The following is a 42,497-nucleotide window of genomic DNA, read 5'->3' as shown; positions in this document are numbered from 1 at the left end:
TGTCTCTTGTGGTTTTTTACGTTGTCTAGTTAACAAGTATTTTACCACAATGAGGCATCAACTTCTTTTAAATCATTAGGTTATTGTTATTTCCTCGTCTATTTTGAACCCCGAAACTTGAGTTATAGGTTGGAGCTAATTGTGCTTAAGCCAAATATAAATGTATTAATTAGCAAAAAACGCAACTCACCCGATACTACTTAGGTGACTTTAAGCTAGTTGCTCAGCCAAGTAATCAACGAGTAGTCGTATTCTAGGAGAAAGGTGACGATTTTGTGGGTAAACTGCCCATATCCCTTCATCAGGAGCACGATAATTATCTAACAATGAAATGAGATCACCATTTTTAAGGTGTTGCTCAACATAATAATCAGGTAACTGAACTATACCTAAACCTTTCAATGCCGCGTCAGTCAAGCAATGACCATTGTTATAACGTAATCGACCTTTTAAACGCATACTTTTTTCTTTACCTAGCTCACTGAAATGCCAATAATCTGACGAGCCCAATAAACAACTATGCTGACTTAACTCTGCTATTGAGTGCGGAATACCATGATTGTCTAGGTAACTCGGTGAAGCACAAACATAATTGGCACGCTTGCCCAACTTTTTAGCCATCATTGACGAGTCACTTAACTTTCCTAAACGAATAGCTAAATCATAACCGTCTTCTGATAAGTCAATTTGTCGGTTGCTTAAATAAGCTGAAACTTCAACGTCGCTATGTTGCTTCACAAAATTATTTACCAGTGGCAATATTTGCTTTTCACCATAGGTTACAGGCGCTGTGAGCTTTATTTTTCCTTGAGGCTTAGATTGCAAATTGGTTATTGCGCGCTCTGCAGCGTCTAAACCGTCGAGTACACTGCGACAGTGCTGATAAAAAACTCGGCCTTCCTCGGTTAAAGAAACTTTGCGCGTTGTACGGTAAAATAATTTTATATTCAGGCGCTTTTCTAATGCACTTATTTGACGACTGACTTGCGCGGTCGATATTTCCATTTTCTTAGAAGCGAGTGTAAAACTCTCATTTTCAGCGACAAAAACAAACTCGCTAATACCTTCCCATTGCATGATTATTACCTATATGTACAAATGAATTGTAAATTAGCATATTACTATCCTCTTAGAAATAGATAGTATAAACCCAATTAATAATACGTAACTTTATTAGCATTGTTACTCACCAGTAAAAGTGAATTGTATTTTGGTGTCATTATCATCATTTGATTTTTGCAGTACACTAGCTTCATCGTGAACATTTGTATTTGTATTTGTATTTGTATTTGTATTTGTGTTCTACCCAGAAAATATACCAATTTAAAAGTGAGAATAAATATGTCAGATAAATTTATTAAATCAAAAGCCGCTATTGCTTGGGGCCCTAAGCAACCTTTATCTATCGAAGAAGTCGATGTTATGCTGCCTCGCAAAGGTGAAGTATTGGTTAAGGTTATTGCTTCTGGCGTATGTCATACCGATGCCTTTACTTTGTCAGGTGAAGATCCAGAAGGTATTTTTCCGGTAATTTTAGGTCACGAAGGTGGCGGTATTGTTGAGCAAATAGGTGAAGGCGTTACCAGTGTTCAAGTTGGCGACCATGTTATTCCTTTATACACGCCAGAATGTCGCGAATGTAAATTTTGTTTATCAGGTAAAACCAATCTGTGTCAAAAGATTCGAGAAACCCAAGGTAAAGGTTTAATGCCTGATGGCACGACACGCTTTTATAAAGATGGTCAGCCAATTTTCCATTATATGGGTTGTTCAACATTTTCTGAATACACAGTGTTGCCTGAAATTTCGTTAGCGAAAGTCAATAAAGACGCGCCACTTGAAGAAGTGTGTTTACTCGGTTGTGGTGTGACTACCGGCATGGGCGCTGTGATGAATACAGCAAAAGTTGAAGAGGGCGCAACGGTAGCTATTTTTGGCTTAGGCGGTATTGGTTTATCAGCGGTTATTGGCGCAACCATGGCAAAAGCTGGGCGTATTATCGCCATTGATATTAACGAAAGTAAATTTGAGTTAGCGAGAAAGTTAGGCGCTACGGATTGTATTAATCCGAAAGATTATGACAAGCCTATTCAAGACGTAATTGTTGAATTAACCGATGGCGGTGTTGATTACTCGTTTGAATGTGTTGGTAACGTTAACTTGATGCGCTCTGCGTTAGAGTGTTGTCATAAAGGTTGGGGCGAGTCAGTTGTTATTGGTGTTGCCGGTGCAGGCCAAGAAATATCAACCCGTCCATTCCAATTGGTGACAGGGAGAGTATGGAGAGGTTCAGCGTTTGGCGGTGTTAAAGGTCGTACTGAATTACCTGATTATGTAGAGCGTTACTTAGCGGGTGAGTTTAAATTAAGTGACTTTATTACCCATACCATGGCCCTTGAAGACATTAATGAATCGTTCGATTTAATGCACAAAGGCGAAAGTATTCGTACTGTTATTCATTTTGATAAGTAAGTGTCATCTTGATAATTAAGATGTACTTAGTTAAAAATCACAAGCTCTTGCAAGAGAGCTTGCTCTATCATTTTGAGGTTTTAGCATGACAATAGAGAATATTAGTGTAAATAAAAGCTTTGGTGGTTGGCATAAGCAATATAGTCATCAATCGAAAACATTAAATTGCGCGATGCGCTTTGCTATTTACTTACCACCACAAGCTTCAAATGGCGAAAAAGTACCGGTGTTGTATTGGCTTTCGGGTTTAACGTGTAGTGATGAAAACTTTATGCAAAAAGCTGGGGCTCAACGCATGGCCGCCGAGTTAGGTATTGCTATTGTTGCGCCAGATACTAGCCCTCGTGGTGAAGGTGTTGCCAATGATGAAGGTTACGATTTAGGTCAAGGAGCAGGCTTTTATGTCAACGCGACACAAGCACCTTGGAACCGTCATTATCAAATGTACGATTATGTGGTGAATGAGTTGCCGGCCATTATTGAGTCTTCATTTCCAGTCTCAAATAAACGCGCCATTAGTGGTCATTCAATGGGGGGGCATGGTGCTTTGACTATCGGGCTTTTAAACCCTGAACGTTATAGTTCAATGTCGGCATTTAGCCCGATTTGTAATCCAGTTAATTCGCCATGGGGCAAAAAAGCTTTTACCGCTTATTTAGGCAAAGACCAAGCCAATTGGCGCAACCATGATGCCAGTGAATTGATGCGCAAAGCAAAACAGTTTATTCCTACTAAGGTTGACCAAGGTGGTGCGGATGATTTTCTTAGTGAGCAGTTAAAGCCTGAAGCTTTAGAAGCTGCAGCAAAAGTTAATGGTTACCCGTTAGCATTGGCTATTCACGAAGGTTATGATCATAGCTACTACTTTATTTCATCATTTATTGAAGAGCATCTGCGTTTTCATGCTCAGCACTTAAATAAATAGCAACGAGACTAATTTCGTTTCTTGAAATAACGTTTTTTTACCTGCTAAATTTGCTCGACTGTTGAGCTTTCTAATAACAGTCGAGCGCTTATCTTATCTCCCTGTGCCGATATTCAGGCGACAATTAACTCCGTACTGTTATCGACATTAATTAGTTATTCAGTTTTGTTACTACCGCATTATTTATGGTTATTTTGACGTTAAAGTTTTTAGATATCTAACGGATTGTTTAACCCATAATAACGATTGAAGGAGTTAAAAAATGAAAGCAAAATTTCACCTATGGCGATTAATGAGCGTGATAGTAATTCTATCGGCGTTATTTGCGCCATTTTTATTATTTATCATGACAGGTAGTGAAAATTTCTTTGGACACTATAACCATAATATTTGGTCAAGTTACCAATAATTACACAAGTAACAGTGACCTAGGGTCTTTATCTTGAGGATCTTTTATACTTCCTAAAGCTTAGCATGAAGATGTTAATGGTAAGCCACCTGTAAATTGAAAATTGAGTAATACCCATTTGATTAATTTTAACCATTAAAAATGAGCAGTTAATTAATCAACTTAGTATTCAATGGGACTAGGGGTTTTTACCTAGCTTGAGTGAGGGGAACACCCGATTAACCTTTGTTGAAAAAGTGGGCACTGTGGAGAGGTGAATTACTTTCTTACCCATAAAGCGGCCATGAACGTTTGAATATTTTCTCGTTTATAGCTGCAAAAAATATAAAGGTTATTAAGATGAAAACTACACTACTCTCTAGCGCTATTGCGTTTGCACTTGCTACACCTTTCACCGTTTTACCCACCGATGCTTATGCTGCTGCAATTACAGACAGTGCGAAAGCAAATAAAATCTTAAATTTTGATGTTGTTGGCGTGCCAACCCTTAATCAACTACAAGATACAGCTTTTACCAATTTAATGGCATTGAGCACAACACAAGCTCAAGCCATTAACCAGTTTAAAGCGTCAAACCCCAATGCACAGGTTTCAGTGAACGATATGACTGGAACAATCGATGCTATGACGGGAATGGCCATTAAAACTTCAGGTAATTCTGCAGAAAATATGGCGCGTAATTTTATTGCTGACCATCAAGATATTTTTGAAGGTTTGAGCAATGACCAATTACAATTTAATGCTAACCGTTCAAAACCCGCTTTAGGTGGCCAAGTTGTTCGTTTCGAACAAATGGTTAATGGCATTAAAGTAGAAGGTAACGGTGTTGGTGTTGTTATCGATGCAGACAACAATGTTCGTGGTGTTATGGGCCCGTATCAAAAAGACTTTAGTGTTGCTAGTCAACCTGAACTTTCTGCAGAAGCTGCGGTATTAGCGGCAAGCCAAAATTTATTACAATTTCAAAAAGATATTCCTGCGGCGGCATTAGATGTATTAACACCAGCATTTGAAACTATTGCCACTAAATTAGGCGTATTTAAAACACCAATGCCTGAGTTACGTTTTGTACAAACAGGTGAAGGACATAGTTTAGTTTGGCAGTTTTATTACTATTCAACTAACCCATTTGGTGTTTTTAAATATATGGTTGATGCGCAATCTGGTGACGTTCTTTACCGTGAAGATCAAGTACGTACCGCAGAAGGTGATGAGCCTACCGATCAATATGCCGATTATTTCCCAACCTTTCCACCGATCACTGCTGAATTACAAGACAATTGTGAAATCATAGATGAAGACGGCGGCTTAACCGGCAAACCACAAGACTTATTGCGTATTAAATTAAGAAAATTTGATGATACCAACCGCATTACTGGTGTTGAAGGTGTCTTGACAGGTAAACATGCCCTTATCGGCAGTGCCTTACCAACGAGTTCACCATTTGCTCAAGCCGCGCTAGGCACTTATTATTTTGATCGTGATGAAGCGTCAGTATATGGCCGCGTCGATGAAAAAGATCATACTACAGGCTCAAAAGTACATTTTGATGGTATCAGCCAGTTTATTTATATTACTAACTTATTGGAATATTTGGATTACTTACACAAAGATGGTGATGCGGTTCATGCGCGCGGTTTTGGTAGTGGTAGTTTCCCAGATCAATACCCAAATGAGGCAACTCCATTAGTGGGCGTTGTGCATATTCCTAATGTTTTAGATGCGCCACAAGACCCTAGTGACCCTGAGTTCCTAAACGACTTGTTAAATTTAGATAATGCCTTCGCTATTCCACTTTCACAAGATGTTGCTGGTCAAGAAGTTGTGGTTAACCCAACGTTTTATGGTCACGGTAATCTTTTTAATAACCTAGCGATAGATTTTAGTGTTCCAATTCATGAAGGTACACATGCGACTATTACGCCAATTGCAGGTTTTGAAGGTAGTCCAGAAGGTGGTGCGTTAAACGAAGGTCAAGCGGATTTATGGGCTTATACTATTGGTGAAACGCCAGATTTAGGAACGTATCCGGTTAATGCTTGTAAATTAAGAGATGTATTACGTGAAGGCAATGTTGACCCAGACTCTTTTGAGTATATTCGTAGTGGCCAAAGTCAATTGCGTTATTCTCAATTAGGGACTCGCGGTAACACTTTTGAAGTACACAGAGACGGTGAAATTTATGCCGGCGCAATGTGGGATTTACGTGAATTGATGGTAGAGATGTATCCAGCTAACGACTTTGTGCGACCTGATCCAGTGACTGGTGAAGCAACGCAAGCGGCTAGCTTAGGTAAAGAAACTTGGGAGCGTATCTTCTTAGGCTCTATGTATGTACTAGGTGTTAGTGCGCCAGATACCTTTGTTAAAGCCCGAGACGCGGTGTTAATTGCTGACGCTATGTTATACCCGGAAAATTCAATTGATGCGAATTCTCTTGGTAAGCACCATGCGTTAATTGAACGTGTATATGCTGCTCGTGAATTAGGTAAAAATGCCCAAGCACCACTTGGCGGTGTACAGATGATTTCAACTGCGGTAAGTGACTTCACTGCCGGTCAAGAAGCCCCAGCTACACCACAAAATATTATTGCTGATATTGTGAATCAAGACAGCATTAATGTGACGTGGGATCGTGTTGATAATGTCATTGGTTATCAAGTATTAAAACGTAAAGGAGGCAGCCCAGCGCGTTTATTTTCCGGTGTTCCTGGTCGTGAATATATAGATGGTGATTTAAGTTCAAATGGTTATACCCATGTTGAGTTCGTTACTGAACCGAATTACTTAGATAAAGGTCAAGGCTTTGGTCGTGGCGCGGGTCAAGGTATCGAAGCTTTTGATTACCAATATGTTGTACGAGCTATTAAAACGAACGCTTCAGGTCAGGTTGGTTTTTCTGACTTATCTGGTACGGCAAAAACTAAACTAAAAGCGAAAAATGTGACTAAGGATGTTCAAGCAAGGATCAGTAATGTGACTTTCTCGCTTAGTGAATTTGCTTTTGATAATACCTTAACTAACAATGGCGCGAAGTCACTATTTGGACCTATCAACTTTGACATTGTGTCAATTAGTAGTCCTAACGTTACGGTTAACAACGCTGATAATTCAGGCAGTGGTCAACGTGGTGATAAAGCACGTTTCATCTACGATGAAGCTTTGGCAATTGGTATGGATTCAAGTGCGCGTAATCTAAGCTTTGCTAATCCTTTAGCTGAAATGTTTACTTTTAAAGCGAAAGTATTCGCTAAGATAGAAGGGCAATCACGTGCCGCTAATGGTAGCCAAGTGTCAAATGATACGTCTGAAGCTGCAGAACGCGAAGTGGTTTACCATGCTATTTCTGAACATAAAGGTTTAGTCGCAATCGGTACAACTGATGTACTAGTTGCCGATGGCGTAGATTATGTCGATGTTAACTTTAGCGCATTAAGCAGTGCAACAAGTGCCGTAGCGACCTTAAGCGCAGATGTTGATGTAGGTGGTGCTTATCCAGATCTTGATTTCTCTATGTTAGATAGTGAAGGTAATGTATTAGCGACATCAGGTAATTTAGGTGCGTCAGAGCAAGTAGGCAGCACCGTTGTTGGTGGTGAAACTTACACATTACGTGTGAAAGGTTATGCAAATGGACCAACACAATTTACTATTGTGCTAGACCAAATGGTAACTGATGCTGCTGATGCTGGTAACGAAGCAAGTGCAGAGAGTGCACCTGAAGACAGTGCTATTGAATTGGTTGAGTTTATGGTTAACCCAGTGAACGGTACTATTATTAAGCTTTAAGACTTAAGCCTTAAGTTTTAAGTTATGAACCAAAGGCTTCACTTTTAGAAACCAGTAATAGCCCACTAATGTAGTTAGTGGGCTATTTTTTTATATTTAAAGAATGACTATCGAGAATAAATTCAACAAGCTTTATATTTTTATCCATGGCTATTAAACTTACCGAGCTATCGAAATGTCAGTACACCCTAGCGAGATATAACCTGAGATATTAAGTTCGTTATTTTTCCAAAATGGTTTCGAAACTACCAAAGATCATCCGCTTACCGTCAAAAGGCATCGTCATGTTGTCCCAGTTCATGCGAGAGTCTGCCATGACTTTTTTCATCCCCAACTCCCTTGCCTCTTTAGAAGCCCAAGTGATCCAAGAAAATACCACCGTTTCATTAGCTTCGCACTTTACTGCTATAGGAAACGAGGTGATTTCACCATCAGGGACATCGTCGCCCCAATTTTCTACTACGGTTAAGGCGCCATGATCTTTAAAAATAACCGCCATCTCTTCAGCGAGTTTTAGGTAGCTGCTTTTATTTTTAGTGGGTACTGCTAATACAAAACCATCTACATAAGCCATTTTGTTCTCCTATATTGAATAGCCATAACTCATTATTTGATCACTTCTACTTATCAATCTTATAACGCCGTAGCTTTTATTTTAACCATTAAAAATGAGCCGACAATTAATCAACTGGATATTGTATCGTCGTTAGATTTATAACTTAATGTTATTAGCCGATATGAAATAAATCACAATTATTATCTTGATATCAAGATAATCGCTTGTTATCTTGGTATCAAGATAAAATAAATGCAGCGGTAATTTCTTTCACCTTCCAACAAGAGCTATAACGTTAATGAGCAATAATCCAGTGTCAAACTACTTATACATTCCACATTCAGGCCCCGCCTTACTTGAAACACCTTTATTAAATAAAGGTAGTGCATTTACTGAGGTAGAGCGAAAAAATTTCAATTTGCTGGGTTTATTACCGCCGCGCTATGAGTCAATTGAAGAACAAGTTGAACGCGCTTATATGCAATACAAAAGCTTTGATGAGCCATTGAATAAGCATATTTATTTGCGTGCTATTCAAGATACTAACGAAACCTTATTCTTTCGGTTGATACAAGCGCACATTGAAGAAATGCTGCCAATTATATATACCCCAACCGTTGGTGATGCTTGTGAAAAATTCTCAGATATTTACCGTTCTTCTAGAGGGTTATTTATCAGCTATCAAGACCGATACTTGATTGACGATATTTTGAGAAATGCCACCAAAGGTAAAGTTAAAGTGATTGTCGTCACTGATGGCGAACGAATTTTAGGACTTGGCGACCAAGGTATTGGTGGTATGGGTATTCCGATTGGAAAACTTTCGTTATATACCGCTTGTGGGGGTATTAGCCCAGCTTACACACTACCGGTGATGTTGGATGTAGGCACAAATAATCAGAAACTATTGAACGATCCTATGTACATGGGCGCTAAACATCAACGTATTGGTCAAGCTGAATACGATGAGTTTTTGGATTTATTTATTCAAGCAACCCAACGCCGTTGGCCAGAAGTGATGATCCAATTTGAAGACTTTGCTCAACCTAATGCAATGCCATTACTGAATAAGTACCGAGATACAGTGTGCTGTTTTAATGATGATATACAAGGTACAGCGGCGGTCACTTTAGGCACAATATTAGCGGCTTGTCGTACACGAAAAACTAAGCTTTCACAGATGAAAGTGGCTTTTGTTGGCGGTGGCTCAGCTGGTTGTGGTATTGCCGAAATGCTAATTCAACAAATGTGTTTTGAGGGATTAAGTGACACACAAGCACGTAAACAAATATTTATGGTCGATAGATATGGTTTGTTAACACAAGGTATGAGCGGGTTACGTGATTTTCAAAGCGTGTTGCAGCAGCCGTTATCATCGCTTGTAGATTGGGAATATAGTTCAGAATATCCGGTGTTAATTGATGTCATTAATTGTGCCAAGCCTGATATTTTGATTGGTGTTTCAGGTCAGCCAGGTTTGTTTACCGAACAGGTGGTACGTAGCATGAAGTTACATTGTGAACGACCTATAATATTTCCATTAAGTAACCCTTCTAGGCAGGTTGAAGCTACACCTGCACAAATCATTGAATGGACGGATGGCGAAGTTGTTGTTGCAACAGGTAGCCCATTTGCGCCGATAACGCACAAAGGTAAGTATATTCATGTTGCCCAATGTAACAACAGTTATATCTTCCCGGGTATTGGTTTAGGTGTACTTGCTTGTAGCGCCCGAATTATTAGTGATGAGATGTTAATGGCGGCCAGCAACGCACTTGCTGATGCATCACCACAAGCGACAGATCCTAATGCTGCTTTGTTGCCGCCAATGACCGATATTGCGACATTAAGTCGTAAAATAGCGTTTGCTGTCGCTAAAGTGGCAATGCAGCAAGCGCTTGCTTTACCCATAACTGACGATGTTTTGCTGGCGAATATTGCAAACAATTTTTGGCAAGCTGAGTACAGAGACTATAAACGGGTATCAATATAATTAAGCCTTAAAAACACTAAAAACATGGTTTACTTTAATAAAGTAAACCATGTGTACTCATTATTATTCAAAATAAATTCAATATCTAACCCTTCATATCTTATCTTTATCTACTTCAGTTATCGTTTTTATTGGCATCGAAACGCGCATCTTATGATACTTTGGGTATATACTAAGCGCTTGAAAGTTTGCTATAAATTGATTTACCCGTATTTAGGAATGTGATGAAAGAGAAGTTAGTGGCTGATAAAAAACCAAAAAAAATAAGTGATAAGGAAATATATCAAGAGATTTTCGACGCGATTTTGTCGTTTCGTTTACGTCCTGGCACTCGGCTAACTGAAGAAAATTTATCAAAAATATTCAATGTCGGCAGAACGACTATCCGCAGTGCCTTACTGCGTCTGTCGCAAGATCATATTATAGAGATAGAGCCTAATAAAGGTGCTTTTATTGCCAGTCCAACCGTCAAGCAAGCGCATGACATTCTTGAAGCTCGAAAAATTATTGAAGTGGCGATCGTTAAAGATGTGATTAAATATGCAACGGCGAGTGACTTTGACTTACTTCGACGTATCGTAAAAGCAGAGCAAGACAATATTGATGACGAACATATGGTTGAAGGAATTCAACTAGGTGGAGACTTTCATTTAATGCTCGCAAAAATATCACAAAATGCCACTTTAGAGCGCATTATCACCACTTTAATACCACAAACATCTCTAGTTATTGTGTTGTATGAGCAACCTGACGCACCTAAATGTTCTCACTTAGAGCATTTTGAACTGATTGACGTTATGCAAAAAGGACAAGTCGACAAAGCTTCTGAGCTAATGTATAACCACGTGCAAGGCATTAAATCGCGTTTAAAACTAGAAGATAAAGAGCCCGTTGGTGATTTAGTTGATATTTTTAAAAAACGTTAGCACATGAGCTAATTTAAATTACGTAAATAGATCCACATATGACGAAAATACAAATCAATGAAGACGCCTTAGGTGGTTCACACCAAAAAACGCGTTTATATAACAAAAATATAATATTAGCTGCAGCTGGCCAAGAATTTAAGCAATATGGCTTTAATGGTGCTTCAATATCGCGTATCGCTGAGACGGCTAAACTACCTCGAACTAATATCCATTACTACTTTAAAAATAAGTTAGCGTTGTACGGTGCGGTATTAACAAATATTATTAATCTTTGGAATCAAGCTTTTGCGAATATAAACGCCGACGATGATCCTGCTCAAGCCATTGCTAGCTATATAGATGCGAAAATAGAGTATTCACGTATCAACCCCACAGCTTCGATCATTTTTGCCAGTGAAATATTGCATGGTGCTCCTTATTTAAGTGAGTATCTTCAAACGGATTTTAAACACTGGATAGATGAAAAAGCAAAGGTTATAGAAGCATGGCAAGCACAAGGTAAAATAGATAAAGTCTCGGCTTATCATTTACTTTTTACTATCTGGGGTGCTACGCAACATTATGCTAATTTCGCCGTAGAAATTGAAGCAGCCTTGGAAAGACCGCTCAATATAGATGATTTCGACGAAGCTAAAAGAACTATAAAGCATATAATTTTAAAGGGCTGTGGCCTGTCATATCAGACTTAAATTTCTCGTAACTTAACACCAATCTTAAACAAAACTTAAATAAAACTTATGTTTAGCTTATTGTAAAAAAATAAGCGTGATTCAGGCATAAGTTAAGCGTTTACGTGAGTTTAATTATTTTAATTTCCCCGCTAAAAATCCTCCCAAGACCTCGTTTTTTGGGCGGTTTTTTCTTTGCCAAAATCTCAACCTGCCTGTTATGTCAGATTATTGTATGCATGATTGTTGACAATCTGTTTTTTGTTCAATATGCTAGGTTGATATTGGTTAATCAATAAACAGCAATAAACATAGATACGCTAATACCAACAACTATCGAATGTTTTGCTTTTCGGTAACAGGCAAATAAAGAATATTTTATTAGCATCGAATAATGTTTTATCAATTTACTAAGTTTAATTTGTTAATACTCTTTAGCAATAAAAGACCTTAACAAAGGCTATGAAATATAGTTCTGAAAAAATTTCATTAAGATCACTGGCATAGCAAGAAAATATAAGCCAAGGTTATTTAACATAAAGAGTTTTGGCTATTCATGTTTAAAAATATTATTGGTATTAATTATCATTAAAACAATAATCATTATTGAAAAGGATCAAGCAGGTGGAAGCGTATTTTTTTGACGTGTTAAATTTTTTAGTTCGCAGTCTTCATATCATCACAGGTATTGCATGGATTGGTGCATCTTTTTATTTTGTTATGCTCGATAACTCATTAAGTAAGCCGAAAAAATCTTCTGATACTGAAAATGGCGTATTCGGAGAGCTTTGGGCTGTTCATGGTGGTGGTTTTTATCATTCCCAAAAGTATATGCTTGGGCCTAAAAATGACCAACTAGATGACAATCTACACTGGTCGAAATGGGAAGCCTACACAACGTGGATCAGCGGCTTCTTCTTAATGGCGATTGTTTATTGGTATGGCGCAGATATCTATCTTATTGATGCAAGCAAAGTTGATATGACGCAAGGCACAGCCATAGCCGTTAGTTTAAGTTTTATGTTCGGTGGCTACATTATTTATGACATATTGTGTAAATCTGCTTTAGCTAAAAACGATTTACTTTTAGGCATTGTTATCTTTATTTTGGTATCAATTGCAGCCTACGCTCTGACGCAAATATTCACCGGAAGAGGGGCTTTTATGACCTTCGGTGCGATGTTAGGTACGATTATGGCCGCCAGTGTACTCTTCGTGATTATTCCCGGTCAAAAGCAAATGGTAGAAAGACTCAGAGCAGGGCAAGAGGTTGACGCAGCACCGGGCATTGCAGGTAAACAACGTTCAGTTCACAACACCTATTTCACCTTGCCAGTGATATTTGTGATGATCAGTAATCACTATGCAATGACTTATAGCCATGAATACAATTGGTTGATTTTAATTGCTATTTCTATGGCAGGCGCCTTAATTCGTATTTTCTTTGTCTCACGTCACAGCCCTGGTAAACCCTTAACAGGCGCACTTATTGCCGCCATTGCGATTATGATTGGCGTTATCTGGGCCATGGCACCTAAAACTGAAAATATAACGCTTGATACTTCTGCTCCATTAGTAGAATTCTCTCAAGTAGCCACTGTTATTGAACAGCGATGTGCAACTTGTCATGCACAAAAGCCTACGCAATTGGGTTTTGCAGCAGCGCCAAAAGGTTATATGTACGACACGCCTCAACAAATTAAAGCGCAAATGCCACAAATTTATCAACAAGCAGTAGTCCTTAAAGCTATGCCTATTGGCAACTTAACGGGCATGACTGATGAAGAGCGACAGTTAGTATCAACTTGGTATCAACAAAATCAACAAAATCAACATTAGAGTGATAAATCAGTCACTTTTTACTGATGTTGAAAGTGCTGTAAACAAGAAAAAAATAATTAAAATAATTTAAAAAAATAAAGATAATAAAACAATAAAGTATCACAACAACAACACAACAAAAGCGAGAATAAAACATGAATAAGATTACTACAGCTATTGCTGCCTCGACCCTGTTAGTTGGTTTAGCTAGCGCAGCAGTAACAACTGCACAAGCGTCCGTCTGGAGCTCTACAAAAGTAGAAGGTTTATATGGTCAAGACTATGCACGCGGTTTTAATGGTGCTGATAAAGACGAAGCTATTTTTACTATTGCCAATGCAACAGGTTTTACTTGGGGTGATACTTATTTTTTCGCTGATGTAACTAACATAAGCAATGCTGATGATACCAGCGGTACACATTTAGAATTTGGACCTCGATATCGTTTTTTCAAGCCTGAAGATAACAGCGTAATCAAAGGTGTCTATGGTATCGTTCAAGCTGATATGACTTCTAATAAATTTACCACCAAAATAGTAAAAATGGGCGGGGCAAGTTTAGATTGGAATGTATCTGGCTTTAAATTTGTTAAAACGCATTTACAATACCGTGATGATCCTACAAAAGACGGCAGTTCTGTACAGTTTAACTTAGTTTGGAGCAAAGATTTTTCTATTAGTGATGAGAAATTTTCATTCGAAGGCTTTTTAGATTGGACCTCAGGAGAAGGTGATGGCTTTGGTAGTGAATCAAACTTATTAATGCAACCTCAAGTGCTATGGCATGCAAATGAAAGCTTTGCTGTTGGCGTAGAATATCAATACTGGAAAAACCGTTTAGGTATTAAAGGACGTGACGAATCAGTTCCACAAATTATGGTACGTTGGACTTTTTAGTCTGGCTGTCTAAACGAGGAAAATAATATGTCTAATTTATCTGTAGGAACACCGGAACAATGTCGTGATCCTAACTACATGCCGCGTTTAAGCGTGGCAGTTCCCTTGGGTATTCAGCATGTACTCGCCATGTTTGTAGCAAATATAACACCAGCGATTATTATCGCAGGTGCTGCGGGCTTTGGTTTTGGCTCGAACTCACCAGACTTCCCTATGATGCTATACATGATGCAAATGTGTATGTTACTGGCTGGTGCAACTACTTTGTTACAAACCATAGGTGCTGGCCCAATTGGTGCTAGATTACCTATTGTTCAAGGAACGAGCTTTGCTTTTATTCCCATTTTAATTCCATTAGTCGCTGGTAAAGGTGTCGATGCAATGGCTGCGGTTACTGGCGGTATATTTATTGGCGGTTTATTCCAAGCTGCTTTAGCGCCATTAGTCGGTCGTTTACGTTTTGCTCTACCTCCTTTAGTCACAGGTTTAATTGTTACTATGATTGGTCTTTCTTTATTGAAAGTAGGTATTCAATATGCCGCTGGTGGCGTGCCAGCTATTGGTACACCTGAATATGGTTCATTACAAAACTGGGGTGTTGCTAGTGTTGTTATTGTTGTAACCCTAGGCTTGAAGTTTTTTACCAAAGGCTTTTTGTCAGTATCATCAATTTTACTAGGCTTGATTGCAGGCTACGTTGTAGCGTACTCAATCGGTATGGTGAGCTTTGATAATGTTGGCCGTGCCGCTGCTTTTGCAATGCCTAAAATACTACCATTTGGTATTGAATTTACGGTTGCAGCAGTTCTCGGTATTGTTCTCATGTCCTTTATATCGGCTATTGAAACGGTAGGTGACGTTTCGGGTATTACTAAAGGTGGTGCCGATCGAGAAGCAACAGATACTGAAATCAAAGGTGCTACGTTTGCTGATGGTTTAGGTTCATCGTTTTCTGCCATTTTTGGTGGTTTACCAAACACCTCGTTCTCGCAAAATGTAGGCTTAATTGCCATGACACGCGTAATGAGTCGACATGTGGCCACTATAGGGGCGGTATTCCTTATTATTTGTGGGTTTATCCCTAAAGTGGGTGCCATTATTTCTACCATTCCCATTGAAGTATTAGGCGGTGGCGTTATATTAATGTTTGGTATGGTGGCATCATCAGGTATGAAAATGCTTGCTGATGTAGATTGGACAAGCCGTAATATGGTGATATTTGCTATATCATTGTCTTTAGGTTTTGGTTTAATGCTTGAACCGGGTGCTTTACAGCATATGCCAAGTACAGCTAAAGCATTATTGGCAACAGGGTTACTTCCTGCAGCGTTTCTTGCTATTTTCCTTAATCTAATTGTTCCAGACGAGCCTGATTAAGTTATATAAGGCTAGTTTGTTAAGACGAACTAGCCTTAGTTATTATATGAATAACTAGCATATTATTATCGGGCAATAAATTGATAACTTTTGTTCGATAATATTAATTTTATATTAACTCTTTAACGTGATTATTAGATAATACTAAATGACGAAGCTAAAAAATTAACTTGCCTCAGCTCAACTATTTTTAATAATAATGAGTACTTTTAAAGGTAATTCAGTTCTTCCAAATACATTTTTAATTAGAGATGTTATATCCAAAACTACTTATATTACCAGTATAAAAGCTTATATGAGCAACGGTCGATAAGCTTTAATATTCAGGATATTTATTATTTCCTTACCTGCTAGAGACCGTATTTATGTTGTTAAATGGAAAAATCCTAAAGCAGCAGTTACAAATTTAAATTTAGAAATTAAACTATCGAGTTGACATTAATATGACATCAGAAAATCTTAATGATTATCCAAGAGACATGAAAGGTTACGGGCAAAAAGTGCCACAAGCTAATTGGCCGAACAAGGCAAAAGTAGCGGTTCAATTTGTTATTAATTATGAAGAAGGTGCAGAAAATTGTATCTTGCATGGCGATAAGGCCTCTGAAACCTTTTTATCTGAAATTATTGGTGCCTTACCTTTTGAAAATGAACGCCATATGAATATGGAATCATTTTATGAGTTTGGCAGTCGTGCAGGTTTTTGGCGTTTACATCGTTTATTTACACAGCGAAAAGTACCGGTTACCGTTTTCGGTGTTGCTATGGCGATGCAGAGAAATCCTGAAGCGGTAGCAGCCATGTTAGAAGCTGATTGGGAAATTGCCAGCCACGGTTATCGTTGGATCGATTATCAAAAAGTATCTATTGATACTGAGCGTGAACACTTACAAAAGGCCATTGCTATTCACCAAGAAATGACCGGCGAAAAGCCTAAAGGTTGGTATTTAGGCCGAATGAGTGAAAATACGCGACAATTGGTCATGGAAGAAGGCTCATTCTTATATGATTCTGATAGTTATGCTGATGACTTACCCTATTTTATTGACGGCATAAACAAACCACATTTAATCGTACCTTATACACTTGATGTAAACGACATGCGCTTTGCCAGCCCACAAGGTTTTAATGCCGGTGATCAGTTCTTTAACTATTTAAAAGATACCTTTGATACCTTGTATGCAGAAGGTGCAGACGCACCGAAAATGATGTCGATAGGACTGCATTGTCGCATTATTGGCCGACCAGGTAGGTTTGCAAGTTTAGTGCGTTTTCTCGACTATGTAGAACAGTTTAATGATGTATGGTTATGTAGAAGACAAGATATAGCTGAGCATTGGATTAAGCATCATAGTGCTAGTTAAGTTGTTGTAACTTACAAGTCTTATCAAAACCTAAAAGCCCGTAAGACGATTATATCGACTTACGGGCTTTTTAATGTCCTTAATCGCTAGGTTTATTTTGTAAAAATAGGGCAATTATCACCATAGAAAAACTTAATACAGACAAAAACGTCATTGGCCATTCAAAACTGTGTGTTATGTCTCGACCTATACCGACCAGCGATGGCGTAACACCTCCAACAATATAACCAAAAGATGACATCATAGAAGATAATTGTGACGCAGATTGTGGCGAGTCTGACTCCATAACGGGCAAGGCAAGTGCGAGTGCAAATGTTCCCGATGTTGTAATTCCTAACAGTGATACTATTAAAATTGGCTGCCATTGTGGTTGCCATGCAATGCATAGGATTAAAAATGTAGAAGACAGCGTTACCCCCGCAATGAGTATATTACGATTGGCTACGCGTGCAGCTAATAATGGTAATGCAAATGCACCTATGATGCCCGAAGCCATAAACGAGCTCGCTAGCATACTTGCCTTAATAGTATCAAAGCCTGCATGCTGAAAGTGTGCTACTAACCATGTTGACAATGCATAAAAAACACCAGATTGAGCGGCGAAAAACCCGGTTAACAACCAAGCTCTGAAAGAGTCTAACGGCAGTTTTTGATGGGTGTAAGCCGGTTGATTGTTACTGGATGATTTAGGCATAAAAATAAGCAGCATAAGAAAAGCGACTAAGGCCAATAATCCCCATGCAGCTAACCCGCGCTCCCAATGGTCGTTGTTGAGCTTTATGATCGGAATCGTCAGCGCTACGGCAAGTGATGCTCCAACAGAAATGCTGACAGAATATATCGTGATGGCGAGCGTAATATGACGCGCAAAGTACTGTTTTATAAAGCCAGACATTAATGGACCGGCGATAGCAATAGCAACGCCAGCAATGAATGCTGAAATTAATAATAGCGAGAAACTGTATTGGCTAAAGTAACGAATGGATAAGGCAGCGAAGAGTAATGCCATAGCAGCTGTTAACACGCGTTCTTGACTCCACCGTCGCGCTAAAATAGGCGCAATGGGGGCGAGGAAACCCATTAACAGTACAGGAATTGTGGTAACTAACCCTGCACTAGCACGACTGAGTGATAAGTCCTGAACAATACGCTCCATAACGGGAGCAATTGAAGTAAGTGCAGGTCGTAAATTGAGAGAAATAAGAATAAGGGCTATTAATAATGTAATAGCCCTTAGGTAGTTAGCCTTTAACAACAAGAGTATCGCAGTCCAATTTGTCGATAATATATTCAGCAGTATTACCTAATAACGCGGCCGTTACACCTTTACGACCAACAGATCCTAGTATCAAACATTCAGCATTTAAATCGTCACATAACTTTGGCACAACGTGACCGGGTAAACCTTCTTCGACAATGATGTTTACATCAGCAATATTTAAATTATCTGCTAATATTTTTAAGCTTTCTTTATGCTTTTGCATAACTCGAGCATTGACTTTATCTGGATCGAAAGCCGATTTATCTACTGCGATATGCATAGGGGCCTTACTGACCGTATTGATAAAATGTAAGTTTGCACCAAATAGTTTTGACATAGAAGCAGCTTCTTTCGCCACCTTTTCACTTAAACACTGATGCTCGCTATCGCCGTCATCTAAACTGATGGCGGTAACGATATCGCCGTTACAGGTCCATTTATGGTTTTTAACCATCAGCACATTAATCGGGCTACAACGAAGTAAATTCCAATGATCAGGGGTAAATAAGTTACGAACCGATTTCTTGTAATGTTTGGTTTCTTTAATAATAAGATCACAGTTATTTTCTGTGGCTAGGCTTATAACACCTTCATACCACTTTTTATGCCACGTCACTACACACTCAGTTTTTGTTTCAATTTCAAGTGAAGCAGCCAATGCTAGCATCACTTTTTTCTGATCGTCCATTAACGTTTGTTTTAATTCTTTACAGCTTTCAGCCGCCACCCCTGAGGCTTTTTCTATACTGCGATTATACATTGAACTGCCTAAAACCAATGTCGCTTGGTATTTGTTTGCCAAAAAAACAGCACGAGCAAGGGCGGGTTGTTCTTCCCTGTGTGGGGTGATCGCGACGAAAATACGTTTATAATCTGCCATTTTTTTTCCTTTATTTTATATTTAAGTGATTAATTAAGAAGTTATCTTTCTATTATTGTTTAATTACATATTCAATGATTTTGATAATATCGTCTGTTGTTTTCGCCCAAGCTAATGCCATAGCATCAACTTCTTTAAGTGGATGAATAATACTCTCATCATGCAGAGTGATATAAGGCTTACTCAAGGCAGCACATTGACCAGCATCAAAAGCCGCGTTCCATTGTTTATATTTGTCACCAAATCTAATAATGGCTAGGTCGCAATCATTAATCAGCGTTTGCGTTCTTATTGCGTTTACTTTTGAAGACTGATGGTCGCGCCAAAAGGGATCTTCTGCATGCCCTAAATGATCGCCCGCAGCATCGCTAAGCTCATGCACTGTAACTGGCGAAGTAAATACTACAGGTAGCGATTTGCAGCCTTGTTCTATTTGTTTGCGCCAATCGGTATGAATTTCACCTGAGAGATAAATATTCCATTGTTTCATGCTGAACACCTTTTTTAAAATATTGAAAAACGACTGAATTGTGATTTAGCTTCCACGATATGTCGAATAACTCCACGGGGAAACTAATAAAGGAACATGGTAATTGGCATCAGCATCAAAAATACCGAAATTGATTGGAATACGATTTAAAAAAGCAGGTTCAGTACTATCGCCTGTGATCTTTGAAAAGTAATCGCCAACATGAAAAACAATCACGTATTCACCCACTTCGATATCATTAGCGTCAAGTAACAACTCATCAGTTCTACCATCAGCATTTGTTATTAAGGTTTTAATAAGCTGATGCTCAGTACCTTCTACTCGAAAGAACTCGAGTTTTATGCCTTGTGCAGGAACGCCATTTGCAGTGTCTAATACGTGTGTGGATAACTTAGCCATTTATTATTCCTTGTAGAACTAACTAAAACTTAGATGTTCTCAGTATAGTTTTTCAGTATAGTTTTTCAGTAAAAATTTGAATGCGATTAAATAAAACACTTTTCTTCAGCATACTATAGAGCAGTTTATTTTAAATTGTCAACAATTTTGTTTACAATTAACTGTCTTTGTTGACAGGTGTTAAGTATTTGTTTACATTTATGGGTAATGAAGCTTTAAATATCCAAGAGTAATGAGTAATTAATACATGACAAAATTCCAACAAAAAGACTTATTAAAAGTTAATAATGATTTAGTAACCTTTATCAAAGAAGAAGTGCTGCCTGGCTTGAATATTTCAGAGCAACACTTTTGGACGGCTTTATCTGAAATCACCCACGAATTAGGGCCTGAAAACAGAGCGCTATTAGTTAAGCGAGATAAAATACAAGCACAAATAGATCAGTGGAATTTAAAGCATCAAGGCCAGTTTGATCTGTCAGCGTACAAAACATTTCTAACAGAAATTGGTTACTTGGTGCCAGAAGGTGAAGACTTTAAAATAACTACCCAAAATGTAGATTCTGAAATTAGCACACAAGCAGGTCCTCAACTTGTGGTGCCAACTGCTAATGCACGCTTTGCATTAAATGCGGCTAACGCACGGTGGGGAAGTTTATATGATGCACTCTATGGTACCGATGTTATCAGTGATGAAGGTGGAGCATTAAGAGGGCGATCACATAACTCGATTAGAGCAAACAAAGTTATTGCTTATGGTAGAGACTTCTTAAACGAACATTTTCCTTTGATTAAAGCTACTCATCATGATGCTAGTGCTTATTCGATTAACAATAATAAACTATTGGTAACATTAAACGATGGCACAACAACACAACTACAAAATAGCCAACAATTAATCGGCTATCAAGGAACGCAAAGCAGCCCAAGTTCTATTTTACTAACCCATCATGATTTACGCGTAGCGATTGAAATAGACCCGACTTCAACCATTGGTAAAACTGATGCTGCTGGCGTAAGGGATATTACCTTAGAGTCCGCGCTGACCACGATACAAGATTTTGAAGATTCTGTTGTAGCCGTTGACGCGAAAGAGAAGATTAAGGTATATCGTAATTGGTTAGGTTTAATGAAAGGGGACTTAAGCGAAACCATCGAAAAATCAGGTCAGGTTTCCAAACGTATTTTAAAAGCAGATAAAGTTTATCAAAACCTTGCAAACGAAAGTTTTAGTGTACACGGCCGCAGCTTATTGTTTTGTCGCAACGTTGGCCATTTAATGACAAACCCCGCAATCGTTGATAAAGACGGCTTTGAAATTCAAGAAGGCATTATGGACGCTATGATCAGCACCTTGATTGCGCTACATGATTTGCAAAAAAACAACCTGCATCGTAACTCCAGAAATGGCAATGTGTATATTGTTAAGCCTAAAATGCATGGCCCTGAAGAAGTAGCATTTGCTAATAAGCTTTTTAACGCGGTTGAAGATGCTTTAAGCTTAGACAGAGATACCATTAAAATTGGTGTTATGGATGAAGAGCGCCGCACGACGGTAAACCTAAAAGAATGTATCAGAGCCGTTAAAAGCCGCGTTGTTTTTATTAATACGGGGTTTTTAGATAGAACTGGCGATGAAATTCACACCAGTATGTTGCTTGGTCCTATGGTCGCCAAAGGTAATATGAAAGCACAGCCTTGGATTAAAGCCTATGAAGATTGGAATGTAGATATAGGGTTAGCTTGTGGTTTTACAGGTAAAGCGCAAATAGGCAAAGGTATGTGGGCAATACCCGATGAAATGGCGGCAATGATGAAAGCAAAAATTGCTCACCCATTATCAGGTGCTAATACCGCTTGGGTACCATCACCAACGGGAGCAACGCTTCATGCTATGCATTATCATCAAGTTGACGTATTTGCTCAGCAAAAAGAAATTGAAAAAAGACCACGCGCTAACATTGATGATATCTTAACAGTACCTTTGCTTAGCGACGTTAGCAGCCTGACTACAAAAGACATTGAGAATGAATTAAACAACAATGCACAAGGCTTACTCGGTTACGTCGTAAGATGGGTTGACTTAGGTATGGGAGCGTCAAAAGTTCCTGATATAAACAATATAGGTTTAATGGAAGACAGAGCCACGTTACGTATTTCAAGCCAACATATTTGTAATTGGCTAGAGCACAATATTCTAACACCAGCGCAGGTTAGGTCATCTTTAGAGAAAATGGCGATGGTGGTTGATCAACAAAATTCACACGATAACGCTTACCAAGCGATGTCAGACGATTTTGACAACAGCTTATCTTTTCAAGCCGCGTTAGATTTAATATTTAAAGGTAAAACCCAACCTAATGGGTATACCGAACCATTGTTGCATGAATACAGAAAAAAATTCATTGCAGCCCAGACATCAAGGAAATAAAGACCATGTCAGATAAACACACTTACTATGCACCAACCGGTGGTTTACCACCACAAACACAATTGATTTCAGACAGGGCAATTTTTACTGAGGCATATGCCATTATTCCAAAACGTGTGTTAACTGATATTGTGATCAGTTACTTACCTTTTTGGGAAAATATGCGTATGTGGGTTATCGCGCGTCCATTAAGTGGTTTTTCAGAAACCTTTTCACAATATATTGTTGAAGTTGGCGCAAATGGTGGCTCTGAAAAACCTGAATTAGACGAAAAAGCAGAAGGTGTGCTGTTTGTTGTTGAAGGCGAAATGGACGTAAATATTGAAGGCGTTAACCATCACCTTGAAACAGGTGGTTATGCTTATTTACCGCCTGGTTGCAAATGGACGCTAAAAAATAACAGCAGTGCCAACGTTAAGTTTCATTGGATCCGCAAAGCGTATCAATTTGTGGAAGGCATCGATGCACCTGAAGCCTTTGTTACCAGTGATAACGAAGTAGAAGGCATTGAAATGCCCAATACTGGCGGCGTATGGAAAACCACTCGCTTTACTGAACAATCAGATATGCGTCATGACATGCACGTGAATATTGTTACATTTGAACCCGGTGGAGTTATTCCGTTTGATGAAACTCATGTCATGGAGCACGGCCTTTATGTATTAGAAGGCAAAGCGGTTTATCATCTCAATGGTGAATGGGTTGAAGTAGAAGCAGGTGATTTTATGTGGTTACGTGCCTTTTGCCCACAATCTTGTTATGCCGGTGGCCCAGGCCCGTTCAGATATTTACTGTACAAAGACGTAAATAGACATATGCCTTTTATACGTCCTGCTAAGTAATTATTTACGGAAGACCTTACTAAAGAGATAACTAGAAACGCATGTAATAATCAAATTTAATGACATTACTTGCGTTTTTTTATACCTGAACATCAACGGCTAAATATGGATTGCTTAGTAGCCTATTTGCGTAAGGTAGCGCTTTAATAAATGCTCAAATTGCGCTTGCTCTGCTGATGTAAAACAAGACACTACGGCTTTTTGGCTTTGCGCATGTTCAACAATCACTTTCTCAATAAGACTTAAGCCTTTCGGCGTGAGAGAAACAGTGACACTGCGTTTATCTTTTTTATTGGTTGTGCGTTTAACCAGTTTTTTACTTTCAAGTAAATCAATTCGACTGGTCATCGTGCCTGAGGTTATCAACATTTGTTCAAGCAATTGATTTGGCGAAAGCGCATGCGGAGGGCCGATACGCAGCAACGTCGCTAAAACATCAAAGCCAGCATCTGTAAGTTCGTAATCACGAAATGACTTAGTTAATTCATCGCTCATGTGCTTTGATATTCTTAATACTCGGCTAGTAATAGCCATAGCTTTAGTATCGAGTTCTGGCATTTGAATTGCCCATTGCTCAATTTTTTTATCGACTTCGTCCATTATGTTTCCGAGAAATATCCACGAGATTTTTGGGATTTTAAACTATTATTATGATGTTAAGGCTAGCAAATTATTCGTTTGAAAGCTATTGAGCTAAAGCGTTAACAGAGTATGCGCTAAAGTAATTTTTAATATTTAACGCGAAAAACATTAATTGACACTTGTGTCAGGTTTTTATTCTGATATATTTAATACTACATAAGCACTTTATAAAATCACAAAACAAGAAGCGAAATTCAATATGACCATAAGTACAGTGCGTTTTTTATTAAACAACGACGTTGTTACAATAGAAAATATAGATCCTAATTTAACGGTTCTTCAGTATTTACGTGAAGAGCGATTTAATAGTGGCACCAAGGAAGGCTGTTCCTCAGGAGATTGTGGCGCTTGTACGGTTGTTATTGCTGAGTTAACCAAAGATAACCAAACGCTAGATTATAAATCGATAAATGCCTGTATTAGCTTTGTCGGCAGTTTACACGGTAAGCAACTGATCACCGTAGAGCATCTTAAGCAGGGTGCAAAACTGCATCATGTTCAACAATCTATGGTCGATAATCATGGCTCGCAATGTGGTTATTGTACACCAGGCTTTGTTATGTCTTCATTCGCCTTACATAAACAAAATAACAAGCCTAACCGAACAGAAGTACTAGAAGCGCTGGCGGGTAATTTATGTCGTTGTACAGGCTATCGCTCAATTATTGACGCGGCTATGGCGTCTAGTGAGCATTGCGAAGCTGACTCATTTGCCGAACATTATAGTCAAACAGTACAACAGTTGAATGAGTTTAAAACCTTACCTTCAGCGGCATTATCAAATGCTCGTCATCATTACTTCGCGCCAAAAACTGTCGTAGAGTTAGCCGAAAAATTATTAAAAAATCCGTCAGCAACTTTAGTGGCCGGTGCTACTGATTTAGCATTAACGGTGACACAAAATTTAGCCACCATTGAAGACCTAGTTTATTTGGGAGATGTGGCTGAATTAAACATGATAGAAAACACGGCTGAAGAATTTATTATTGGCTCAGCAGTGCCTTACAGCCAGTTTACTCCAATGTTACATAAAGAATATCATGAGCTTGGTGAAATGATTGAGCGCATAGGCTCAAGACAAATCCGTAATAATGGCACTTTAGGTGGCAATATTGGTAATGCTTCGCCTATCGGTGATATGCCGCCAGCTTTAATTGCGTTAGGTGCAGAAATGACCTTGCAATGCGGTGACAGCGAACGAAAAATAGCAGTAGAAGACTTCTTTGTTGATTACAAAAAAACGCTGTTAAACCCGTCTGAGTTTATAAAGAACATTTATATACCTAAATCTGCGCCAGATAAGGTTTTAAAGGTTTACAAAATATCTAAACGCATTGATGACGACATTTCTGCAGTTTTAGCGGCCTTTAATATCGAACTTAAAGATAATATTGTCACCAATGTTCGTATTGCCTTTGGTGGCATGGCGGGTATTCCTATGCGCGCTAAACAATGTGAAGCCGCCTTGTTAAATAAAACCTTAAATGGCGAAAGTATCACCGCAGCGCAATCAGCATTAGCACTCGACTTTAAGCCGATGTCAGATGTACGTGCTTCTGATAAATATCGCATGAAAGTGGCACAAAACTTAATTCAAAAGTGTTATTTAGAATTACAAAGTAAACAGATTGAAACACGGGTAGTTAATTATGCGTAGTCTTATAAATACAAAGCACTCTAACGAAAATATCAATGCAGAATTAGCTTCTGTCGGTCAAGGCGGTGTTGGTCGCTCTAAAAAGCATGAAAGCGCTGACAAACACGTCAGTGGCGAAGCGCTTTATATTGATGACAGACCAAGCCTTCAAGGGCAGTTACATGCTGCTGCAGGTCAAAGTACCATTGCACACGGCCGCATTAAAAGTATCGATTTATCGGCCGTTAAAGCAGCTGAAGGCGTTGTGGCCGTGATCACGGTTGAAGATGTTCCAGGACATACCGATATTGGCCCTGTATTTCCGGGTGATCCGGTGTTGGCTATTGGTCAAGTGGATTATATTGGCCAACCAATATTTGCTGTAGCAGCTACCAGTCATGATTTAGCTAGACGTGCAGTTAAATTAGCGAAAATTGAATATGAAGAATTAACCGCTGTATTAACGGTAAAAGATGCCTTAGCGAAACAAAGCTTTGTTCGTCCGCCATTTACCATGAAACGAGGCGATTCAGAGTCTGCAATTGAACAAGCAGAGCATCAATTATCGGGTGAAATTTCTGTTGGAGGTCAAGAGCACTTTTATCTTGAAGGGCAAGTGTCTACTGCCGAGCCAACTGAAGACGGCGGCATGACCGTGTTTTCATCATCACAGCACCCGAGTGAAGTACAAAAGCTAGTGGCTGAAGTGCTTGATATTCCTCTAAATAAAGTGATTGTAGATACTCGCCGTATGGGCGGTGGTTTTGGTGGTAAAGAAACTCAAGCTGCGCCTTGGGCTTGTCTAGCTGCGCTTTTATCTAATCAAACCAAACGTCCTGTAAAGTTTAAATTAAGCCGATCAGACGACATGTGTATGACAGGTAAACGTCATCCTTTTGAAAATAATTACCGCGTTGGTTTTGATAATAACGGTCAAATTAAAGGTATTAATATCGAAGTAAACGGCAATTGTGGTTATTCACCTGATTTGTCAGATGCCATTGTCGATAGAGCTATGTTTCATTCTGATAACGCGTACTTTTTAGATCAAGCAACGGTTACCGGTAATCGTTGTAAATTAAATACTGTGTCGCATACCGCCTATCGTGGTTTTGGCGGACCGCAGGGCATGATGACCATTGAAATGGTGATGGACGATATTGCGCGCTATTTAGGTAAAGACCCGTTAGAAATCCGTAAAATCAATTTATACGGTAAAGATGAGCGCAATGTTACGCATTATCATCAAACGGTAGAGCATAATAAAATGGCGGAATTAATTTCATCATTAGAGCAAAGTGCTGACTACCAAGCGCGCAGAAAAAGCATTAGTCAGTTCAATATTGAAAACACCATATTAAAAAAAGGTATTGCTTTAACACCCGTTAAATTTGGTATTTCGTTTACTGTTCAACACTTAAACCAAGCAGGTGCCTTAGTACATATTTATACCGATGGTACTATTCATTTAAACCATGGTGGCACAGAAATGGGCCAAGGTTTATATACTAAAGTGGCCCAAATTGTTGCTGAAGAGTTTCAAGTTAACGTGGATACGGTCGGCGTTTCTGCTACCCGAACTGATAAAGTTCCTAATACTTCACCAACAGCGGCGTCATCAGGCACCGATTTAAATGGTAAAGCGGCACAAGCGGCAGCTATAACCATTAAAGGCCGTTTAATCGCGTTTGCTTGTGAAAAATATAACGTTAGTGAAGCCGAGGTACACTTTAAAGAAAGCCAAGTCATAGTGGGAACAGAAACATTCTCATTTGCAGAGTTTATTCAGCAAGCCTATATGGGCCGAGTGTCGTTATCTTCAACGGGTTTTTATAAAACGCCAAAAATACACTTTGATCGCGCAACAGGTAAAGGTCGACCATTCTTCTATTATTCAACCGGTGCTGCGGTATCTGAGGTATTAATTGATACGCTAACGGGTGAATATAAATTATTACGTGCCGACATTTTGCATGACGTAGGGCATTCGTTGAATCCAGCAATAGATATTGGCCAAATTGAAGGGGCATTTATCCAAGGTATGGGTTGGTTAACGACTGAAGAATTAGTCTGGAATGATCAAGGTCGACTGTTATCTAATAATCCTGCAACTTATAAAATTCCGGCAATCAGTGATACACCAAGTGATTTTAGAGTTGATTTAGTGCCTGACGATCCTAACCGAGAACAAACTATTTACAACTCTAAAGCGGTCGGTGAACCACCATTTATGTTAGGTATTTCAGTTTGGTCAGCACTTAAAGATGCAATTTCGAGTGTGTCAGATTACAAGTTAAGCCCCGCGCTTGATACGCCTGCAACCCCTGAACGTGTTCTTTGGGCTGTTGAAGCGATGAAAGACAGCGCACAAGCATAGGTAAATACTGATGACAACAAACTGGAGCAGCGCGAGCTATAAATTGAGCAAACAAGGCCAAGCCTATGTCTTAGTGACATTGGTTGGTGTTTCAGGCTCAACACCAAGAAATAGTGGTACAAAAATGGTCATCAGCAGTAACGACATTTTTGACACTATTGGCGGTGGTCACCTTGAGCATAAGGCGATTAAACAAGCGAAAAAAATGTTGCTCAGTGGTAAAACTTGCCAGCATATCGAACATTTTCAACTGGGCAGTAATTTAGGTCAATGTTGTGGTGGTAATACAACCGTGTTGTTTGAATGCTTTGCAACTACCGGCGTTAATATTATGTTGTTTGGCGCTGGCCATGTAGGCAAAGCTTTAGTGCCATTGTTAGCGCAACTGCCGTGTAAAGTAACTTGGGTAGATAGCCGAGAAGCAGAGTTTCCTGTTAATGCTGAGCAATATGATAATGTCCTTAAAGTCGTCAGTGACGCGCCAGAGCTTGAAGTAGCAAGCATGCCAGAAAATAGCTACTTTATTGTCATGACACATAATCATCAAATGGATTTTGAAATATCACAGGCAATTTTAAAGCGTGCTGATTTTCATTATTTAGGGCTAATCGCTTCTGATACCAAATGGCGCAGATTCAAACAACGTTATAAACACCGAGATATAGATGAAAACCAAGTTGCAAGAATGAATTGCCCGATTGGGTTATCTCAAGTTGGCGGTAAATTACCGATGGAAGTCGCCATTTCTGTTTCAGCTGAAATTATTAATATTTACCAAGCTGAACAAAAAAAAGTAGCGCAATTAGATGAAATACTTGAACAATCAGAAGAACATAGCTCAACAACGCCAGTGAACAAAAAACGCCCTAAATCGCAGCAAGGTATTCATTGGCAAGAACTTAAGCAATTACTTAACACTGACTAGGATTAAATTTGTCTAACATTTTATTTAACTAACAAAGACTATCAGGTGCTTGGTTAGTCGGAGCCAGTGATTTTCATGAAAGCTTATAAAACCGTTCTACAATGTGAAATACCTTTACGTTAGAAAGTGTTAGTAAAGAGAGTAATATACTTACTCTCAATAAAATAAATAAATAAATAATAAAACAAGTGATAGCTATGCTTTTATTAGTAGCATTTAGCTTGTATGTCTTACTTTAGCCAATCATTGCATGACAAAGAAACAAACCAGTTAATAACAGGAAATAAGATGAATTTAGCACAATTAAATGAATTAACTATCGATGAAGCCACACACACCTTTATGCAATGTTGTACATCTGCAGCTTGGGTAGAAAAAATGGTTCAGGCGCGCCCTTTTGCAGATAAAAAAGATTTAGAAACTAAAGCAGATATAGCGTGGCAAGGACTTGCTGAAGCAGACTATTTAGAAGCATTTGAAGGTCACCCACAAATTGGCAACGTTGATACGTTAAGAGCAAAGTATGCCAATACCAAAGAACTTGCCAGTGGTGAACAAAGCTCAGTCAGTGAAGCAACCGAGCAAGTAATTGAATCGCTAGCTCAAGGTAACGCAGATTATTTAGAAAAGTTTGGTTTTATATTTATTGTTTGTGCAACAGGTAAAAGCGCGGCACAAATGGTGGCATTATTACAAGCGCGTTTGCCAAACGATAAAGTAACCGAACTGACTAATGCGGCTGAAGAACAACGCAAAATATTTCACTTACGTTTAGAGAAATTAATATGAGCCAAATAACCACTCATGTACTCGACACTACTCGCGGTTTACCTGCGCAAAACTTACCTATTACTTTATTTGTTCAAACCAATGATGGTTGGAATGAGTTAGCGAGCGGTTTAACTAACGCCGATGGCCGAATTGCTGGTTTATTAGCTGACGATTTAGTGCTTGGTGCAGGAATTTATCGTATGCACTTTTCAACTAAACCGTATTTTTTAGCCAATAAAGAGCAAGGTTTTTATCCTTATGTTGATATCGTTTTTGAGCTAGATGGCAGTGCAAGTCATTATCATATTCCGTTGTTATTAACGGCGTTTGGTTACTCGACATATCGTGGTAGCTAATAAAGTTAAGTAGGTAACTATTATGTCAAACAACATACAAGTCGTTACGCCAAAGCCTTTAACACGCGAAGCTTTTAGTGCTTTTGGTGATGTTATTGAAGCTGATGCTGGCGCTAAAATAATTGAAATTAACGATGGCTTTACTCAGCGTTATCATGATCTCGCTAAGGTTGATGTCAGTGATAATGCAGGACACGCAATCATCAACATATTTCGCTCTACACCGCTAGCACAACCGATTGCCGTTAAAATGATGGAACGTCATCCACACGGCAGCCAAGCATTCATACCTATGGGCCAAAACCCATACCTAGTGGTAGTAGCTCCCGCAGGAGAATTTGACGTAAATAAGTTGGAAATTTTCATCGCAAATTCTGACCAAGGCGTTAACTATCATAAAGGCACTTGGCATCATTTCTGTTTAGCACTGGGAGGCGAAAGTGACTTTTTAGTGGTAGATCGCGGAGGTGAAGGTGATAACTGTGATGTGCTGGAATTAGATGGCTCTATCGTTATCACAGAAAGTTAATAACGTCGGACTCCTAATCAACAGTTATCGGTATTAAAAACTTAAAGTCAATTTTTACATTGACTGATAAATATAAACACTCGTTATAAAAAACAATAAATAAATCAGAAGGTAATAAATTAATGTTGAAAGTATATCGTGGAGAGTTACTGCATTTTTTGGCTGATCCTGCCAAAGTAGCTCTACAAGACAGTTATCAATATATTGAAGACGGGCTCCTCATCATTAAAGATGGGCTTGTTGAACAAGTTGGCGAAGCTAAAACGTTACTTAGCACGCTAGATAAAAATGTTGAGGTTATTCATTACGAAAATGGTTTAATGATGCCAGGCTTTATTGATACTCATGTTCATTATCCACAAACAGAAATGATCGCGTCATACGGCGAACAACTGCTTGAGTGGTTAGAAAACTATACTTTCCCATTTGAACGTCAATTTTCAGATCTTGAACACGGTAAAAAAGTCGCAGAGTTCTTTTTAACACAATTACTTGAGGCCGGTACAACAACCGCCTTAGTTTTTGGTACCGTACATAAAGAATCAGTAGAAGCCTTTTTCACCATTGCTCAACAGAAAAAATTACGCATGATTTGTGGCAAAGTGTTAATGGATCAAAATTGTCCTGATTACTTATCTGACACAGCACAAAGTGGTTATGATGACAGTAAAGCATTAATTGAAAAATGGCATAACACTGACCGTTTGCAATATGCTATTACACCGCGATTTGCACCTACCTGTTCAACCGAGCAATTAAACAAAGCAGGGCAGTTATTAGCAGAACACCCGAGTGTTTATTTGCATACCCATTTAAGTGAAAATAAAGCTGAAATTGCTTGGGTAGAAGAACTATTTCCAGATAGCGACGGGTATTTAGATGTATACGATAAAAGTAACTTACTCAGCCGACGTAGTGTATTTGCTCATGGCGTACATTTGCATGACAGCGAATGCCAGCGTTTAAGTGAAACTGACTCTGCTATTGCTTTTTGTCCTAGCTCAAACCTATTTTTAGGTAGTGGCTTGTTTAACCTTAAACAGGCAGAAAAGTTTGATGTTAACGTGGGTTTGGGTAGCGATATCGGTGCTGGCACAACGTTCTCTATGTTAAGCACGATAAACGAAGGTTATAAAACACAACAACTTCGCGGCGATAAACTTAGCCCATTTAAATCACTATTTTTAGCCACATTAGGTGGAGCTATAGCTTTAGATCTTGAAGGTACTATAGGTAATTTTGTTAAAGGCGCTGAAGCCGATTTCATTGTTTTGGATTATAACGCAACGCCTTTAATGGATAGACGTATGCAACATTGTAAAACACTTTCAGAAAAACTTTTTATACTAAGCATGTTAGGCGATGAACGTCATGTTAAAGCAACCCATATAATGGGTGAGCGGGTTTAAAAAATACAATAATAATAAAACAACAGATTTTGAACACTAAGGAATTTTATGGACCCGTATATTAATGAATGGCTCAATTTAGTCATTCGATTTGCACATCTTATTACAGGTATTGCTTGGATCGGCGCATCTTTTTATTTTGTTTGGTTAGACAATCATTTAGAAACACCACCACAAGAAAAAGCTGACAAAGGTATTGGTGGTGATTTGTGGGCCATACACGGTGGTGGTTTTTATGAAGTGGCGAAATATAAATTAGCACCACCAAAAATTCCTGAGACATTACATTGGTTTAAATGGGAAGCTTACACCACTTGGATCACAGGTTTTCTATTATTAACGCTTATGTTCTATGTTGGCGCTGAATCATATTTAATTGATAAACGTGTTGCTGACTTATCACAAATGCAAGCCATCTTGTTAGGTGTTGGTTCTATTGTGGTCGGCGTAGGTATTTACGAATTTTTAGTTAGAACTAAGCTAAGAAATCATGGCCTTATTTTAGGCTTGATCCTGCTTGTTGTAGCAACGGCATTATCGTATGGATTAACGCAAATATTCAGTGCACGTGGTGCTTACATGCATATGGGCGCTATTATTGGCACCATTATGGCCGGCAATGTGTTTTTCGGTATTATGCCGTCGCAACGTGCTTTAGTTAAAGCCGTAGAAGAGGGCAAAGCGCCTGATCCTGCTTATGGTTTAAATGCCAAAGTGCGCTCAACACATAACACTTACACCACCTTGCCCATTATTTTTATTATGATCTCAAATCATTACCCAATGACCTTTAACCATAGTGCTAACTGGTTAGTGTTAATGGTGATTATATTGATCACAGCGGCGGTTCGACAATATTTTGTTTTACGACACTTTGGTAAACAAAAGCCTTTAATTTTGGTTGCTTCGGTTGTTGCGACCGTTGTGTTAGCTGTAGCTATTGCACCGCGCTCAGTTGAGTTAAGCGCAGCGCAACAGCAACAAGTGGTGACTAATGGTGAGGTTACGCAAATAATTGAGCAACGTTGTGGCACTTGCCATGCAGAAACCCCGACCGATGACATTTTTACCATTGCGCCAGCGGGTATTGTATTTTCTGATATTGATACCATTAAACAATGGGGTCCACGTATTCAAGCACGCGTGATTGACGCCAAAGATATGCCATTTATGAATAAAACCGCGATGACAGATGACGAGCGTATGCGTTTAGCCATTTGGCTTGCGAACTCAAAATAACAACTCGCTAGGATTTTCTTAAAACCTAGGCGAAAATTGATCAACAAATGGCAGCTAGTATCCTAAATTTTTAGTGGTATTATCTGCCTTTTTTATCTTAGAGGCTTAGTTAGGTTTAAGTTAGGCTTAGCGCGCCACTCGTGTTAAAACTAACTTTATTTTGATATTATTTTTTGGATACTTATTTTTGACAGTATTTTTTGATAATAATAAGCAAAAATAAGTGGCATTATTGTCGCTAAGTATCTGTATATTTAACTAACGTGTAAATACCGCTAATGTTGACGTTGTAATAGGAATTTAAGTGAGTAAAGAAAAAGTAGTTGAAGGGACAATCCGACAAAAAAATAAAGCCATAATATTAGAAGCAGCAAAGAAAGAGTTTGTTACTTATGGTTTTAAAGGGGCATCGATAAAACGCATCGCTGAACGCGCTAATATTGCTCGTGCCAACATTCACTACTATTTTGCTGACAAAACTGATTTATACCAACAGTTACTGAGTGATATTATCGCGGTATGGAATAAAGATTACGACACACTAACTTTGGCTAACGAACCCAAAAAAGTGCTTAGTGCTTATATTCGAGCGAAGGTCATGCACTCTAAAAATGATCCCGATGCATCAAGAATTTTTGCAAGTGAGCTCATTCATGGCGCACCAGTTCTTAACGACTACTTAAATAATGATTTTAAAGTGTGGTTGAATACCAAAGTTATGGTTATTGAATCTTGGGTTGAACAAGGCCTTATTGACCCTGTTAATCCTTACCATTTGTTATTTTTAATTTGGAGTTCAACTCAGCATTACGCCGATTTTAACGTACAAGTTGTCGCGGCACTTGATAAAGAAGCAATGAACGATGACGACTTCGAAGAGGTGGTTGCTTCACTCACTCAAATCATTCTAAAAGGTTGCGGTATTAGCTAGAGAAGTTTATAAACCCCTGTTATTTTCGATTTTACCGCAACGACTATCCAGCTAACCAATACAAATGGCGCTGTTAATGCAGGTATAGCCAGTAAAGTAAGCGCTTGAGAAAGCAACACGCTCAGCAATATACCGATAAAAATCAAGTAATGTTTACCTTGGTAACGTTGAGCTAAAGCAATAGCAACAAGCGCAGCGTTAAAGCCATAACCACCAATTAATAATGTCCCTTCAGAATAACCTAAAGTTCGTGCGATCAGCAGGCCTGTTCCAGAACCAATTAATGCCCAAATAGCCAATTTGTACGAACTTACCAGCAAAGCAACAAAAAATATTAGCCCGGAAAGCCAATAACTTTGAAACATTACTTGGCCTAATCCTCGAAAAACCGTGTGAAAATCAGCAATGTCATGAGTTGAAAATTGTTCGGTTACTGGCGCTATACCTGAAACCTTCATAAAAAGTAATATACACCAAGTAGTCATTATAAAAGGTGCGGTAAAGATAGGGAATTTGGCACTATAGATGAGTAAAATATGGCTAAGTATGGTGGCAAAGCTAGCAGCGATAATGATTAATATTAACGACAAAAAACTCACGGGTAAAAAGAACCACACCGCCGTGCCAACAAGCGCGGCATTAAAGCCATAAACACCTTGCTGAACTAACCTTGAGTTGAATTTGCATAATGTAGCGGTGATAAAACTCACTAACACAGCCAACAATGCTCCTAACAACATGGTAACTGAATTAATAGCGATACCAAGACAGAACAGTAAGCCTGTTAAGGTGTTTTGTTGCAGCATAACTTGAGAAAAACTACGAAAAATAGTTTTACTGACATGATGGAGAGTGTGCTTCATTCTGGTATGTGCCTAAGTTTTAGCATGTAAAAGGCTAGTGTTATCAATTAAAAATGGTGATAAAGATTAAGGGTTTTAATATTACTGAGCCAGGTCAAACACGTTATTTAATACGCTATTTTAGGTGCACAATATTAAGGTGCAATTTCAGCGGCGATATTAGCACCGCTGAGTTTATTTACACCATTAATTTAAATGAAAACTAACAGAGAAATTAATAGCTAATAACTAAGAGTTAAAAACTAAAGTGAAAAATAAGTAGCTAAGCCTTTTTCTTCTGCTAACGCTGCGGCGACTGAGGCAACGGCTAAATCTTGCAAACCCACACCGGTGCCGTCGAATAACGTAATTTCATCATCACTCGTTCTACCGGGTTTTACACCATTGATAACATCGCCAATTGAGACAATATCGGTATCTTTAATCAAGCCAGAAGCAATTGCATGTTGTGCTTCACCAATGGTAATTGACTGTGCAAGTTCATCAGTAAACACACTAGCGGTGGCTAATAGCTCTGCATCTACTTCTTGTTTACCCTTAGTATCGGTGCCCATACACGCAATGTGCGTTCCTGGTTTTATCCACGCTTTATCGATTAAAGCCTCAAACGCTGAAGTAATGGTAATAATAACATCGGCTTGAGCACAAAGTGCTTCGCGACTAAGTCCTTCAAATGGCACGTTTAACTCTTTACAAACATCAGCAAGGTTACTCAATTTGTCAGCGTGTAAATTCCATGCCACAACTTTTTCAAAACTACGCTGTTCTAAAGCTGCACGTAACTGGAAGGTTGATTGATGACCTGCACCGACAATGCCTAACACTTTAGCGTTTTTACGGGCTAAATGAGCAATTGATACCGCAGAAGATGCCGCTGTACGAACGGCCGTTAAGTAGTTTCCACCGACTAATGATTTTAATTTACCTGTGTCAGGATCGAATAAAATAACAGTCGATTGATGGTTCGTTAAACCTTTATCTGTATTGCCAGGCCAGTAACCGCCTGACTTTAAACCCAGCACCATACCATCGCGATCAAAGCCTGACTTAAAACCATAAAGCGCATTTTCATGGCCAATGGCTTCACGGATCACAGGGAAGTTATAGGCGGTATTTTTCGCCATCGCAGCAAATACATTTTCTACGGCAATAAAGGCATTTTCTCTGCCGATTATTTTTTGGCATACTGCTTCAGATATTACTGAAACACCTTGGTTTTTCTTTATGGGAGACTGACTCATTATTGTATCCTTAAGTTATCAATTGGCTGAAATAGGGTCTTAAGTTGTTACTCTTTTATGCGATGAAAAAACTCCCAAAGGTAAGGTTAAAAGTCATTCGTTATTGTCGGTTGGGAAACAGATAAAAACGACAAGCTTAACCATTACTCCTTGGGAGAATAAAACTTTAAAACTGAATAAATCTGAATAAACCAAATGAAGTAAAGTATGATTTTCAAAAGGCCTTCATAAGGTTTAGTTTAAAAACGTGCAGATTAATAAGCTTTGCCACGAGCTGATACTGGCCACAGCACTTCAACTTTGCCATTGCGCACACCTACATAGTAGTCATGAACATTACAGGTAGGGTCACAATGACCAGGCACTAGCTTTAACTTTTCATTAATTTTTAAGACACCGTTAGGATCTGAAATCACGCCGTGTTCATCTGAGCACTTAATGTATTCAACATCATCACGTCCAAATATATAAGGTAAGCCGCTGTCAACAGATTGTGCTTTAAGACCAGCGTCACAAATAGCTTTATCTGTTTTTGTATGACTCATTACAGACGTTAAAATAAATAGGGCATTTTCAAATTCAGAGATTTTTTCACCGTTCTCATCGTGAATACGTTGATAATCAGCATCCATAAATGCGTACGAACCACATTGTAATTCGTTGAATACGCCCGAGTTACCTTCAAAGTAATATGAACCTGTGCCGCCACCGCCAACAATGTCGCACGTTAATCCTTCCACTTTAAGCATTTCAATGGTGCGAGCTACCATTGCAATCGCTATATCAAGCTTTTCTTTTCGTTCTTGAAAGTTTTCCATGTGCTGCATTGCACCTTGGTATGCTTGAATACCCGCAAATTTTAAGCCCGGTGTTGCATGAATTGCTTTAGCAATATCAACAACTGGCTGTCCTTCACTTACACCACAACGTCCAGCACCACAGTCTATTTCAACTAAACATTCAATTTCAGTACCGTGTTTTTTAACGGCAAGCGCAAGTTCTGCAACATTATCAAGGTCGTCAACACAACAAAGTGTACGCGCACCTAATTTAGGCATGCGGGCTAAACGGTCAATTTTTGCAGGGTCACGTACTTGGTTTGATACCAGTACATCTTTAATACCACCTCGTGCAAATACTTCTGCCTCAGATACCTTTTGACAACATACCCCGCAACTGTCGCCAAGCTTTTCTTGTAATAGCGCAATATCAACAGATTTATGCATTTTGCCGTGTACGCGATGACGAACCCCCATTGCTTTTGCATAGTTACCCATGGTGACAATGTTGCGCTCTAGGGCGTCTAAATCTACGACTAAACAGGGGGTTTGAATATCAGCTTCTGCCATACCAATAGCTGCCGGAATGTCGTAACCTACTTCTAAATTGCTTGTAGTCATTTTTATCTCCAAAATTTCTGTTGTTATTAAGTTTATGTCTTTGAACTGAATCTATTTATTCATCCATGGCAGTTTGTCTAAATCGACATTGCCACCGGTAAGAATTACCCCAATTCGTTTACCTTTGAAAACATTTGGGTTTTTGAGAATAATGGCTAATGTGACAGCACTACTAGGCTCTACGACTATTTTCATACGTAGCCAAATAAGCTTCATCGCAGCAATAATTTCATCTTCTGTTGCCGTTAAAATGTCGGTAACGTGATTTTTAACAAAATGCCAAGTTAAATCTTTTAACGGAACTTTAAGACCGTCTGCAACGGTGTCTGGAGCATCGTCAGCAATAATATGACCGGCTTTAAATGATCTGGCTGCATCGTCAGCATTTAGTGGCTCTGCAGCATATATTTTTATGTTAGGCGCTATGGTCGATAAGGTTAAGCAAGTGCCTGAAATCATGCCGCCACCACCGATAGGGGCTACAACCGTATCTAAATTTTCAACTTGGCTAGTTAACTCTTTTGAGCAAGTGGCTTGGCCTGCAATAACACGAGGATCGTTGTAAGGGTGCACAAAGTCAGCACCCGATTTAGCCACTACTTCAGCAAATACTGCTTCACGCGAAGTGGTCGAGGGTTCGCACTCAATAATTGTACCGCCATAACCAATAACCGCATCTTTCTTGGCTTGCGGAGCCGTTCTTGGCATAACAACCGTAACCGGAATACCGCGTCGACCAGCCGCATAAGAAAGTGATAACGCATGATTGCCTGACGAATGTGTCGCAACACCAATTTTTGCTGCTTCATCAGATAAACCAAATACGGCATTACAAGCACCGCGGACTTTAAACGCAGCCGCTTTTTGTAAGTTTTCGCATTTAAAAAATAATTCAGCACCGGCTAGTTCATTAATAAACTGTGAAGTTAAAACAGGTGTTTCATGAATGTAGGGCTTAATGCGATCGTGTGCTTCAAGTACATGGTCGTAAGTTGGAATGTACATAGGCTTTTCTGTTGAACTGCTCAAATTCGGCTCCTTTTTTATTGAATAACCACGGCTAAATGGCTGACTATTTTGTTTACTTAAAGGATTTAAGTGCGTTGCTTTTGTATGGGTTTATAAAAGCAGGTTTGATTTATTTAAGTTATTCCACCTTATGGAAAATGGTAGGGTCAGGCAATCAAGGTTGATTTCACTATATGAAATTATTTTATTGTTATTGTAATTACCATTTATTAAGTTCATAAAAATCAATCGTTAACGAGGTGGTTGTGTGCTGGCGTGTACGAGATTTCACAATGTGGAATTATTATTGTGTAATTTAGCTATTTATTATGGTTGTTTTAGCATTATATTTAGCTACAGAGTCAGTAAAGTAGATTTGCTAACAGCAAGTTAAATCCCTAATGGAAGACAGTGTGAGTTTTATGAAAAAGCATAAACCAGAATCTCGTATTCAAGTGATTGACCGAGCAGCGATGTTATTAGACGCAATTTCACGTTACTCATTACCCGTAACACTTAAGGCGTTGAGTGCTGATACTAATTTAGCGCCTTCAACGGCTTTTCGTATCTTGCATTCGTTGATTGATAACCACTTTGTTGATCGAGATAGTGTTGGCAGATATCAGCTCAGTGGTCGACTTATAAGACTCAGTAGTAATCAAAGTAACGCGATAGACTTTCGTCAGGTCGCTATTCCTTACATGGAAAAGTTACGTGATAAGTTTGGTGAAACTATTAACTTAACTACGCGCGAAGGTGATGTGGTTATTTATGTCGAAAAAGCGATTCCAAATCGTATGATGCATGTTCAACAAATTATTGGTAGCAGGGCACCGTTGCACGTGACCGGTGTTGGTAAAATGATGCTAGGTCGAGATGGTGTAGAAGGAATTAAAGGCTACGCCCAGCGCACAAATTTACCCACTTATACACGCAAAACCTTTTCAAAGTTCGATACCCTAGTTGACGAATGCTTAGCTTGTGTTGACCAAGGTTATGCATTTGATAACGAAGAAGCGGAAATGGGCGTTGGCTGCATTGGCGTACTTTTATATGACAAGTTTGGCGAAGTTGTAGCAGGGCTTTCAGTTTCGGCTCCAATTCAAAGACGTAAAGATGAATGGATCAAACATTTAGTTAAAGCAGGAAAGTCAATTTCCATTGAATTGGGTCATGTTATTGCAAAAGTATAAATGAGCCAAAATTTAATACAGTTCAAGTTAATACATATAACGTTAAATCAATAGAATCAATACATAACATAGGGTATTGAAGACCTTGGTTTAATAAGGAATTTTAAAAAACTAAAGAGTGTAAACTATGTTAACAGTAAATAGATTAAATCAAACAGAGGCGAAATTAATTATTGATGGCGCGGTAATAAAGGCAAAGGAGTTTGGCGTGCCTATGTGCATATCGGTTGTTGATGAGTCAGGAAACTTACTTGCTTTTGAGCGCATGGACGGTGGAAAAATACACAGCATTACGTTATCTCAAGATAAAGCTTTTACCGCCGCTTCAGCTCGCAAAGGTACCCATATTTTTAATCAGGCTTGTATTCCGGGCCATGAAAATAACTTATTTGGTATACACACCGCATTAGGTGGGCGTATGTGCATTGTAGGCGGAGGCTTACCCATTACTTATCAAGGCGAAGTAGTTGGTGGCATAGGTGTAAGCTCTGGCTCGCCGGAGCAAGATCTTGGTTGCGCGCAAGCAGGTGTTGATACCTTCGAGCAACTCTCATCGTAAATTACAGTTAATAAAAGTAAATAACTTTGGCTCTAGCCTTGCATTGCAAAAGAGCCAAAATAGGTAAATAGTTGAGTGTAGCGAGTACGAAATTACTCGCTACACTCAATAATATTATGGTTGTATTTGATTTTTTAAATAATACAACGCTTCAATTCTAGTATTAAATATCTGCTCTCTTGGTACTTTGTCAAATAATTGTAATTTATTAAAATCATCACGAACTCGCTGACAAATATTAGATAAAAGTATTTTTCTACCTTGTGTTTGATAACTCATAATAATTTCTTCAATAGCTATTGTGCTGGTAATGCCAACAAAACGTGCATCGGTAAAATCGATCAATAAGGCTTTATTTTCATCTAATTTTGACACACTTTGCTTTAACCCTCTTGCGACACCAAAACCTATTGGGCCTGATATGTTGAGTAAAAGTACATGGTTATTTAACTCAGTAAATAACTCTTTTTCGTAAATAGGTAAGTGCAGTGCGTCTTGCGCTGTTAAGAGCTTAATATTGTCTAATTGAATTTCTGATAACCGACGAATAGTAACTAAATTTGCCACAAATGCTGAAATTAATACCGCGGTAATTAAGTCAAATATAACCGCCATCACCATAGTTGAAATCATCAAAGCAACACTAAACAGTGGGATTTGATGTACACGTTTTAGAAAATTCCAATCAATAATACTGATACCAACATGGGTTAAAATTGCCGCGAGAACCGCCACAGGTATATAAGCCGTATATTCGCCGGCCCATAAGACAATAGCGAGAATAAAAAGTGCATGCAAAATACCAGATAAAGGTGTTGTTCCTCCTGCTCTTAAATTTGTGACGGTGCGCATGGTTGCGCCGCCACCGGGTAAGGCACCGAAAAAGCCTGCAATAATATTACCTATGCCTTGGCCCACTAGTTCTTGATCAGAATTATGTAAATCATTACTGATACTATCAACCGTTAGTGATGTCATTAAAGAGTCTAAAGTACTCAAGGTGGCAATCAATAATGCCGACTTGATCATTTCACCTATTAAATCACCTTGCCAAGTAGGGAAATTAAACGCGGGTAGCTCACTTGATATAGCACCAACAACCGGAATGGCACTGTCAGAAAAAATATAAAAAAGCGTTGCACCAATAACCGCAACAATACTTGCAGGTATCACTCGACTGAATTTTTGTGGCCAGACAAAAAGTACTGCTAAACAAACTAAGCCGAGCAGGGTATTTGTGCTGGTAAATATTGAAGATGAAAAAGATAAATCAGCAAGAGGCTTGCCAAATAAAGATGTAATTTGGGATAAAATAATCAGGATACCAACACCTGACGTGAAGCCTGAAATAACCGGATAAGATATCAGAGTAAAATACTTACCCAGCTTGAAAAAGCCAAAAAGCATTTGGAAAACACCTGCCATGCTAACCACGGTAAAGGCCATCGCAATACCATGTTCAGGAGATTGCGCTATAAAACTGGTTAAAATGGCCACCATTGCAATGGTTAAACCGGTATTAGGACCTGATATTTGTTGATTAGTACCACCAAATATAGAAGCAAATAACCCCGTTATAATAGCGCAATAAATACCTGCACTTGCACCCGCGCCCGACGTTACGCCAAAGGCTAAAGCAAAAGGTAATGCCACTATGGTAGAGGTAAGAGCACCAAAAATGTCGCCTTTGATACTACGACGATTAAAATGTGAAAGTTGAAGCATAACAGCCTAATAATAAAAATTTCAATGAAGGCACTAACGTAACCGCAACTAAATTTAGTTTGAAGTAATGCAGCACATTGCCCAGTGTAATCAGTTCATCAAGAACTAAAGTCTAGTATACAAGAAAAACTAATTTCTTGACACTATTGACAGGTTTTCTGATTTAAGTATAGGATGAAGTTGTTACATGA

36 protein-coding genes are annotated in these 42,497 nt (G+C 38.8%); 24 read left to right on the top strand and 12 right to left on the bottom strand.

Annotated elements, in window-relative coordinates; all coding sequences use genetic code 11:
- Positions 1–210 precede the first annotated feature (210 nt).
- Entirely contained in the window at positions 211–1,077 is an 867-nt protein-coding gene (locus H4J50_RS08940) for a LysR substrate-binding domain-containing protein (RefSeq protein WP_108455906.1), read from the bottom strand.
- A gap of 264 nt (positions 1,078–1,341) precedes the next feature.
- On the opposite strand from H4J50_RS08940, the gene H4J50_RS08935 reads away from it, so the two are divergent.
- The 4 genes from H4J50_RS08935 to H4J50_RS08920 all read left to right on the top strand — a co-directional run bounded on the left by H4J50_RS08935 (position 1,342) and on the right by H4J50_RS08920 (position 7,595).
- Complete coding sequence (locus H4J50_RS08935) at positions 1,342–2,472, top strand: S-(hydroxymethyl)glutathione dehydrogenase/class III alcohol dehydrogenase (protein ID WP_108455907.1); 1,131 nt, start codon at positions 1,342–1,344, stop codon at positions 2,470–2,472.
- Between the two features lie 85 nt (positions 2,473–2,557).
- Positions 2,558–3,397 carry an S-formylglutathione hydrolase gene (gene fghA / locus H4J50_RS08930; protein WP_182255815.1) on the top strand — a complete coding sequence of 280 codons (840 nt, stop codon included), beginning with the start codon at positions 2,558–2,560 and terminating at the stop codon, positions 3,395–3,397.
- 262 nt (positions 3,398–3,659) lie between these two features.
- Positions 3,660–3,806, top strand: coding sequence for a hypothetical protein (locus H4J50_RS08925; RefSeq protein ID WP_182255813.1), 147 nt, complete (start codon positions 3,660–3,662; stop codon positions 3,804–3,806).
- A 339-nt stretch (positions 3,807–4,145) separates the two neighbouring features.
- Complete coding sequence (locus tag H4J50_RS08920) at positions 4,146–7,595, top strand: M36 family metallopeptidase (protein ID WP_182255811.1); 3,450 nt, start codon at positions 4,146–4,148, stop codon at positions 7,593–7,595.
- A gap of 220 nt (positions 7,596–7,815) precedes the next feature.
- Here the strand turns inward: H4J50_RS08920 and H4J50_RS08915 are convergent, their stop codons facing one another.
- The gene (locus tag H4J50_RS08915) at positions 7,816–8,169 is read right to left on the bottom strand and encodes a DUF1428 domain-containing protein (RefSeq protein WP_182255809.1); all 354 of its coding nucleotides are present in this window, start codon (positions 8,167–8,169) and stop codon (positions 7,816–7,818) included.
- A gap of 280 nt (positions 8,170–8,449) precedes the next feature.
- Here H4J50_RS08915 and H4J50_RS08910 point away from each other — a divergent pair, with 280 nt between their 5' ends.
- From H4J50_RS08910 to puuE, 7 genes are all read left to right on the top strand, one after another.
- The gene (locus H4J50_RS08910) at positions 8,450–10,144 is read left to right on the top strand and encodes an NAD-dependent malic enzyme (RefSeq protein WP_182255807.1); all 1,695 of its coding nucleotides are present in this window, start codon (positions 8,450–8,452) and stop codon (positions 10,142–10,144) included.
- Between the two features lie 224 nt (positions 10,145–10,368).
- Positions 10,369–11,070, top strand: a complete 702-nt coding sequence (locus tag H4J50_RS08905; RefSeq protein WP_108455911.1) for a GntR family transcriptional regulator — start codon at positions 10,369–10,371, stop codon at positions 11,068–11,070.
- A 38-nt stretch (positions 11,071–11,108) separates the two neighbouring features.
- A complete protein-coding gene (locus tag H4J50_RS08900; protein ID WP_108455912.1) occupies positions 11,109–11,762 on the top strand; it encodes a TetR/AcrR family transcriptional regulator in 654 nt (217 codons plus the stop codon).
- Between the two features lie 603 nt (positions 11,763–12,365).
- A complete protein-coding gene (locus H4J50_RS08895; RefSeq protein ID WP_182255805.1) occupies positions 12,366–13,580 on the top strand; it encodes a urate hydroxylase PuuD in 1,215 nt (404 codons plus the stop codon).
- A 137-nt stretch (positions 13,581–13,717) separates the two neighbouring features.
- The gene (locus H4J50_RS08890) at positions 13,718–14,458 is read left to right on the top strand and encodes an outer membrane protein OmpK (protein WP_108455914.1); all 741 of its coding nucleotides are present in this window, start codon (positions 13,718–13,720) and stop codon (positions 14,456–14,458) included.
- 27 nt (positions 14,459–14,485) lie between these two features.
- Positions 14,486–15,835: a uracil-xanthine permease family protein gene (locus H4J50_RS08885; protein ID WP_108455915.1), complete on the top strand. Its 1,350-nt coding sequence runs from the start codon at positions 14,486–14,488 to the stop codon at positions 15,833–15,835.
- A 443-nt stretch (positions 15,836–16,278) separates the two neighbouring features.
- Positions 16,279–17,199, top strand: a complete 921-nt coding sequence (puuE, locus tag H4J50_RS08880) for an allantoinase PuuE (protein WP_108455916.1) — start codon at positions 16,279–16,281, stop codon at positions 17,197–17,199.
- A gap of 79 nt (positions 17,200–17,278) precedes the next feature.
- Here the strand turns inward: puuE and H4J50_RS08875 are convergent, their stop codons facing one another.
- From H4J50_RS08875 to uraH (H4J50_RS08860), 4 genes are read right to left on the bottom strand one after another with little or no spacing between them, the layout of a single operon-like run.
- Positions 17,279–18,457 carry a CynX/NimT family MFS transporter gene (locus tag H4J50_RS08875; protein WP_182255803.1) on the bottom strand — a complete coding sequence of 393 codons (1,179 nt, stop codon included), beginning with the start codon at positions 18,455–18,457 and terminating at the stop codon, positions 17,279–17,281.
- Positions 18,441–19,340, bottom strand: coding sequence for a universal stress protein UspE (gene uspE / locus H4J50_RS08870; RefSeq protein WP_108455918.1), 900 nt, complete (start codon positions 19,338–19,340; stop codon positions 18,441–18,443). The genes H4J50_RS08875 and uspE overlap by 17 nt, the downstream gene beginning before the upstream one ends.
- A gap of 52 nt (positions 19,341–19,392) precedes the next feature.
- Positions 19,393–19,830, bottom strand: coding sequence for a YtoQ family protein (locus H4J50_RS08865; protein ID WP_182255801.1), 438 nt, complete (start codon positions 19,828–19,830; stop codon positions 19,393–19,395).
- Between the two features lie 45 nt (positions 19,831–19,875).
- Positions 19,876–20,229 carry a hydroxyisourate hydrolase gene (gene uraH / locus H4J50_RS08860; protein ID WP_108455920.1) on the bottom strand — a complete coding sequence of 118 codons (354 nt, stop codon included), beginning with the start codon at positions 20,227–20,229 and terminating at the stop codon, positions 19,876–19,878.
- 247 nt (positions 20,230–20,476) lie between these two features.
- On the opposite strand from uraH (H4J50_RS08860), the gene H4J50_RS08855 reads away from it, so the two are divergent.
- Entirely contained in the window at positions 20,477–22,660 is a 2,184-nt protein-coding gene (locus tag H4J50_RS08855; RefSeq protein ID WP_182255799.1) for a malate synthase G, read from the top strand.
- A 5-nt stretch (positions 22,661–22,665) separates the two neighbouring features.
- On the top strand, positions 22,666–23,502 hold the full coding sequence (locus tag H4J50_RS08850) for a bifunctional allantoicase/(S)-ureidoglycine aminohydrolase (RefSeq protein ID WP_182255797.1): 837 nt from the start codon (positions 22,666–22,668) through the stop codon (positions 23,500–23,502).
- 114 nt (positions 23,503–23,616) lie between these two features.
- On the opposite strand, the gene H4J50_RS08845 is transcribed toward H4J50_RS08850, so the two are convergent.
- Positions 23,617–24,102, bottom strand: a complete 486-nt coding sequence (locus H4J50_RS08845) for a MarR family winged helix-turn-helix transcriptional regulator (RefSeq protein ID WP_108455923.1) — start codon at positions 24,100–24,102, stop codon at positions 23,617–23,619.
- 241 nt (positions 24,103–24,343) lie between these two features.
- On the opposite strand from H4J50_RS08845, the gene xdhA reads away from it, so the two are divergent.
- From xdhA to H4J50_RS08800, 9 genes are all read left to right on the top strand, one after another.
- The gene (xdhA, locus tag H4J50_RS08840) at positions 24,344–25,801 is read left to right on the top strand and encodes a xanthine dehydrogenase small subunit (RefSeq protein WP_182255795.1); all 1,458 of its coding nucleotides are present in this window, start codon (positions 24,344–24,346) and stop codon (positions 25,799–25,801) included.
- Entirely contained in the window at positions 25,794–28,157 is a 2,364-nt protein-coding gene (gene xdhB / locus H4J50_RS08835) for a xanthine dehydrogenase molybdopterin binding subunit (protein ID WP_182255793.1), read from the top strand. Before xdhA ends, xdhB begins: the two co-directional genes overlap by 8 nt.
- A gap of 10 nt (positions 28,158–28,167) precedes the next feature.
- Positions 28,168–29,082 (top strand): xanthine dehydrogenase accessory protein XdhC, encoded by a 915-nt coding sequence (gene xdhC / locus H4J50_RS08830; protein WP_182255791.1) that lies wholly within the window; start codon positions 28,168–28,170, stop codon positions 29,080–29,082.
- A 288-nt stretch (positions 29,083–29,370) separates the two neighbouring features.
- The gene (gene uraD, locus H4J50_RS08825) at positions 29,371–29,871 is read left to right on the top strand and encodes a 2-oxo-4-hydroxy-4-carboxy-5-ureidoimidazoline decarboxylase (protein ID WP_108455927.1); all 501 of its coding nucleotides are present in this window, start codon (positions 29,371–29,373) and stop codon (positions 29,869–29,871) included.
- Entirely contained in the window at positions 29,868–30,209 is a 342-nt protein-coding gene (uraH, locus tag H4J50_RS08820; protein ID WP_182255789.1) for a hydroxyisourate hydrolase, read from the top strand. Before uraD ends, uraH (H4J50_RS08820) begins: the two co-directional genes overlap by 4 nt.
- Before the next feature lie 34 nt (positions 30,210–30,243).
- The gene (locus H4J50_RS08815) at positions 30,244–30,738 is read left to right on the top strand and encodes an ureidoglycolate lyase (RefSeq protein WP_204100681.1); all 495 of its coding nucleotides are present in this window, start codon (positions 30,244–30,246) and stop codon (positions 30,736–30,738) included.
- Between the two features lie 122 nt (positions 30,739–30,860).
- Positions 30,861–32,147 (top strand): guanine deaminase, encoded by a 1,287-nt coding sequence (gene guaD, locus H4J50_RS08810; protein ID WP_182255787.1) that lies wholly within the window; start codon positions 30,861–30,863, stop codon positions 32,145–32,147.
- 48 nt (positions 32,148–32,195) lie between these two features.
- Positions 32,196–33,386, top strand: a complete 1,191-nt coding sequence (locus H4J50_RS08805) for a urate hydroxylase PuuD (protein ID WP_182255785.1) — start codon at positions 32,196–32,198, stop codon at positions 33,384–33,386.
- A gap of 304 nt (positions 33,387–33,690) precedes the next feature.
- A complete protein-coding gene (locus tag H4J50_RS08800; protein ID WP_108455932.1) occupies positions 33,691–34,317 on the top strand; it encodes a TetR/AcrR family transcriptional regulator in 627 nt (208 codons plus the stop codon).
- Here the strand turns inward: H4J50_RS08800 and H4J50_RS08795 are convergent.
- The 4 genes from H4J50_RS08795 to bhcB all read right to left on the bottom strand — a co-directional run bounded on the left by H4J50_RS08795 (position 34,314) and on the right by bhcB (position 38,850).
- A complete protein-coding gene (locus H4J50_RS08795) occupies positions 34,314–35,180 on the bottom strand; it encodes an urea transporter (RefSeq protein WP_182255783.1) in 867 nt (288 codons plus the stop codon). The genes H4J50_RS08800 and H4J50_RS08795 overlap by 4 nt on opposite strands.
- Positions 35,181–35,422: 242 nt before the next feature.
- On the bottom strand, positions 35,423–36,421 hold the full coding sequence (gene bhcD / locus H4J50_RS08790; protein WP_182255781.1) for an iminosuccinate reductase BhcD: 999 nt from the start codon (positions 36,419–36,421) through the stop codon (positions 35,423–35,425).
- Positions 36,422–36,675: 254 nt separating this feature from the next.
- The gene (gene bhcC, locus H4J50_RS08785; protein WP_182255779.1) at positions 36,676–37,821 is read right to left on the bottom strand and encodes a 3-hydroxy-D-aspartate aldolase BhcC; all 1,146 of its coding nucleotides are present in this window, start codon (positions 37,819–37,821) and stop codon (positions 36,676–36,678) included.
- A 51-nt stretch (positions 37,822–37,872) separates the two neighbouring features.
- Complete coding sequence (bhcB, locus tag H4J50_RS08780; RefSeq protein ID WP_220466144.1) at positions 37,873–38,850, bottom strand: beta-hydroxyaspartate dehydratase BhcB; 978 nt, start codon at positions 38,848–38,850, stop codon at positions 37,873–37,875.
- A gap of 401 nt (positions 38,851–39,251) precedes the next feature.
- On the opposite strand from bhcB, the gene H4J50_RS08775 reads away from it, so the two are divergent.
- Together H4J50_RS08775 and H4J50_RS08770 are read left to right on the top strand one after the other, a co-directional pair.
- Entirely contained in the window at positions 39,252–40,022 is a 771-nt protein-coding gene (locus H4J50_RS08775; protein WP_182255777.1) for an IclR family transcriptional regulator, read from the top strand.
- Positions 40,023–40,149: 127 nt separating this feature from the next.
- Positions 40,150–40,581: a heme-binding protein gene (locus tag H4J50_RS08770; RefSeq protein WP_182255775.1), complete on the top strand. Its 432-nt coding sequence runs from the start codon at positions 40,150–40,152 to the stop codon at positions 40,579–40,581.
- 114 nt (positions 40,582–40,695) lie between these two features.
- Here H4J50_RS08770 and H4J50_RS08765 read toward each other — a convergent pair whose 3' ends face one another.
- A complete protein-coding gene (locus H4J50_RS08765; protein ID WP_182255774.1) occupies positions 40,696–42,306 on the bottom strand; it encodes a SulP family inorganic anion transporter in 1,611 nt (536 codons plus the stop codon).
- Positions 42,307–42,497 lie beyond the last annotated feature (191 nt).

Origin of the sequence: Colwellia sp. 6M3 (genome assembly GCF_014077595.1) — a bacterium.
Lineage (GTDB): Bacteria > Pseudomonadota > Gammaproteobacteria > Enterobacterales > Alteromonadaceae > Cognaticolwellia.
This window is presented reverse-complemented; position numbering and strand designations above follow the sequence as displayed.

Excerpts from the sequence above, each read along its gene's own strand:
- H4J50_RS08940 (WP_108455906.1), bottom strand. The coding sequence starts at position 1,077 with ATGCAATGGGAAGGTATTAGCGAGTTTGTTTTTGTCGCTGAAAATGAG.
- H4J50_RS08935 (WP_108455907.1), top strand. The coding sequence starts at position 1,342 with ATGTCAGATAAATTTATTAAATCAAAAGCCGCTATTGCTTGGGGCCCT.
- fghA (WP_182255815.1), top strand. The coding sequence starts at position 2,558 with ATGACAATAGAGAATATTAGTGTAAATAAAAGCTTTGGTGGTTGGCAT.
- H4J50_RS08925 (WP_182255813.1), top strand. The coding sequence starts at position 3,660 with ATGAAAGCAAAATTTCACCTATGGCGATTAATGAGCGTGATAGTAATT.
- H4J50_RS08920 (WP_182255811.1), top strand. The coding sequence starts at position 4,146 with ATGAAAACTACACTACTCTCTAGCGCTATTGCGTTTGCACTTGCTACA.
- H4J50_RS08915 (WP_182255809.1), bottom strand. The coding sequence starts at position 8,169 with ATGGCTTATGTAGATGGTTTTGTATTAGCAGTACCCACTAAAAATAAA.
- H4J50_RS08910 (WP_182255807.1), top strand. The coding sequence starts at position 8,450 with ATGAGCAATAATCCAGTGTCAAACTACTTATACATTCCACATTCAGGC.
- H4J50_RS08905 (WP_108455911.1), top strand. The coding sequence starts at position 10,369 with ATGAAAGAGAAGTTAGTGGCTGATAAAAAACCAAAAAAAATAAGTGAT.
- H4J50_RS08900 (WP_108455912.1), top strand. The coding sequence starts at position 11,109 with ATGACGAAAATACAAATCAATGAAGACGCCTTAGGTGGTTCACACCAA.
- H4J50_RS08890 (WP_108455914.1), top strand. The coding sequence starts at position 13,718 with ATGAATAAGATTACTACAGCTATTGCTGCCTCGACCCTGTTAGTTGGT.
- H4J50_RS08885 (WP_108455915.1), top strand. The coding sequence starts at position 14,486 with ATGTCTAATTTATCTGTAGGAACACCGGAACAATGTCGTGATCCTAAC.
- puuE (WP_108455916.1), top strand. The coding sequence starts at position 16,279 with ATGACATCAGAAAATCTTAATGATTATCCAAGAGACATGAAAGGTTAC.
- uspE (WP_108455918.1), bottom strand. The coding sequence starts at position 19,340 with ATGGCAGATTATAAACGTATTTTCGTCGCGATCACCCCACACAGGGAA.
- H4J50_RS08865 (WP_182255801.1), bottom strand. The coding sequence starts at position 19,830 with ATGAAACAATGGAATATTTATCTCTCAGGTGAAATTCATACCGATTGG.
- uraH (WP_108455920.1), bottom strand. The coding sequence starts at position 20,229 with ATGGCTAAGTTATCCACACACGTATTAGACACTGCAAATGGCGTTCCT.
- H4J50_RS08855 (WP_182255799.1), top strand. The coding sequence starts at position 20,477 with ATGACAAAATTCCAACAAAAAGACTTATTAAAAGTTAATAATGATTTA.
- H4J50_RS08850 (WP_182255797.1), top strand. The coding sequence starts at position 22,666 with ATGTCAGATAAACACACTTACTATGCACCAACCGGTGGTTTACCACCA.
- H4J50_RS08845 (WP_108455923.1), bottom strand. The coding sequence starts at position 24,102 with ATGGACGAAGTCGATAAAAAAATTGAGCAATGGGCAATTCAAATGCCA.
- xdhA (WP_182255795.1), top strand. The coding sequence starts at position 24,344 with ATGACCATAAGTACAGTGCGTTTTTTATTAAACAACGACGTTGTTACA.
- xdhB (WP_182255793.1), top strand. The coding sequence starts at position 25,794 with ATGCGTAGTCTTATAAATACAAAGCACTCTAACGAAAATATCAATGCA.
- xdhC (WP_182255791.1), top strand. The coding sequence starts at position 28,168 with ATGACAACAAACTGGAGCAGCGCGAGCTATAAATTGAGCAAACAAGGC.
- uraD (WP_108455927.1), top strand. The coding sequence starts at position 29,371 with ATGAATTTAGCACAATTAAATGAATTAACTATCGATGAAGCCACACAC.
- uraH (WP_182255789.1), top strand. The coding sequence starts at position 29,868 with ATGAGCCAAATAACCACTCATGTACTCGACACTACTCGCGGTTTACCT.
- guaD (WP_182255787.1), top strand. The coding sequence starts at position 30,861 with ATGTTGAAAGTATATCGTGGAGAGTTACTGCATTTTTTGGCTGATCCT.
- H4J50_RS08805 (WP_182255785.1), top strand. The coding sequence starts at position 32,196 with ATGGACCCGTATATTAATGAATGGCTCAATTTAGTCATTCGATTTGCA.
- H4J50_RS08795 (WP_182255783.1), bottom strand. The coding sequence starts at position 35,180 with ATGAAGCACACTCTCCATCATGTCAGTAAAACTATTTTTCGTAGTTTT.
- bhcD (WP_182255781.1), bottom strand. The coding sequence starts at position 36,421 with ATGAGTCAGTCTCCCATAAAGAAAAACCAAGGTGTTTCAGTAATATCT.
- bhcC (WP_182255779.1), bottom strand. The coding sequence starts at position 37,821 with ATGACTACAAGCAATTTAGAAGTAGGTTACGACATTCCGGCAGCTATT.
- H4J50_RS08775 (WP_182255777.1), top strand. The coding sequence starts at position 39,252 with ATGAAAAAGCATAAACCAGAATCTCGTATTCAAGTGATTGACCGAGCA.
- H4J50_RS08770 (WP_182255775.1), top strand. The coding sequence starts at position 40,150 with ATGTTAACAGTAAATAGATTAAATCAAACAGAGGCGAAATTAATTATT.
- H4J50_RS08765 (WP_182255774.1), bottom strand. The coding sequence starts at position 42,306 with ATGCTTCAACTTTCACATTTTAATCGTCGTAGTATCAAAGGCGACATT.